At 59.8% G+C, this 56,965-nt stretch carries 52 protein-coding genes (2 of these 52 running past the window's edge); 27 read left to right on the plus strand and 25 right to left on the minus strand.

Features of this window, described 5'->3' with window-relative positions; genetic code table 11:
- Window positions 1–1,696, plus strand: partial view of a monovalent cation:proton antiporter-2 (CPA2) family protein gene (locus tag FCH38_RS05010; RefSeq protein ID WP_149898669.1) — the 3' portion only. The gene continues 131 nt to the left of window position 1, outside the view; the window shows 1,696 of its 1,827 coding nt (coding positions 132–1,827); its start codon lies off the left edge, out of view; its stop codon occupies window positions 1,694–1,696.
- A gap of 202 nt (window positions 1,697–1,898) precedes the next feature.
- Here FCH38_RS05010 and FCH38_RS05015 read toward each other — a convergent pair whose 3' ends face one another.
- The 3 genes from FCH38_RS05015 to FCH38_RS05025 all read right to left on the minus strand — a co-directional run bounded on the left by FCH38_RS05015 (window position 1,899) and on the right by FCH38_RS05025 (window position 5,462).
- Window positions 1,899–2,825, minus strand: coding sequence for a patatin-like phospholipase family protein (locus FCH38_RS05015; protein ID WP_174373017.1), 927 nt, complete (start codon window positions 2,823–2,825; stop codon window positions 1,899–1,901).
- A gap of 86 nt (window positions 2,826–2,911) precedes the next feature.
- Window positions 2,912–3,469, minus strand: coding sequence for a 16S rRNA (guanine(966)-N(2))-methyltransferase RsmD (rsmD, locus tag FCH38_RS05020; protein WP_153513245.1), 558 nt, complete (start codon window positions 3,467–3,469; stop codon window positions 2,912–2,914).
- The gene (locus FCH38_RS05025) at window positions 3,450–5,462 is read right to left on the minus strand and encodes a pseudouridine synthase (RefSeq protein ID WP_174373018.1); all 2,013 of its coding nucleotides are present in this window, start codon (window positions 5,460–5,462) and stop codon (window positions 3,450–3,452) included. Before FCH38_RS05025 ends, rsmD begins: the two co-directional genes overlap by 20 nt.
- A gap of 71 nt (window positions 5,463–5,533) precedes the next feature.
- Here FCH38_RS05025 and FCH38_RS05030 point away from each other — a divergent pair, with 71 nt between their 5' ends.
- The gene (locus tag FCH38_RS05030) at window positions 5,534–5,992 is read left to right on the plus strand and encodes a nucleoside deaminase (RefSeq protein WP_174373019.1); all 459 of its coding nucleotides are present in this window, start codon (window positions 5,534–5,536) and stop codon (window positions 5,990–5,992) included.
- A gap of 75 nt (window positions 5,993–6,067) precedes the next feature.
- Here FCH38_RS05030 and FCH38_RS05035 read toward each other — a convergent pair whose 3' ends face one another.
- From FCH38_RS05035 to FCH38_RS05050, 4 genes are all read right to left on the minus strand, one after another.
- Window positions 6,068–6,724 carry a hypothetical protein gene (locus FCH38_RS05035; RefSeq protein WP_174373020.1) on the minus strand — a complete coding sequence of 219 codons (657 nt, stop codon included), beginning with the start codon at window positions 6,722–6,724 and terminating at the stop codon, window positions 6,068–6,070.
- A gap of 199 nt (window positions 6,725–6,923) precedes the next feature.
- Window positions 6,924–9,890, minus strand: a complete 2,967-nt coding sequence (gene ileS / locus FCH38_RS05040) for an isoleucine--tRNA ligase (protein WP_174373021.1) — start codon at window positions 9,888–9,890, stop codon at window positions 6,924–6,926.
- A 280-nt stretch (window positions 9,891–10,170) separates the two neighbouring features.
- Window positions 10,171–11,151, minus strand: a complete 981-nt coding sequence (locus FCH38_RS05045) for a bifunctional riboflavin kinase/FAD synthetase (protein WP_174373022.1) — start codon at window positions 11,149–11,151, stop codon at window positions 10,171–10,173.
- A 43-nt stretch (window positions 11,152–11,194) separates the two neighbouring features.
- Window positions 11,195–12,043 (minus strand): TIGR01459 family HAD-type hydrolase, encoded by an 849-nt coding sequence (locus FCH38_RS05050; protein ID WP_174373023.1) that lies wholly within the window; start codon window positions 12,041–12,043, stop codon window positions 11,195–11,197.
- 372 nt (window positions 12,044–12,415) lie between these two features.
- On the opposite strand from FCH38_RS05050, the gene groES reads away from it, so the two are divergent.
- The 4 genes from groES (at window position 12,416) to FCH38_RS05070 (ending at window position 16,089) form a co-directional block, all read left to right on the plus strand.
- The gene (groES, locus tag FCH38_RS05055; protein WP_003522946.1) at window positions 12,416–12,712 is read left to right on the plus strand and encodes a co-chaperone GroES; all 297 of its coding nucleotides are present in this window, start codon (window positions 12,416–12,418) and stop codon (window positions 12,710–12,712) included.
- Window positions 12,713–12,785: 73 nt separating this feature from the next.
- The gene (groL, locus tag FCH38_RS05060) at window positions 12,786–14,420 is read left to right on the plus strand and encodes a chaperonin GroEL (RefSeq protein ID WP_153513240.1); all 1,635 of its coding nucleotides are present in this window, start codon (window positions 12,786–12,788) and stop codon (window positions 14,418–14,420) included.
- A gap of 633 nt (window positions 14,421–15,053) precedes the next feature.
- Window positions 15,054–15,488 (plus strand): hypothetical protein, encoded by a 435-nt coding sequence (locus FCH38_RS05065; RefSeq protein WP_174373024.1) that lies wholly within the window; start codon window positions 15,054–15,056, stop codon window positions 15,486–15,488.
- A 154-nt stretch (window positions 15,489–15,642) separates the two neighbouring features.
- Window positions 15,643–16,089 (plus strand): DoxX family protein, encoded by a 447-nt coding sequence (locus FCH38_RS05070; protein WP_174373025.1) that lies wholly within the window; start codon window positions 15,643–15,645, stop codon window positions 16,087–16,089.
- Between the two features lie 63 nt (window positions 16,090–16,152).
- Here the strand turns inward: FCH38_RS05070 and hisG are convergent, their stop codons facing one another.
- From hisG to hisS, 4 genes are all read right to left on the minus strand, one after another.
- On the minus strand, window positions 16,153–16,845 hold the full coding sequence (gene hisG / locus FCH38_RS05075) for an ATP phosphoribosyltransferase (RefSeq protein ID WP_149898657.1): 693 nt from the start codon (window positions 16,843–16,845) through the stop codon (window positions 16,153–16,155).
- On the minus strand, window positions 16,842–17,969 hold the full coding sequence (locus tag FCH38_RS05080) for an ATP phosphoribosyltransferase regulatory subunit (protein ID WP_174373026.1): 1,128 nt from the start codon (window positions 17,967–17,969) through the stop codon (window positions 16,842–16,844). The genes hisG and FCH38_RS05080 overlap by 4 nt, the downstream gene beginning before the upstream one ends.
- Window positions 17,970–17,985: 16 nt before the next feature.
- Window positions 17,986–18,354 (minus strand): VOC family protein, encoded by a 369-nt coding sequence (locus FCH38_RS05085; protein WP_174373027.1) that lies wholly within the window; start codon window positions 18,352–18,354, stop codon window positions 17,986–17,988.
- A gap of 278 nt (window positions 18,355–18,632) precedes the next feature.
- On the minus strand, window positions 18,633–20,153 hold the full coding sequence (hisS, locus tag FCH38_RS05090; RefSeq protein ID WP_174373028.1) for a histidine--tRNA ligase: 1,521 nt from the start codon (window positions 20,151–20,153) through the stop codon (window positions 18,633–18,635).
- Window positions 20,154–20,310: 157 nt separating this feature from the next.
- On the opposite strand from hisS, the gene relB reads away from it, so the two are divergent.
- Genes relB through copM form a run of 5 tightly spaced genes read left to right on the plus strand, consistent with a single transcriptional unit; the run spans window position 20,311 to window position 22,441 of the window.
- On the plus strand, window positions 20,311–20,538 hold the full coding sequence (gene relB, locus FCH38_RS05095; protein WP_063947698.1) for a type II toxin-antitoxin system RelB family antitoxin: 228 nt from the start codon (window positions 20,311–20,313) through the stop codon (window positions 20,536–20,538).
- Window positions 20,522–20,791, plus strand: a complete 270-nt coding sequence (locus tag FCH38_RS05100) for a type II toxin-antitoxin system RelE family toxin (RefSeq protein WP_149898654.1) — start codon at window positions 20,522–20,524, stop codon at window positions 20,789–20,791. The genes relB and FCH38_RS05100 overlap by 17 nt, the downstream gene beginning before the upstream one ends.
- Before the next feature lie 6 nt (window positions 20,792–20,797).
- Window positions 20,798–21,562, plus strand: a complete 765-nt coding sequence (locus FCH38_RS05105) for a hypothetical protein (protein WP_174373029.1) — start codon at window positions 20,798–20,800, stop codon at window positions 21,560–21,562.
- 41 nt (window positions 21,563–21,603) lie between these two features.
- Window positions 21,604–22,008 (plus strand): hypothetical protein, encoded by a 405-nt coding sequence (locus FCH38_RS05110; protein ID WP_236776547.1) that lies wholly within the window; start codon window positions 21,604–21,606, stop codon window positions 22,006–22,008.
- 58 nt (window positions 22,009–22,066) lie between these two features.
- A complete protein-coding gene (gene copM / locus FCH38_RS05115) occupies window positions 22,067–22,441 on the plus strand; it encodes a CopM family metallochaperone (RefSeq protein ID WP_174373030.1) in 375 nt (124 codons plus the stop codon).
- A gap of 163 nt (window positions 22,442–22,604) precedes the next feature.
- Here copM and FCH38_RS05120 read toward each other — a convergent pair whose 3' ends face one another.
- Window positions 22,605–23,522 (minus strand): LysR substrate-binding domain-containing protein, encoded by a 918-nt coding sequence (locus FCH38_RS05120; protein WP_174373031.1) that lies wholly within the window; start codon window positions 23,520–23,522, stop codon window positions 22,605–22,607.
- Between the two features lie 81 nt (window positions 23,523–23,603).
- Here FCH38_RS05120 and FCH38_RS05125 point away from each other — a divergent pair, with 81 nt between their 5' ends.
- On the plus strand, window positions 23,604–24,647 hold the full coding sequence (locus FCH38_RS05125) for a YeiH family protein (RefSeq protein ID WP_174373032.1): 1,044 nt from the start codon (window positions 23,604–23,606) through the stop codon (window positions 24,645–24,647).
- A gap of 7 nt (window positions 24,648–24,654) precedes the next feature.
- Here FCH38_RS05125 and FCH38_RS05130 read toward each other — a convergent pair whose 3' ends face one another.
- Entirely contained in the window at window positions 24,655–25,098 is a 444-nt protein-coding gene (locus FCH38_RS05130) for a hypothetical protein (RefSeq protein WP_153513233.1), read from the minus strand.
- Complete coding sequence (locus FCH38_RS05135) at window positions 25,095–25,724, minus strand: DNA-3-methyladenine glycosylase I (RefSeq protein WP_174373033.1); 630 nt, start codon at window positions 25,722–25,724, stop codon at window positions 25,095–25,097. The genes FCH38_RS05130 and FCH38_RS05135 overlap by 4 nt, the downstream gene beginning before the upstream one ends.
- Before the next feature lie 237 nt (window positions 25,725–25,961).
- Here FCH38_RS05135 and FCH38_RS05140 point away from each other — a divergent pair, with 237 nt between their 5' ends.
- Complete coding sequence (locus tag FCH38_RS05140) at window positions 25,962–26,738, plus strand: L,D-transpeptidase (RefSeq protein WP_153513231.1); 777 nt, start codon at window positions 25,962–25,964, stop codon at window positions 26,736–26,738.
- Window positions 26,739–27,001: 263 nt separating this feature from the next.
- Window positions 27,002–27,661 carry an outer membrane beta-barrel protein gene (locus FCH38_RS05145; RefSeq protein ID WP_174373034.1) on the plus strand — a complete coding sequence of 220 codons (660 nt, stop codon included), beginning with the start codon at window positions 27,002–27,004 and terminating at the stop codon, window positions 27,659–27,661.
- Here the strand turns inward: FCH38_RS05145 and glcF are convergent.
- The 3 genes from glcF to FCH38_RS05160 form a co-directional block, all read right to left on the minus strand.
- Window positions 27,658–28,959 (minus strand): glycolate oxidase subunit GlcF, encoded by a 1,302-nt coding sequence (glcF, locus tag FCH38_RS05150; protein WP_153513229.1) that lies wholly within the window; start codon window positions 28,957–28,959, stop codon window positions 27,658–27,660. The genes FCH38_RS05145 and glcF overlap by 4 nt on opposite strands.
- A gap of 15 nt (window positions 28,960–28,974) precedes the next feature.
- On the minus strand, window positions 28,975–30,177 hold the full coding sequence (gene glcE / locus FCH38_RS05155; RefSeq protein ID WP_174373035.1) for a glycolate oxidase subunit GlcE: 1,203 nt from the start codon (window positions 30,175–30,177) through the stop codon (window positions 28,975–28,977).
- 202 nt (window positions 30,178–30,379) lie between these two features.
- The gene (locus tag FCH38_RS05160; RefSeq protein WP_210267099.1) at window positions 30,380–31,828 is read right to left on the minus strand and encodes an FAD-linked oxidase C-terminal domain-containing protein; all 1,449 of its coding nucleotides are present in this window, start codon (window positions 31,826–31,828) and stop codon (window positions 30,380–30,382) included.
- A 97-nt stretch (window positions 31,829–31,925) separates the two neighbouring features.
- Here FCH38_RS05160 and FCH38_RS05165 point away from each other — a divergent pair, with 97 nt between their 5' ends.
- The 8 genes from FCH38_RS05165 to FCH38_RS05200 all read left to right on the plus strand — a co-directional run bounded on the left by FCH38_RS05165 (window position 31,926) and on the right by FCH38_RS05200 (window position 40,590).
- Window positions 31,926–32,825, plus strand: coding sequence for a LysR substrate-binding domain-containing protein (locus FCH38_RS05165; RefSeq protein WP_174373037.1), 900 nt, complete (start codon window positions 31,926–31,928; stop codon window positions 32,823–32,825).
- A gap of 156 nt (window positions 32,826–32,981) precedes the next feature.
- On the plus strand, window positions 32,982–33,755 hold the full coding sequence (locus tag FCH38_RS05170; RefSeq protein WP_174373038.1) for a FadR/GntR family transcriptional regulator: 774 nt from the start codon (window positions 32,982–32,984) through the stop codon (window positions 33,753–33,755).
- A 103-nt stretch (window positions 33,756–33,858) separates the two neighbouring features.
- Entirely contained in the window at window positions 33,859–35,205 is a 1,347-nt protein-coding gene (locus FCH38_RS05175; protein ID WP_174373039.1) for a glycosyltransferase family 4 protein, read from the plus strand.
- Complete coding sequence (locus tag FCH38_RS05180) at window positions 35,202–35,972, plus strand: HAD-IIB family hydrolase (RefSeq protein ID WP_174373040.1); 771 nt, start codon at window positions 35,202–35,204, stop codon at window positions 35,970–35,972. Before FCH38_RS05175 ends, FCH38_RS05180 begins: the two co-directional genes overlap by 4 nt.
- A gap of 261 nt (window positions 35,973–36,233) precedes the next feature.
- Entirely contained in the window at window positions 36,234–36,674 is a 441-nt protein-coding gene (locus FCH38_RS05185) for an NUDIX hydrolase (RefSeq protein ID WP_174373041.1), read from the plus strand.
- Between the two features lie 163 nt (window positions 36,675–36,837).
- Window positions 36,838–38,343, plus strand: coding sequence for an inorganic phosphate transporter (locus FCH38_RS05190; RefSeq protein ID WP_149898638.1), 1,506 nt, complete (start codon window positions 36,838–36,840; stop codon window positions 38,341–38,343).
- A 17-nt stretch (window positions 38,344–38,360) separates the two neighbouring features.
- On the plus strand, window positions 38,361–39,098 hold the full coding sequence (locus FCH38_RS05195) for a 16S rRNA (uracil(1498)-N(3))-methyltransferase (RefSeq protein WP_174373042.1): 738 nt from the start codon (window positions 38,361–38,363) through the stop codon (window positions 39,096–39,098).
- A gap of 118 nt (window positions 39,099–39,216) precedes the next feature.
- Window positions 39,217–40,590, plus strand: coding sequence for a glutamate--cysteine ligase (locus FCH38_RS05200; RefSeq protein WP_174373043.1), 1,374 nt, complete (start codon window positions 39,217–39,219; stop codon window positions 40,588–40,590).
- Window positions 40,591–40,780: 190 nt separating this feature from the next.
- On the opposite strand, the gene FCH38_RS05205 is transcribed toward FCH38_RS05200, so the two are convergent.
- Complete coding sequence (locus FCH38_RS05205) at window positions 40,781–41,074, minus strand: DUF1127 domain-containing protein (protein WP_174373044.1); 294 nt, start codon at window positions 41,072–41,074, stop codon at window positions 40,781–40,783.
- A 203-nt stretch (window positions 41,075–41,277) separates the two neighbouring features.
- Between FCH38_RS05205 and FCH38_RS05210 the strand changes: the two genes are divergently transcribed.
- On the plus strand, window positions 41,278–42,228 hold the full coding sequence (locus FCH38_RS05210) for a LysR substrate-binding domain-containing protein (RefSeq protein ID WP_149898634.1): 951 nt from the start codon (window positions 41,278–41,280) through the stop codon (window positions 42,226–42,228).
- Window positions 42,229–42,296: 68 nt separating this feature from the next.
- Here FCH38_RS05210 and FCH38_RS05215 read toward each other — a convergent pair whose 3' ends face one another.
- A complete protein-coding gene (locus FCH38_RS05215; RefSeq protein WP_174373045.1) occupies window positions 42,297–44,735 on the minus strand; it encodes a DUF1217 domain-containing protein in 2,439 nt (812 codons plus the stop codon).
- Between the two features lie 367 nt (window positions 44,736–45,102).
- On the opposite strand from FCH38_RS05215, the gene FCH38_RS05220 reads away from it, so the two are divergent.
- The gene (locus FCH38_RS05220; RefSeq protein WP_174373046.1) at window positions 45,103–45,669 is read left to right on the plus strand and encodes a DUF6101 family protein; all 567 of its coding nucleotides are present in this window, start codon (window positions 45,103–45,105) and stop codon (window positions 45,667–45,669) included.
- Between the two features lie 78 nt (window positions 45,670–45,747).
- Here the strand turns inward: FCH38_RS05220 and ubiA are convergent, their stop codons facing one another.
- From ubiA to FCH38_RS05240, 4 genes are all read right to left on the minus strand, one after another.
- Entirely contained in the window at window positions 45,748–46,701 is a 954-nt protein-coding gene (gene ubiA / locus FCH38_RS05225; RefSeq protein WP_174373047.1) for a 4-hydroxybenzoate octaprenyltransferase, read from the minus strand.
- Between the two features lie 118 nt (window positions 46,702–46,819).
- Window positions 46,820–47,620: a MipA/OmpV family protein gene (locus FCH38_RS05230; RefSeq protein WP_153513220.1), complete on the minus strand. Its 801-nt coding sequence runs from the start codon at window positions 47,618–47,620 to the stop codon at window positions 46,820–46,822.
- Between the two features lie 143 nt (window positions 47,621–47,763).
- On the minus strand, window positions 47,764–49,020 hold the full coding sequence (locus FCH38_RS05235) for a class I SAM-dependent methyltransferase (RefSeq protein WP_174373048.1): 1,257 nt from the start codon (window positions 49,018–49,020) through the stop codon (window positions 47,764–47,766).
- A 169-nt stretch (window positions 49,021–49,189) separates the two neighbouring features.
- Entirely contained in the window at window positions 49,190–51,514 is a 2,325-nt protein-coding gene (locus tag FCH38_RS05240; protein WP_174373049.1) for a Tex family protein, read from the minus strand.
- Between the two features lie 201 nt (window positions 51,515–51,715).
- On the opposite strand from FCH38_RS05240, the gene purD reads away from it, so the two are divergent.
- The 3 genes from purD to FCH38_RS05255 all read left to right on the plus strand — a co-directional run bounded on the left by purD (window position 51,716) and on the right by FCH38_RS05255 (window position 55,804).
- A complete protein-coding gene (purD, locus tag FCH38_RS05245; protein ID WP_174373050.1) occupies window positions 51,716–52,987 on the plus strand; it encodes a phosphoribosylamine--glycine ligase in 1,272 nt (423 codons plus the stop codon).
- A 156-nt stretch (window positions 52,988–53,143) separates the two neighbouring features.
- Window positions 53,144–53,653: a plant virulence effector HPE1-like domain-containing protein gene (locus FCH38_RS05250; RefSeq protein WP_174373051.1), complete on the plus strand. Its 510-nt coding sequence runs from the start codon at window positions 53,144–53,146 to the stop codon at window positions 53,651–53,653.
- A 327-nt stretch (window positions 53,654–53,980) separates the two neighbouring features.
- Window positions 53,981–55,804 (plus strand): methyl-accepting chemotaxis protein, encoded by a 1,824-nt coding sequence (locus FCH38_RS05255; protein WP_174373052.1) that lies wholly within the window; start codon window positions 53,981–53,983, stop codon window positions 55,802–55,804.
- A gap of 58 nt (window positions 55,805–55,862) precedes the next feature.
- On the opposite strand, the gene FCH38_RS05260 is transcribed toward FCH38_RS05255, so the two are convergent.
- Together FCH38_RS05260 and glyS are read right to left on the minus strand one after the other, a co-directional pair.
- On the minus strand, window positions 55,863–56,357 hold the full coding sequence (locus FCH38_RS05260) for a DUF523 domain-containing protein (RefSeq protein WP_174373053.1): 495 nt from the start codon (window positions 56,355–56,357) through the stop codon (window positions 55,863–55,865).
- Between the two features lie 233 nt (window positions 56,358–56,590).
- Window positions 56,591–56,965, minus strand: partial view of a glycine--tRNA ligase subunit beta gene (glyS, locus tag FCH38_RS05265; RefSeq protein WP_174373054.1) — the final stretch only. 1,941 nt of this gene lie beyond the right edge of the window; only the last 375 of its 2,316 coding nucleotides appear in the window; its start codon lies beyond the right edge, outside the window; it ends in the stop codon at window positions 56,591–56,593.

Below are 56,965 nucleotides of genomic sequence, written 5' to 3' on the forward strand. Positions count from 1 at the left end.
GCCGTTCCTGCATCTGGTCACAGATGCGAAAGACATTTTCAATGTCTCGGAACTGGGCGTGGTTTTCCTGCTGTTCATCATCGGTCTGGAACTCAAGCCGTCGCGCATCTGGCAGATGCGCCGCGATATTTTAGGGCTCGGGCTGGCGCAGGTGCTGGTGACGGGCAGCGCACTGGCGGCGATTGCGTGGTGGGCCGGCTTGATCGACGCGCGCGGCAGCCTTGTCGCCGGCTTCGGCCTTGCGCTGTCCTCCACCGCCTTTGCGCTGCAAATCCTCGAAGACGACGGCGACATGAACACGCGGCACGGCAACCGCTCGTTTTCGATCCTGCTGTTTCAGGATCTCGCCATCGTGCCGCTTCTCGCCCTCGTCACCATTCTTTCCAACCGGCCGGACGTGGCGTCGGATTCGATGGTTTACGATCTCGTCGCCTCGGTCGTTGCGGTGGCGGGCATGGTGCTGGCCGGACGCTTCCTGCTGACCCCGATGTTCCAGATCATTGCCCGCACGGGTGCACGCGAGGTGATGATCGCGGCGGCGCTCTTCGTTGTCATCGGCGCTGCCGCCATCATGGAGGCTGTCGGACTGTCGATGGGCATGGGGGCGTTGCTTGCGGGCCTGATGCTGTCGGAATCTTCCTACCGGCATGAACTGGAGGCCGATATCGAGCCGTTTCGCGGGCTGTTGCTGGCGCTGTTCTTCATGGCCGTCGGCATGTCGCTGCATGTCAACATCGTCTATGAGCACATTGTCCTCATCCTGATCGCCGTGCCGGCAATGATGGCTGTGAAGGCAGCGGTGATCTACAGCCTTTGCCGCATTGCCGGCTCTTCGCGTTATGCATCGAGCCGTATCGCGCTGCTTCTGGCGCAGGGCGGCGAATTCGGGTTCGTGCTCTTCACCACCGCCGCCGCCTCCGGGCTGTTTCCACAGGCGACCGCCTCAATTCTCGTCGCCATTGTCACGCTTTCCATGGCGCTGACGCCGCTTCTGGCGGTGATATCGCGCCGTTTGACGGCGGAGGACGCCGCCGAAGACACGCTGGACGAAGATTTCGACGGGGCTGGCGCGGACGTGCTGATGATCGGCTTTTCGCGCTTCGGCCAGATCGCCTCACAGATCCTTCTCGCAGGCGGGCGTGACGTGACGGTCATCGACAGTTCCGCCGACCGCGTGCGTCAGGCCGCGCGTTTCGGTTTCCGCATCTTTTTCGGTGACGGCACCCGCAAGGATGTGTTGATCGCGGCCGGCATCGAACGGGCCGATCTGGTGGCAGTCTGCACCCACAAGAAGGAAGTGACCGACCGCATCATCGACATGATCCAGTCGGAATTTCCAAGCGTGCGCATCTATGCTCGCTCTTATGATCGCGTGCACTCCCTCGATCTCAGAAAAAAGGGCGTGGAATATGAACTGCGCGAGACGCTGGAATCCGGCCTGCTATTCGGCCGGCGCATTCTGGAGGGGCTGGATATGGATGGCGAGCGGGCGCTGGCGATCTCCGACGACATTCGTGAACGCGACGAGGAGCGGCTGCAGCTTCAAGCCGTGGAAGGCCTCGCCGCCGGCCGGCAGATGCTGCACAACAAGCCGGTGCGCGAGGTGAAACCGGAGCCGCTGATGAAGCCGAAGAACAAGGCGGAGAAGCGGGAGGAGGAGGATATGGAGGACAGCGAGACGGAAGTGTCGTTGTGAACTTCGCGGCACTGGCTGAGAGGGCCCCGCTTGTTTCTTCTCCCCGAGGGGGAGAAGTCCGCGGCAGCGGGACGAGGGGGCAAGGTAGTGAGATACGGCAACGTTGCCCCCTCATCCGACCCTTCGGGCCACCTTCTCCCCGACGGGGAGAAGAAACACGTGGCAACCGCTCGCTCCGCAGCGAATACTTAGGGAGCAGCGCTCAAGCCTCGACGCCCTGCCCGCGATGAAACAGCTCCACCTGCATTTCGATCTGCCGTTTCAGATCGTCCTTAATGCCGGCGGAAGCGTTCAACACCTCTTCCGACTTCAGGAAATCCAGCACGCCGAAACGGTGAACTGGCGGCCGCAGGAAAATGTGGGGTGGGCGTAGTCTCAGCTTCAGGGCAATCGCCGCCTGCATCATCAACTGGCTGGCGCCGAACAGGCTTTCCAGCCGGTTGGGCATAGTGGTGCCGTCACCTTCCGGGCCGCCGACAACGTCGACGCCGATGACGATATCGGCCTTGTCCAGCAGATGTTCATAAGGGACCGGATTGAAGATGCCGCCATCGATCATGATGCGGCCATCGATGCGAACAGGCATGAACAGCGCTGGAATGGCGGCGGAAGCGGCGAGTGCCTGGATTATTTCGCCGGTTTCCACCACCACTTCGGTCTGCGCGTAATAATCGGTGGTCAGCACCTTCAGCGGGATGGCGAGTTCCGAAAAATCCTTCGGCAGGGCCTGCGGCATCAGGGCGTGCAGGATGAGTTCGAGATTGAACTGGCCGAGGCGAAAACCATCGACCGCATGGCGCATCGAGGCTGGGCCGAGGCTCCAGAGCCGGTTTGCAACCGAGCCTTTGCGCCCCATGAGTTCGAGGGTGTATTCACGGATTTCCCGGCCACTCATGCCGGCCGCCATGCCCGCGCCGATGATGGAGCCGATGGAGGAGCCGGAGAGTGCTACCGGACGGATGCCGAGTTCGTCGAAGGCCTCAACGACATTGATGTGGCAAATACCGCGGGCGCCGCCACCGCCGAGCGCCAGTCCGAATGTCGGCTCATGGCCACCCGCGCCGGCGCCTTCGAGGACATCTTCCCCGGCATGCACGATCGTGACACTCTCGTTTACACCCTGCTCCATGCGAATACCCAAATTCTTTCCGCAGAAAAAATCCTGCCTATTGCGCAAACAAGACAAGACCGTGGCGTGACGGGAAGGCCTTCCCGTCAGGGTTCGTAGCGGTAGAAATGCATTTTCGTGTCGCCGAAGATACGGCTTTCGAGGAGTTTGAACGCTGCATCGACGGTGACCGCGACATCGCCGCGCTCTTCCAGAATGGCGAGCGCGCCGGGCGCCAGCCAGCCGCCGCCATGGGCGGCAGCGAAAGCCTTCTCACCATGGCCCTGACCATAGGGCGGATCGGCGAAGAGAAGATCGAAGGGCTCGATATTGTTGACGCCACCAAGCTTGGTGGCATCACGACGCAGGATACGGGCACGCCCGTGCAGCCCCAGCGCATCGATGTTTTCCCAGAGCAGCCCCCTGCCCTCGACGCCGTTTTCGACGAAGAGCGCCACACGACAGCCACGCGACAGGGCTTCCAGCCCCACCGCGCCCGTTCCGGCGAAAACGTCCAGAACGCGCGTACCGTCCAGACTTTCCGGATAGGCGTGGCTTAAAATGTTGAAAAGGCTTTCCCGCGTCCTGTCGATGGTCGGACGAATGGAATTTGTTTTAGGCGCGGCCAGATTCCGGCCGCGAAACTCACCGCCTACGATCCGCATTACGTGTCATTCCCCTGCCACCAGTCGGTTTGCCACCCGGGCCTTTGCCGCCCGGCTTGCCGCCGCCGGGGCCATTGCCGCCGGGGCCTTTACCCTTGCCCGAAAAACCCGAACGCTCGCCACGCTCGCCCGACTTACCAAAGGACGGCTTGCCGGATGCGGGCCTGCCGCCCGGCTTTGCGCCACGGGGCTTGTCCCCGAAAGGCCGGTCGCCGCGTGGACGATCGCTGCCGGGACGATCCCCTTCTTCGCGGGGCTTGTCACGAAACGGCCGTTCGCTGAATGGCTTTTCACCACGCGCGGTACGATCGCCAAAACTCTTCTCGCCACGCGGACGGTCGCTGCGCGGGCGATCACCATCTTCGCGAGGCCGGTCCCGGAACGGCCGGTCACCGAAGGGTTTGTCGCCGCGCGCCGGACGATCACCGAAGCTCTTTGCGCCGCTGCGTGCAGGACGCTCGCCACGGGGGCGGTCGCCGTCTTCACGGGGGCGATCCCGGAAAGGCCGGTCGCCGGACGGTTTGCCGCCAAAGGAATTGCCGCCGCGTCCACCGCGATCGCCAAAGCTTTTTTCGCCGCGTGCCGAGCGGTCGCCACGGCCGGGGGCGCGATCATCCTCGCGGGTGGGTTCCGAACGGATCCACTCACCCTCTTCATCGGCATGGCGCACGAGGCTGCGACGGGCTTCGTCCTGGGCGGACGGCTTCTTGAACAGGTTTTCGGCTTCGGCGCGGGCAGACGACTTGCGCTCCTTGCCGTCGCGGGTCGGCCTTGCACCGGGCGCCATCCACACATTGGCGGTGCGGCTGGTGCCGGCGGGCTGGCGGGGGCTGCGGCGCTCTTCGCCGTCATCTTCCTTGCGGCCCTTGCCAGCGAATTTTCCGGCAGGCTTCGCGCCGAACTTGCCGGCTGGCTTATCACCGCGTTTGGTGTCGAGACGGCCCAGCGCCTTTTCGCGGCGATCTTCCGGTTTGCCGGCCGATCTCTCAAAACGCGGCTTGCCTTCCGGCGCGTCGCCGCCCTTTGCCCATTCGGACTTCGGCGCGCGTTTGGGCGCGTTGTCTTCTTCGTCTTCGGCAGGTGCATTGGTGTAGATCGGCGCATCGAAATTGGCACCGGACTCTTCGATCAGACGTGGGCCGAGCTGGTCGCGCAGCATGCGGCCGCGCACTTCCAGCACCTTGCTCTCGGGCAGATCGCCAAGCTGGAACGGACCGTAGGAGATGCGGATCAGGCGGTTGACCTCGAGACCTAACGCACCGAGCACGTTCTTGATTTCGCGGTTCTTGCCTTCACGCAGGCCCATGGTGATCCAGACATTGTGGCCCTGGGTGCGGTCGAGCGTCGCATCGATTGCACCATAAAGCACGCCGTCGACGGCGATGCCGTCCTTCAGCTTGTCGAGTGCGGCCTGATCGACCTCGCCATGGGCGCGCACGCGGTAACGGCGCAGCCAGCCGGTGGTCGGCAGCTCCAGAACGCGGGAAAGGCCGCCATCATTGGTCAGCAGCAGCAGGCCTTCGGTGTTGATATCGAGACGGCCGATGGACAGGACACGCGGCAATTCACCGGGCAGATTGTCGAAAACGGTCGGGCGGCCTTCCGGGTCGGAGTTGGTCGTCACCAGACCAGCGGGCTTGTGGTACAGCCACAGGCGCGTGCGCTCCGCACCGCGGATCGGCATGCCATCCACTTCAATCTTGTCGGACAGCGTGGCGTTGACCACCGGACTGTCCAGCAGAACGCCGTTCAGCGACACGCGACCTTCCATGATCATGCGCTCGATATCGCGTCGCGAAGCGACACCGGCACGCGCCATGATCTTGGAAATACGTTCCGGCTTGGTGCCGCCAACGATCTCGCCCACGGGGGCAGCCTTGGCTTCCGCCGGTTTCTTTTCACGCTCTGCAGCGGGTTTACCGGGGCCTTTCGGCTTGTTGTCGCGGCTAAACGTCTTGCCACCGTCACGCTTCGGCTTGTCTTTAAAAGTCATTTGTTGTTTGCCTGTTGTTTGGGCTGTCCTATCAGGTCCAAGCACGAGGGTTAAGAGGAAATTGAAACGCAATGGCCGAAACGACGCATTTCATGGAACTGGCGCTTGCGGAAGCCCGTGCCGCGGCTGAGCGACAGGAGGTTCCGATCGGTGCCGTACTGGTTGTGGACGGCCGCGTCATTGCCCGATCCGGCAATCGCACCCGTGAATTGAACGATGTGACGGCGCACGCCGAAATCGCCGTGATCCGCATGGCCTGCGAGGCGCTGGAACAGGAACGCCTGCCCGGTGCCGATCTTTACGTCACGCTGGAGCCCTGCACCATGTGCGCGGCGGCGATCTCTTTTGCCCGCATTCGCCGTCTCTATTACGGCGCGCAAGACCCCAAGGGCGGCGCGGTGGAGAGTGGCGTGCGCTTCTTCAGCCAGCCGACATGCCACCATGCGCCGGATGTCTATTCGGGACTGGCGGAAAGCGACAGTGCTGACATTCTGCGGCAGTTCTTTCGCGAGAAACGTCTCGAGGATTGAGCGGAGAGCGGGAAAGACAAAGCCTCCCGCCGACCATCAGCCATTTTTTACCGGCCAGCTTTTATTGGCCAGTTTTTACTGGAAAGGGTTCCACCAGCTTTTGCCGGTGTTTGCCACGGCCGCTTCTTTCTTGCGGCGCTTTTCCTTCTTCTGTTCCGGCTCGCCGAGATCGGTCAGCTGATCCTGCGGAACGCTGCGATATTCGGCCGGCGGATCGGTGAGGAACTTGCGCTGGTTGTTGACGACGGAGCCGCCCTGGGCATCGGCCTTGGCCTTGCGGAAGGCTTCCCATTTCTGGGTTTCGGTCATCTGACCAGCCGTGCCGTTTCCGGCGAGCAGCGGTGAGCGGTAATGCGGGTTGTTCTTGTTGGCATCCGCTTCATCGCGCAGGCGTTCGCGGGTTTCTTCCGGCGATTCGACCCATTGCGGATTGGATTCGCGGTTGGCCATGTTCTGCTGCGGCGAGGCCAGCTGTTCGGCGCGGGACTGGGCCGGAACGACGAGGCCAGGGCGCGGGCTGTATTTCAGGTTGCGCTTTTCCTGGTCGCTGCCGGTGATCGAGGTCGCGTTGCCGAGATCGTCGACCAGCTGTTCCGCCGACGTCTTGCCTGTCCCGTAGGTCGGGCTGGTGCACGCGCCCAGCAGCACGCCTATGGCCGTGATGCCTGCAACCGTGCGAAACATGCCAAAACCCTGCGCATTAGCCTGCCCAAAAGCCTTCATCGTCGTCATAAAAACCCTTCCAGCCGTCCGTCCCACTGCGCCAGACATCGTCTTTCGGCAGGCGGTAACCCGCATTGCCGTGCAAATCCGGCCATTTTCAGGCAGGTGTACCGGATGAAGAGGCAAAGCGCAATTCATCCGGCCATTTTCATTATGCATCCGCCCGAAACCGGAATCGGTTTCGGAAGGAACGATGCGCAGCTTCAAATCATGCCAGTGATGCGAGCTCGCGCAGTGCCGCCGCATCGCGGGCCGAAACCTCCGGATAGTCCGGATCGGAACCGACATCGGTGGTGATGCGCCAGGAGCGAGCGCATTTTGCGCCCTCCGCCAGCTTCTGCTCGACCACGACCTTTGCGACTTCCGGCAGACGGAAGCCATCGGCCGGGCCTTCATCACCAACCACCGAGATGGCAGAGGTGATGCAGATTTCGGCGAAGTCTTGGCCCTTCAGCGCCGCCAGAAGATCGACATCGGCGATGTGCACGACAGGCGCTGCCTCAAGCGAGGAACCGATACGCTTTTCACGGCGTTCGACTTCCAGGGCACCTGTCACGACGGTGCGAACCTTGCGGATCTTGTCCCACTTGGCTTCAAGAGCATCATTCTTCCATTCCGCCGGGATTGCCGGGAACTGGACGAGATGCACCGATTCCGCCTGCGGATAACGCGACAGCCACGCTTCCTCCGTCGTGAAGGGCAGCATCGGCGCCAGCCACGAAACGAGGCAATCGAACAGCCTGGAAATGACCGACAGGGCCGCCCGGCGCTTCAGCGACGACGGCGCGTCGCAATAAAGCGTGTCCTTGCGGATATCGAAATAGAAGGCGGAAAGCTCGACATTCGAGAAGTCCACCAGCGCGCGGGCGATCTTCTTGAACTCGAAACCGTCATAACCTTCGCGCACAACCTTATCCAGATCGGACAGGCGGTGCAGCACCAGCTTTTCCAGCTCCGGCAGATCGGCGTAAGCAACCTCCTCGCCCTCATAATGGGCGAGCGTGCCGAGCATCCAGCGGATGGTGTTGCGCAGCTTGCGATAGGCATCGACATTGGTCTGGATGATGGCCTTGCCGAGGCGCTGATCGTCCCAATAATCGGTGGTCATCACCCACAGGCGCAGGATATCCGCGCCGGCATCCTTCATGACTTCCTGCGGCGAGACCACGTTGCCCTTGGACTTGGACATCTTCTCGCCCTTCTCATCCATGGTGAAACCATGGGTGACAACGGCATTGTAGGGCGCACGGCCGCGCGTCGCGCAGCTTTCCAAGAGCGACGAGTGGAACCAGCCGCGATGCTGGTCTGAACCCTCAAGATAGACGTCCGCCGGCCACTTCATGTCCGGGCGATCTTCCAGCGTGAAGGTATGGGTGCAGCCGCTGTCGAACCAGACGTCGAGAATATCCATGACCTGCAGCCACTTGTCGTGGTCGTGGTCATTGCCGAGGAAGCGCTGCTTGGCGCCTTCGGCGAACCAGGCATCCGCACCTTCGGCCTCGAAAGCCTCGAGGATACGGGCATTGACGGCCTCGTCGATCAGAACCTCGCCCTTCTCATCGGCGAAGACGGCGATCGGCACGCCCCAGCTGCGCTGGCGCGACAGAACCCAGTCGGGCCGTCCTTCGATCATGGCGCGCAGGCGGTTCTGGCCGGACGCCGGAACGAAGCGCGTCTGGTCGATGGCATCAAGCGAACGCGAACGCAGCGTCGTGCCGTCGCCCAGTTCCTTGTCCATATAGACGAACCATTGCGGCGTGTTGCGGAAGATGACCGGCTTCTTGGAGCGCCAGCTATGCGGATAGCTGTGCTTCAGGCGACCTCGCGCAAACAGGTTATTGGCAGCGATCAGCGCCTTGATGACGCGATCATTGGCGTCACCCTTCTTGCCGTTATCGTCCATGACGCGGGCAGCGCCGCCCTCGGCGGACGGGCCGAAACCGGGGGCGTCTTCGGTGTAGAAACCGTCATCGCCGACCGGGAACGGGATAGCCGGCGAGACGCCACGCGCTTCCAGCTCGCGCTGATGCGCGGTCCAGACGTCAAAGTCCTCGCGGCCATGGCTCGGTGCAGTGTGTACGAAGCCCGTACCGGCATCATCGGTGACGTGATCGCCATCAAGAAGCGGAACCGGGAAATCGTAGCCGATCGAAGCCAAAGGATGGGCGCAGGTGATGGCGGCCAGTTCTTCGGTTTTGACATCGCGAACGAGCTTGAAGGTCAGCTTCGCCTTGGCCGCTGCCTCATCGGCAAGCTTCCGGGCAAAGATCAGCTTTTCACCCGGCTGCGGGCCGAAATCGTTCTGTGCGCTTTCGACTTCGAACAGGCCATATTCGACCCGCGAAGAGAACGCGATGGCGCGGTTGCCGGGGATAGTCCACGGCGTGGTCGTCCAGATGACGACTGAAGTACCCTCAAGATCATTGAGATTATTGACTACAGGCACAACTGAGTTGGTTCCTGATACCCACTCTGCTTTGGCTGCTCCCTTCACATCCACAACCGGGAATTTCACCCAGATCATGTCGCTCTCGACGTCGTGATACTCGACTTCAGCTTCCGCCAGCGCCGTGCGTTCCACCACCGACCACATGATCGGCTTGGAGCCACGATAAAGCTGGCCGGTCCGGGCGATCTTCAGGAGTTCGCCGGCGATGCGGGCCTCGGCGTGGAAGTTCATCGTCGTATAGGGGTTCTCGAAGTCGCCCTCGATGCCGAGGCGCTTGAACTCTTCCGACTGCACCTTGATCCAGCCGGCCGCAAACTCACGGCACTCCTTGCGGAATTCGTTGACCGGAACCTCGTCCTTGTTCTTGCCCTTGGCGCGATAGGCTTCCTCGATCTTCCATTCGATCGGCAGGCCGTGGCAATCCCAGCCCGGCACGTAATTGGCGTCGTAACCGCGCATCTGGAACGAGCGGGTGATGACGTCCTTCAGGATCTTGTTCAGCGCATGGCCGATATGGATGTTGCCATTGGCATAGGGCGGGCCGTCATGCAGCACGAATTTTTCGCGGCCGGCGGCGGAAGCGCGCAGCTTCTTATAGAGACCCATTTCCTGCCAGCGCTTCACCGTTTCCGGTTCTTTCTGCGGCAGGCCGGCGCGCATCGGGAAATCCGTCTGCGGCAAATAAAGGGTGGCGGAATAGTCGAGTTTTTCTGCGGTGTCGCTCATAATCGTACCGTTGTTGCGCGCCGTGTCGGTCGCGCCGTCTCAATTTAAAACAGGGCAAATACGGAAAGCGCCATGACGACTGTCATGACAAGCGCCAAAATCCCGGACCTTCCGGCTCGTCAGAGCGGGCGGAAAGCCGGGCCAATAATTCGGCTAATCTGAGTTTTAAACATCAACCGGTATTGGGACATGGCGGATTGTTTATGCGGTTTTCCAGTAAAAAGGAAGAGAAAAGCGACAGCAATCGGGGCCGGAATAAGGGTCGGTCGGCCCTTTCCGCTCAAAAGGCGATCTTCGCGTCCAGTTCGCTCAGCGGCCGCACACCTGACAGCATCGCCCTTGCCTCTTCCTCGTCGCGCCTGATCTGCGCGACCAGCGGTTCGAGGCCGTCGAATTTCAGCTCGTCGCGCAGATGCCCGAAGAAGGACACCGAACAGATTTCGCAATAGAGATCGCCCGAAAAATCGAAGACGAATGTTTCAAGCAGCGCCGCGCCGTTTTCCGTGACGGTCGGGCGGTAACCAAAGCTTGCGACGCCATCGCGGATCGAACCATCGGGACGGCGGAACCGCACGGCATAGATGCCCGCCTTCAGTTCCGTCTCCGGTGCCAGCGCCATGTTGGCGGTGGGGTAACCCAAGGTGCGGCCGAGCTTCTTGCCGTCTATGACTTCGCTTTCAACGGTGAAACGATAGCCAAGCAGTCCGGCAGCACCCGCCACATCGCCCTCGCACAGAAGCGAGCGGATACGGCTGGAGGAGACGACATCCGCGCCCTCGTCGCGAAAGGCATCCACCAGCGTCACGTCGAAATCGTGGCGCTTGCCGGCAGCCATCAGAAATGCCGGACCACCTTCGCGGCCCTTGCCGAAATGGAAATCGAAACCGGTGACGACGGCGCTCGCGCCCAGCCAGTCGACCAGAATGGATTGGACGAATTCTTCCGCCGAACGCTGCGAGAATTCCCGATCGAAGGGATATTCGATGACGGAGCGGAAACCGATGGCCTCGAGAATGCGCGCCTTCAACGGCGCGGGCGTGAGGCGGAAGACCGGCGTGTCAGGGCGGAAGACGGAACGGGGGTGTGGTTCGAAGGTCAGAACCAGTGCGGGAACGCCGCGCGCTTCCGCCAGTTCCAGCGCCCGGTCCAGAACGGCGCGGTGGCCGCGATGCACGCCATCGAAATTGCCGATCGCGATGACGCCGCCGCGAAGATTGTCCGGCAGCGGCTCCTTTTTTTCATTGCGATGAAAGACGGTCATGGCAGTCGATCCATATTTTACGCCGGCTTAAGCCAGACGTTTCTCAGGCAAGGCGGGGCATCCACCAGCCGGGAGCCGCGCCCTGCCCCTTGAGATAGGCGTTGAGAAGCGCCTCGTCCGTGTGGCCATTCAGCGTATATTCGGCGGCGTGAATGCCGCCGCTGATATAAAGAAGGTTGAGGCCGCTCGCAATCGCGCCCTTCACATCAGTCGGCATGCCGTCGCCAATGGCGAGAACGCGGTCCTTGGGGAAGGCGCCGCGCACTTCTTTCGCCGCAGCAAGGCAGGCTTCATAAATCGGCGTGTGCGGCTTGCCGGCAATGCGAACCTCGCCGCCCAGCTGCTCATAATAGGCGGCCATGGCGCCGGCGCAGGGAATGATGCGCTCACCGCGCTCCACCACCAGATCGGGATTGGCGCAGATCATCGGGGCTTTACGGGCGATGAAGCCCTTGAGCATTTCGGTGTAATCCTCCGGCGTTTCCGTCTCATCATCGAAGAAGCCGGTGCAGACCACGGATTGCGCCTCCGCCTCGCCAACCCGTTCAACATCGAGGCCTTCCAGCAGCGGCATGTCCCGCTCGGGGCCAAGCAGGAAGACTTTTTTCGGGCCTTCCGCGATCAGCCCGCGGGTGACGTCGCCGGATGTGATGATCCGATCATAAGCCTCGTCAGGCACACCGAGCACGCGCAGCTGGGCGATAACGCCGGGAGCCGGGCGCGGCGAATTGGTGATGAGCACCACCGTCTTGCCGGCCTTGCGCGCTTCGTGCAGCGCAACAGCCGCATCCGGGAAGGCGTTGACGCCATTGTGCAGCACGCCCCAGACATCCGAAAGAATAACGTCGAACCCATGAGTGATTTCGCCGAGGGTGAGAATGCGATGGGCCATGATATGCTTTCCGGATGCGAGAAAAGGGTGTGCGTGACATCGCAAAGCAGGACGCCGATGGCAAGGAAAAAAGCGGTGCCGAGCCTGCCTGCCAATCCACCCGCCACCGTGCGGACATAAAACCCCGCTAGGCCCGTAACGGATGAGGAGTTGCCAAAAGGGCTGGTTTTCACCCGCCGCTCAGCACATGGGAAATTTCTGTCATGGAACGCTGATAACCATAAGCCATGAAATTTTTCCGACAGGCCGTTCTTGACTCAGGCAGGACGCCTCCTTATCTCGGCTTCGCTGGCACTCAAACAAGAAGAGTGCTAACACCCATCACGCGAGCCTCTGAAGGTTCGTGAAGTCATTTGATCGAGGGATTAGGCAATGACAAGCACCAATTTCCGCCCGCTTCACGATCGCGTCGTCGTTCGTCGCGTTGAATCCGAAGCCAAGACCAAGGGCGGCATCATAATTCCCGATACCGCCAAGGAAAAGCCGCAGGAAGGCGAAATCGTCGCCGTCGGTTCCGGCGCACGCGATGAGTCCGGCAAGGTCGTCGCTCTCGACGTCAAGGCTGGCGACCGCGTTCTGTTCGGCAAGTGGTCGGGCACCGAAGTCAAGCTCAACGGCGAAGACCTTCTGATCATGAAGGAAGCCGACATCATGGGCATCATCGGCTGATTTAGCCGAACCCGTCCTTCCTTAAATTTCAAGCCGGACCCGGTCCGGCCATTCGAAACCAGGAGTTTTGAACATGGCAGCCAAAGAAGTCAAATTCGGCCGCACAGCGCGCGAAAAGATGCTCAAGGGCGTCGACGTTCTTGCTGATGCAGTGAAGGTAACCCTCGGCCCGAAGGGTCGTAACGTCGTTATCGACAAGTCCTTCGGCGCTCCGCGCATCACCAAGGACGGCGTTTCCGTCGCTAAGGAAATCGAACTGGAAGACAAGTTCGAGAACATGGGCGCACAGCTCGTTCGCGAAGTCGCCTCCAAGACCAACGACATCGCCGGTGACGGCACCACCACCGCAACGGTTCTGGCCCAGGCCATCGTTCGCGAAGGCGCCAAGGCAGTTGCTGCCGGCATGAACCCGATGGACCTGAAGCGCGGCATCGATCTCGCCGTCGCAGAAGTCGTCAAGGACCTTCAGGCCAAGGCCAAGAAGATCAACACGTCGGAAGAAGTTGCACAGGTCGGCACGATCTCTGCAAACGGCGAGCGTCAGATCGGCCTCGACATTGCTGAAGCAATGCAGAAGGTTGGCAACGAAGGCGTCATCACCGTTGAAGAAGCCAAGACCGCAGAAACCGAACTCGAAGTCGTCGAAGGCATGCAGTTCGACCGCGGCTACCTGTCGCCCTACTTCGTGACCAACCCGGAAAAGATGATTGCGGATCTCGAGGACGCATACATCCTTCTGCACGAAAAGAAGCTTTCGAACCTTCAGGCCATGCTGCCGGTTCTCGAAGCTGTCGTTCAGACCGGCAAGCCGCTCGTCATCATCGCTGAAGACGTCGAAGGCGAAGCTCTTGCTACGCTCGTCGTCAACAAGCTGCGTGGCGGCCTCAAGATCGCTGCCGTCAAGGCTCCTGGCTTCGGCGACCGCCGCAAGGCCATGCTGGAAGACATCGCCATCCTGACCGGTGGTACCGTCATTTCCGAAGACCTCGGCATCAAGCTCGAAAACGTTACTCTCGACATGCTCGGCAAGTCGAAGAAGGTTTCGATCTCCAAGGAAAACACCACGATCGTTGATGGCGCTGGCCAGAAGTCCGACATCGAAGGCCGCGTTGCCCAGATCAAGGCGCAGATCGAAGAAACCACTTCGGATTACGACCGCGAAAAGCTGCAGGAACGTCTTGCCAAGCTCGCTGGCGGCGTTGCCGTTATCCGCGTTGGCGGTTCGACGGAAGTTGAAGTGAAGGAAAAGAAGGACCGCATCGACGACGCTCTCAACGCGACGCGCGCTGCCGTTCAGGAAGGCATCGTACCGGGCGGCGGCGTTGCCCTGCTGCGTTCTTCCACGAAGATCACCGTCAAGGGTGAGAACGACGACCAGGAAGCCGGCGTGAACATCGTTCGCAAGGCTCTGCAGGCTCTGGTTCGCCAGATCGCAGAAAACGCTGGTGATGAAGCTTCGATCGTTGTCGGCAAGATCCTCGACAAGAACGAAGACAACTACGGCTACAACGCTCAGACCGGCGAATATGGCGACCTGATCCAGCTCGGCATCGTCGACCCGGTCAAAGTTGTTCGTACAGCCCTGCAGAACGCAGCTTCGGTTGCTTCGCTGTTGATCACCACCGAAGCCATGATTGCCGAACTTCCGAAGAAGGAATCGGCAATGCCGCAGATGCCCGGCGGCGGCATGGGCGGCATGGACTTCTAATCAGTCCTGCCACCGGAATTACAAAAGGGCGGTCTTCGGATCGCCCTTTTTCTTTGCCGCCCATGCCTTTTTTGCAGGTCCGGCGTCGCAAGCACGCCAGATGGGCGGCGTGGACTTCCAATCGGTCGTGTCTCTGGAATGCAGAAAGGGTGGTCTTCGGATCGCCCATTCTGTTGAAATTTCGTAGGAAAAACTGCCTTGCCAGATGGCAGACTATCTTCTGGCGCGGGATGCCGGGCACAGGTTCAAGATATTGTCTCTTTTTGAGACAGCGGCAAATTTAGCCGGCTTGTTTTCGGTGACCTATGCAATAATCGGACGTCAGGACAGGCGAATCACCATTGCCGACCGGCCGAATTTCCGCCTCATCAAGCTTATATGTGCGACATTTAGTTGTCTTTTTTCATATATTTCGCGATTACGATGAAGGAATACATAATATTTTTGATTTTCTCACTGAGCGGTTGTTGTAGGCGGAAGAAAATAAACTATAAGTCACCCCCCATAAGGGTGCCGCGACTGGACGCAAGCATTGAAGGGGTTTCAATGCCTGGCAAATACGTTCGACTGCGGATGGCGGTGAAAATTCGACCTGGCGGCGAAGCTTGAAATAGCGGCGCTGGCACGATGTTCATGCGGGGGCGCGATTTGTTTGAAATATCAAGACGCAACGATGCTCTGCCTATGGCTGCGGCAACCATGCCAGATCCGCGAACCCTGTCACATTTTTTCATTTCAGAAGAATGGAACAGCGACCTTTCAAGCGGCGTCCTCCGGCTTGGTGAACACGCGTCTTTCATGCACGGCCTGCCGCCGGGCGAATGCGGTCTGCTCAGCCTGATCCGCTGTTATGATCGTGGCGACCATGCCCGTGTGCTGGAGCTTTTCGAGCAGGCTTCCACCGCGGCCTCTCGTTTCTGTTTTTCGACCGGCGTCTCCATCTTGCCGACCATGCGGCAGCCGGTCATCTGCATGGGTGAATCCTCCGGTTTCGAAGACGGCCAGCAGGGTCGGATTTCCGGGCTGTTCCTGTTTCCGCGTTTCGAAGATATTCGCTTCGCCGCCTAAACATTACGTCAAGCGAATGAGTTTCGTTCACAAAATGAAGACAATTTGTCTCCTATTGTTCATCTTTATGGACGGATGAATTTCGGCCATTGATATCTCCAGACATTGCCTTGCAGCTAACCGGCGACACGCCGATCATCTACCGGAGATATCCATGACCAGCAGCCAGAACGTTCTCGTTCTTATCGCCCGCATTCTGCTTTCCTTCATCTTCATCTATTCCGGCTTTGGCAAGCTGACCGATCCGGCCGGCACCGCCGGCATGATCGCAGGCGCCGGCCTGCCCGCCGCAACCGCGCTTGCCTATCTTGCTGGCCTGTTCGAATTCGTTGCCGGCCTTGCCATTCTCGCCGGCTTCCAGACGAAGATTGCCGCATGGGCGCTTGCCGTCTTCTGCGTCTTCACCGGCCTCGTCTTCCACAGCGGCACCGTCGCCGTGCCCGGCTGGCCTGACCCGGCCCTCGGCTGGATCAATGCACTGAACGGCATCATGCTGATGAAGAACATCACCCTTGCCGGCGCTTATATCCTGCTCGCAACCTTCGGCCCCGGCGCCTACTCGGTCGATGCCAAGCGCCGCGCGGCTTTGGCCCACGCCTGAGTCGAATAAAAAACCAACAAAAAGCCGCCGGATCGCTCCGGCGGCTTTTTTTGTTTTTAATTCTCAGAGCGCCGCTTTTATGCGCGAAGCAATCTCGTGAACCGCCGCATCATTCTCATGTTCCGGCTTGCGGGCGCGAACGAAGCAGGCTTCCGAGCGAACAATGATACCGTCCGAGAGGATTTTCAGGTGGTTGGCCTTGAGCGTCGAGCCGGTGGAGGTGATATCGACGATGATATCCGCCTGCCCCGCCGCCGGTGCACCTTCTGTCGCACCGAGGCTTTCAACGATGCGGTAAAGCTGGATGCCGTGCTGGCGCGAAAAGAACTGCTGCGTCAGCCGCCAATATTTGGTGGCAATCGCCAGTCTCCGGCCATGGCGGGCGCGGAACTCAGACGCCACATCGCCAAGATCGGCCATGCTGTCCACATCCAGCCAGATTTCCGGCACGGCAACCACGACATCGGCATGGCCGAAACCGAGGCGGGCGCAAAACTCCACCTGCGCATCCGCGTTTGCCAGCCCCTCGCGCACCAGATCTTCGCCCGTTACGCCGAAATCCACCGTGCCAGCGCCGATTTCGCGGGCGATCTCGGAGGCCGACAGATAAGCGATCTCGATATCGTCGCGTCCTTCGATGCGGCCGCGATAGGAACGGTCATTGCCGACAGAAGCGACTTTCAGCCCGGCGCGTTCCAGAACGGCGGAGGCATCTTCTTTCATCCGACCCTTGGAGGGCAATGCGATGGTGATCATGGCTTGTCGCTCCCGCGCACCACGTCGATGCGATCCAGCCAGAGCGAGAAGCCCACGGCCGGGATTTTTTCCTGCGCACCAAGCAGCGTCAGCAGCCGGTCGAAACGGCCGCCACCGGCAAGCACGCTGTCACTGCCCGCTTCCACCACCTCGAAAACGAGGCCGGTATAATAATCGAGCGGGCGACCAAAAGCCGCGCCATAGGTCACGGTTTCAAGATCGACACCGGCATTGGCAAGCGCTGCAACGCGCTTATCGAAAGCGGAAAGCGCACCGTCCAGTTTCAGTTTTGCCTTTTCGGCGAAATCGCGGAGGATTTGCGAGGCCTGCGGCAGAGGCGCCTGCAGGGCCAGGAACTGCTTGAGCAGCTCGAAACTCTCATCCGGCAGGCGGGTGGCGGCAAGCGCCAGCTTCTCCCGCAGACGGCGGGCGATTTCCTGCGGCGAGCGGCTGGCATTGGTGGAATAGCCGGTTTCCTGCATCACCGTATCGAGATAATCGACGAGCACCGCCTCGTCACCGGTTGCCAGAAGGCCGGCGACCCGCGCGTCGAGACCGGTCATGGGTTTGGGATGCACGAGGCTTTCGAGCAGTGCTTCGAGCTGCACTATGTCGCCAAAAGCCTGCACCAGCCGCTTCTGCCAGCCAAGCGGCAGGCCGAGGGCCGCGACCACCGCCTCGAATACCTGCTGGTCGCCCAGCGTGACGGCAAGCGTGCGGCCGGGCAGCAGCCGCTTCAATATTCCGGTCGCGTCAATGACGGCGCGGGCATCGGCGGCGGCAATATCGGTATCACCGAGATCCTCAATGCCGGCCTGATAAAATTCGTTCGCACCTTCACGGCGCTGACGGAACACTTCACCAAGATAGGAATAACGCTTCGGCGTGCCGGTCGCCGTCTCGATATGGCGCAGACAGACGGGAATGGTGAATTCGGGCCGCAGGCAGAGGCTGGTTCCCGTCTCACTTTCCGTCATGAAGATGCGGCGACGCAAATCCTCGCCGGCCATATCCAGAAACGGTTCGGCGGGCTGGATGACCGGCGTGTTCACGCGGCTCGTGCGGCGCGCGGCGAATTCTTCCAGTAGCTCTCCGGAAAATTCCGGCATGTCGATCAGGGGCATGGAACGGTACTTTTCGTCACGGTTCGAGCGGCTGCATCATTTCGATGCGGTTTCCGAAGGGATCATGGACATAAAACCGGTGATACCCTTCCAGCGGCTCATCCTCAACCACATGGCAGCCTGCTGTTTCAAGTGTTTTTCGCAAGGTTGCCAGATCATCGACCACAAAGGCCGGATGGGCTTTGCGCGCTGGCAAGAAATCCTGCTCGACGCCGAGGTGCAATTTTATCGCGCCGCAGGTAAACCAGCAGCCGCCGCGCGCTGCCAGATTGGCAGGTTTTGCCTGCTCCGCAAAGCCAAGCAGGCCGCCATAAAAAGCGCGCGCCTCGTCTTCCCGACCGGCCGGCATCGCCAGTTGAAGATGATCGAGCGCAAGGATCGCCATGACCTCAGCGCCCTTCGGCGGCGCGGCGAACTATTGCGGCACTTCTCTGGAAAATTCCGCCTCGTCGATCAAGAACAATAAAAAATGATGGCTGGGCCGTGAGATACCCCCCTCTGCCCTGCCGGGCATCTCCCCCACAAGGAGGGAGATCGGCAAGGAGCGCAAACGCCACCCTATTCTCTAGCGTCGAGATGGCCGGAACATAGCCGCAGATCGATCTCCCCCCTTGTGGGGGAGGTGCCCGGCAGGGCAGAGGGGGGTAAGCGGCGCGCATCACGTTACTTGCCTTGCGCCCGCAGCACATCCTCAGCCTGCGCGGCCAGAATCTCGCGGACCTTCGCCACCACTTCTGCCTCCGGCACGCTGACCTGCGCCACCCGCGCCTCGCGCCAGCTGGCATTATCCTCGATCTCCCCGGACAGGCGCTTGCCTTCGATCAGATCCTTGATCTGCACAACGCCTTCGGCACGCTCGTCACCGCCCTGGATGATGGCGATGGGGGAGCCGAGACGGTCGGCATATTTCAGTTGGTTGCCGAATTTCTTCCAGTTTCCCTGGTACATTTCGGCGCGGATGCCCTCGGCACGCAGCGCCTGCGTGAAGCGCTGGTAACGCCCCATGCTCTCCACATCGCCATCCATGACGGTGATGAGAACGGGCGCAAGCGGCTTGACCTGACCGAGCTTGCCGAGGTTCTTCAGGGCGGTCATCAGGCGCGAAACGCCGATGGAGAAGCCCGTGGCCGGAACCGGCTGGCCCATGAAGCGCGAAACGAGACCATCATAACGCCCGCCGCCGCCGACAGAGCCGAACACGACCTTTTCGCCCTTTTCGTTGGTGACATCGAAGGACAGCTCGGCCTCATAGACCGGGCCAGTGTAGTATTCGAGGCCGCGCACGACGGAAGGGTCGATCTTGATGCGCGTCGCATCGTAACCGGCACTGGTGACCAGAGCGCCGATGATGTTCAGCTCATCAACGCCTTCTCCGCCTTTCGATGTGCCGGCCACGAGTTTGGCCAGATCATCAGCGCTTTCCGCGTAATCCTTGATACCAACGAAAAACAGCACTTTTTCGATCTGCTCGTCGCCAAGACCTGCGCCCTTGGTAAAGTCACCAGACTCGTCCTTGCGGCCGGGGCCGAGCAGCAGCTTCACCCCTTCCGGGCCGAACTTGTCGAGCTTGTCGATGGCGCGCAGGACGTTGAGACGCCGGCCGGCATTGTCCTCGCCGCCGAGACCAATGGCTTCCATGACGCCGTCCAGTACCTTACGGTTATTGACGCGAATGACATAGTCGCCACGTGCAATGCCGAGTGCTTCCAGCGTATCGGCCATCATCATGCACATTTCGGCATCTGCCTGCACACCGGCGGCACCCACCGTATCGGCATCAAACTGCATGAACTGCCGGAAGCGGCCGGGGCCGGGCTTTTCATTGCGGAACACGTAACCGGCGCGATAGGTGCGGAAAGGCAGCTGGATTTCGTTGAAGTTTTCCGCGACATGACGGGCGAGCGGCGCGGTCAGATCGTAGCGCAGGCTCATCCATTGGTCATCGTCATCCTGCAGCGAAAACACGCCTTCGTTCGGGCGATCGCTGTCAGGCAGGAACTTGCCGAGCGCATCGGTATATTCGAACTGCGGCGTTTCGATCGGATCGAAACCGTAAAGCTCGTATACCCTGCGGATCTTGTCGATCATCTCATTGGTGGCATGGATATCGGCAGCCGAGCGGTCCACGAAGCCACGCGGCAGGCGGGCTTTCAGTTTCTGAGGCTTTTTTGCTTTTTCGCTCATGATGCCGATCCGATATTTTCCTGAAATTATGCCGGTGTATTAGAGGATGAAGCCCTGTGCGGCAAGCCGCAAAGGCTCTGGTTTTACTGGCAGCACGGGGCAAGCGGTGCTATATGGGATGCATGTATCCCATTTTAGTCGGAAAGGACTTAAAGCCATGAGCAAACAGACGGCAATTCGCCTGCCGGATGAGACCTATGAGCGGCTGAAAGCGCTTTCCGAGCGCACCGGCCGCACCTCCGCCTATTATATCCGCGAGGCGATCGAGAAGCATATCGAGGACATGGAAGATCTTTATCTTGCCGAAGAGGCGACGCGGCGCATCCAGCGCGGTGAATCAAAGGTGATAAGCGCCGAGGAGTTCTGGCGTGATCTGGACAATTGAATACGATGTTCTTGTCCAGAAAGAGATGCGGAAAATCGATCCGCAGACCCGTCAGCGTATCCGCGCTTTCCTTCAAGAAAGAGTAGCGGCGCTCGACAATCCCCGCCAGACAGGCGCCGCCCTGCAAGGCTCCGAACTCGGCAATTATTGGCGTTACCGGGTAGGCGACTATCGCATCATCTGCGATATACAGGACCACAAGCTGGTCGTGCTGGTGGTCGAAATCGGCCATCGCCGTGAAATCTACCGTTAGGCATTCATGATCCTCGAAGCCCTGCAATATGCCGCCACCCACGCGGTTACACCCAAAGAATTCCGGCCGCATATCCGTTATTCCGTGAACCTGTGGGCACGCGCCAACCGCTGCGCCAAGGCATGGGCGGAGCATGAGGACAACAGCCGGCAATTCGTGCTGCAATCCGCCAGAAAGCTGAAACAGCGGCGCACGGCGGTAGTGCTGGGGTCCGGCCTGCTGCGCGATGTGCCCCATGATGCGCTGGTGGCGATGTTCGATACCGTCGTTCTGGTTGATCTGGTGCATCTTGCCAGCGTGCAGGGAAAGCTGCGCCTCAACTCCAAAAAGAACGTGCGCATCGCCAATCGCGATCTTTCCGGCTTCGACGAGATTATCGCCGGCAAAGACCCGGAACCGCTCGATTTCCTGCGGCGGGTGCCCTATCTCGATTTCGTGGTATCGGCCAACCTCCTGTCACAGATCGGCACCGGCGCGCGCCATCGGCTGGAGCGCGAGAAAATCGCGAATGCGCCGGACGATCTGCTTCCGAAACTCATTCAGACGCATCTCGATGCGCTGGCCGGCCTTCCCTGCAAGGTCTGTCTGGTAACCGACATATCCTTCGACATCATCGGCAAGGATGGCAGTCTGCACCAGCATGAAGACCTGCTGCATGGCGTCAATATTCCGGCATCCACAGCCGCATGGGAATGGCCGCTTGCCCCCCTTGGAGAGGAAAGCAGGGATTATCGTATCGTGCATCACGTCATCGCGCGTGAACTCACCTGAACGTCATGCTTATTCCACAATTTTCGCGGTTAATTCGCGTCATGCGCCTGATGATCCGCACTTTGATGTTCCTTGCCTGTCTGCTTTACGGTGCAATGCCGGCGCAGATGGCGATGAGCATGCCGGTGAGCGCGGATATGGCCGTTTCGTCGCAACCCGCGATGAACCATGAAAATGGCCGTTCAAACCATACCGGAAATCGGGACCTCGGTGCCGAGACCCATGGGCAGGATACAGCCAAAGCCCATAAATCGGGCATGGGCGATTGCTGTCCACATGGCGATGACGCTGCGCATCCCGGGTCCTGCGCCGCCTGCCTGATCGTGGTTCCACAAATGATCTTCGCCGACGCCGGCCGGATGATCTTCGCCTACCCCAAGCCGCAGCGTGGCATTCTCTTTAATGGCAAGGCTTTCGCCCCGCCGCTGCCGCCTCCCCGCGCCTGACACCAGATTTTTCCAGTCAATCCATCGAAAAATCCGACAGACACAGGAAGGATAATCCATGTCTATCAAGACCATCACGCTCGTCGCCGCTTTCGCGGCAGCATTCGCCATGCCCGTTTTCGCACAGGAAGCGGGCGGCCATGCCGGGCACACCATGTCCAAGGGTGCCGCAAGCGAAACCGATTCCACCAAGGCTTTCATGGAAGCCAGCAAGAAGATGCATGGCGATATGGCCATCGATTATAGCGGCGATGCCGATGTCGATTTCGTGCGTGGCATGATCCCGCATCATCAGGGCGCGATCGATATGGCCAAGGTCCAGCTCGAATATGGCAAGGACCCGGAAATCCGCAAGCTGGCCGAAGAGGTCATCAAGGCGCAGGAAGGCGAAATCGCCATGATGAAGGCCTGGCTGAAATCCAAGGGCAAGTGATTGCTATTGTTAAAGGAGGAGCGCTGGTTACGGCGCTCCTTCGGCGTCGCGGCAGGTTTCCTCTCCCCGCCGGAGAGAAGAAACAAGCGGTAACCGCTCAATCCATCGGCACCGGCATTGGCCCATAAGATGACGGGAGCTATGAGCGAAGGTTTGCCACGCCCTACAACCCCGCAAGACCGGCCTTATAGTCCTCCGATGCCGCCCGGCTGAGGCGTTCCAACTCCATGGCAGCCCGGCTTGTGTGACGCTCCTTATGGCGCAACAAAGCGAAGTTACGGGCGGGCAGATCGATACCTGAACGGACCAGCAAACCCTGCCGCAGAAACAGTGACGCCACCGAGGCGGAAACTGCCGTCGCAGCCCCGCCGGAGCGCGCCGCCATCACCACCGCCTCGTTGGACGGCAGCTCCAGCATGACGGAAAGCTCGCCGGGATCCACCCCCATCTGCCGCACCGCCGCCTCGAAGGCGGAGCGGGTGCCGGAGCCCTGTTCGCGAAGCACCCACGAGGTGCCATAGAGCATGTCGAGCGCGGTTAGATAACGGCCATCGGCAAAGGGGTGGGCCGAACCCGTGACGACCAGCAGCTTGTCCGACACGACGGGCTGCACCATCAATGCCGGCTCGTCGATCTTGCCCTCGATGAAACCGACCTCCGCCAGACCATCCAGCACCGCCTGCGTGACAGTCTTGGTATTGCCGATGTCGAGCCGGACGGTGACGCCGGGATAGAGTTTCTTGAATTGCATCAGGATCGGCGGCAGCCAGTAGCTTGCAATGGTCTGGCTGGCGCAGACGGTGATTTCGCCGCGCGTCAGGCCGCCCATTTCGGAGAGAATCAATTCGGCATTGCGCACGCGTGCCAATGTCGCCTTTGCTTCGCCCAGAAACACCCGGCCGCTTTCGGTCAGTTCGATGTTGCGGCCGACGCGATGGAACAGCTCGACATTATAAAAGGCCTCGAGATTCTTGATGGCGGAACTGACGGCAGAAGCTGTCAGGCCGATGGCTTCGGCGGCCCGTGTCAGATGTTCCCGTTCGGCAACGGCGATAAAGATCCGGAGTTGTTCAAAAGTCATGGCTTTTCATTCGATTTTATCGAATAATATATGCCATATTATTTGATAGAATAAAACAGGCGGCTGCGGCATTGTCTGACCATGGCACAGCATCGCACCCTCTCCCATCCCTTTCAGTTTTCCCTTCGCTGGCTCACCCCGCTTCTGCCGGGTATCCTGCTCTGCGCGGCGGTCAGCTGCGCCGCCATTCTGGCGGAGCGCTTTCAGGTTCGGCTAGCAGGCCATGCATGGCTTGGCGATCTCGTGCTGGCCATTCTGATCGGCACGCTTCTGCGGTCGCTGGTGTCCCTGCCGGCGGTTGCTTCGGCCGGCATCAAATTCAGCGCCAAGACCCTGCTTGAGATCGCCGTGGCGCTTCTCGGTGCGTCCCTCAGCCTTGCCATTCTCAAGGGCGCCGGCGGGCTGCTGATCGGTGGCATCGCGCTGATCGTCGCACTGTCGCTGATCATCAGCTATTTCGCCGGGCGGATGCTGGGGCTGCCGCCCAAGCTTGCAACGTTGATCGCCTGCGGCAATTCCATCTGCGGCAACTCCGCCATCGCTGCCGCCGCGCCCGCCATCGGAGCAAAACCGGAAGATGTCGCCGCCTCGATTGCCTTCACTGCGGTCCTCGGCGTCGTCGCCGTGCTTTTGATGCCGTTCCTGCCACAACTCCTCGGCCTCGATGCCACCCAATATGGCATCTTCGCTGGCCTGACGGTTTATGCCGTGCCGCAGGTTCTGGCCGCCACCGCCCCGCTTGGAGCCGTGGCCGTGCAGACCGGCACCATCGTCAAGCTTATCCGCGTCCTGATGCTGGGCCCTGTCATCGCCACGCTCTCCGTCATCCATGGCCAGTCCGGCAAGGGACGCCTGAAGCTGCAGCAGATGGTTCCGTGGTTCATCATCGGCTTCGTGCTGATGATCATGGCCCGTTCCTTCGGCCTCATCCCCGAAGTTCTGCTTTCCCCGGTCGCCTCGCTCTCCAACATCCTCACCATCATGTCGATGGCGGCGCTGGGCCTGTCGGTCGATATCCGCAGCCTTCGCCATGCCGGCGGCAAGGTCATCCTCGCCGCCAGCCTGTCGCTGGTGCTGCTTGGTGTTCTGAGCTTTGGCCTGATCATGCTGACGCAGACAGTCTGAGGCGACGTTATTTTCCGGTGCTGACCGTCAACGTGTAATGCGCGCCGAGCCCACGGCGCGGCGACCCCAGAATGAGTGTCGGGCGGATCAGCCATTCGGTATCCGCCTTCGGTGTCAAGGTGGCGATCTTGCCGCCGGAATCGCTGAAGAAGATGGCATCCTCATCCGGTGTCGAGAAATCGAAGACCGCCATCAGGACGAATTCACTGGAGGCGGCGAGCTCGATCTTCACCGTCTGCCCGGCTTTCACTTTCAGGCGATAGACATCACCACGTCCGCGCCGGGTCCAGCCATCCAGCGTCAGTGGTCCGGACGGCGGCAGCGCGACCTCCTTCAGCCTTTCGCCATCATCCAGCCAGATACCGTCGACATTGCGGCTTTCCGCAAAGGACGGATGCGGCACGGCGGCCACAGTCATGGTGAAAGCCAGAAGCAGGGAGGTTACCTTCATGGACGTACAAACTCCCGCCGCATGGCCTCGATCGGCTGGCGGCAATGGCAGCCTTCGATGTGGTCATTGACCATACCCATGGCCTGCATGAATGCATAGACGGTCGTCGGGCCGACGAAAGTCCAGCCCCGCTTCTTCAAATCCTTGGAAAGGCGAATGGAGGCAGCGCTGGTGGGATTGGCCCTTAACGTCGCATAGTCCAGCCTTTGCGGCCTTTCTGCGGCAGCGGGTTCGAAACCCCAGAAATATCGGGCAAGCGAGCCGAATTCATCGCGCAGTTCCAAAGCGCGACGGGCATTGTTGATGGTCGAAACGATCTTGCCGCGATGGCGGATGATGCCCTTGTCCGCAACGCAGCGCTCAATATCCGCATCGCTGAACTCAGCCACTTTTTCGAACTCGAAATTGGCGAAGGCAAGCCGGAAAGCTTCCCGCTTGCGCAGAACCGTCAGCCAGGAAAGGCCGGACTGGAAACCTTCCAGACAGACCTTCTCGAACAGGCGGCGATCATCCGTGACGGGATAACCCCATTCCTCATCGTGATAGCGGCTGTAATCCTCCAGCCCCTGCTGCCAGAAGCACCGCACCCGACCATCCGCACCGGTTTCAAGTCCCGCTTCACTCATTCCGAACAACCCTTTTCCGCTCCCGCCCGTAACCGTTGGAAGCTGCGCACTTACCACTCATTCACCACGTTTCAAAACCGGGTGCTAACCTTAAATCCAGCTTTCCCTAATCAAGGGCTTTTTAATGAACGGCCATTTACGATTCGCTGGCGTCGAGGTGCGAACGTGTCCGGCAATGCGGGACAATATTCCCCGCCATTTCCATTGTTGCGGCATCCCGCAGAGAGAGTCCACCCGATGACGATGAAGTCCGTTTTTCTGGCGCTGAGCCTCGTTTCCACCCTCGCAGTGCCGGCCGCCCTGGCCAATGAGCGTTATCGCGAGCGCCCGCCGGTCGTCGTCAGCCCGGACCTTTCCGCACCATGGGTCACGCAGCTGGGTGGCCGCGGCAATGTGCGCCCGGTGGTTTATCCGCGCGCCCCTGCCGCACGCCAGCCGTTCTTCCAGCAGCGCCAGGTCGCCATGCCGCAGCGTCCCAGCTCCGGCGTCACATCGCAGCGTCCGGCGCGGGTGCAGAATGCCGCCGTGCGTCCCAACGCACCAGTGCGCACGCAGATCGCACCGCAATTCCTGCCGCAGATCGTGACCTACCCGACCACTCAAAAACCCGGCACCATCGTCATCGATACGCCGAACCGCTTCCTTTATCTCGTCATGGCGGATGGCAAGGCGCGGCGTTATGGCGTCGGCGTCGGCAAACCCGGCTTCGAATGGGCCGGGACCCACAAGGTGACCCGCAAGGCCGAATGGCCAAGCTGGACGCCGCCGAAGGAAATGATTACCCGCGAAGCGGCGAAGGGACACTACCTGCCGGCCTTCATGGAAGGCGGCCCGGCCAACCCGATGGGCGCACGCGCCATGTATCTCGGCTCCACGCTTTACCGCATCCACGGCACCAACCAGCCATGGACGATCGGCAGCAACAATTCGTCGGGCTGCATCCGCATGCGCAATGAGGATGTCACCGATCTTTTCGAGCGCGTCAACGTCGGAACCACCGTCATTGTGATATGACGGCAACGGTGCCGCTAATACGCCGGCTTGCAGCCGGCATGGCGGCGCATCACGCTTGAATTGCTGTCCCGGAGCGATACAATCGCTACTAGATTGATTTTGCGAGACTTGGCGGGGGACGCCAGGCGCCGGACCTCTCTCAGGGGGATGATGGAACGGCCTTGAAACGGGTGGTCAACTGACCGCCCGTTTTTCGTTTCTGTCATTCAAATGTTATCAAAAAGCGGTTTGGTGCATTTCTGATATCAATCTGGATTCTCTTCATGCCGCGCTATACTTCATTTGTCTGCGCCCTGCTCTTCAGCGGCGTTTCCTTCTCTGCAGCCATCGCAGGCGAATTTGAAATTTCCGGCTATGGCGGCTGGCAAAGCGCGCCGCACAGCGACGTGACGGTTTCCGACGGACCGGACTTCCGGGCCGGATGGGAAGGCAAGTCGTTTTCCAGCCCGGCCTATTGGGGCGTGCGCGGCACCTACTGGTTCGAGGAAGGCCAGCTCAACAATTTCGGTATCTCGCTCGATTACACCCACGACAAGGTCTATGCCGACGATCAGACCCTTGCCCGCTCCGGCTGGTCGCATTTCGAGTTTACCGACGGCCTGAACCTTCTGACGCTGAACGCGCTCTATCGCTTTCCGCTGGAGACATGGCGCCTGACCCCTTACGTGGGCGCCGGCGTCGGCATCAACGTGCCGCATGTGGAAGTCACCCGCCCGTCGGGCAAAACCTTCGAGTACCAGCTGGGCGGCGCCACCCTGCAGGCGCAAGCCGGCCTCAGCTACCGCATCACCGACAACTGGTCGACCTTCGTGGAATATAAGGGCACCTATTCCTTTATCGATGTCGATATGGACAATGGCGGCAAGCTGAAAACCGATATTATGACCAATGCGGTGAACTTCGGCGTTGCGTATAAGTTCTAAGCGGAAAGCCGGGCAGGCTTCGGCCCGCCATAGGCCCAGTCCAGCAGCTCAACCGTGTGCAGGATCGGCATATCAGTGCCGGTTCCGATCTGCGTGATGCAGCCGATATTGCCGGTGGCGATAACATCGGCACGCGTGGCTTCGATGTTCTTCACCTTGCGGGCCTTCAGTTTGTCGGAAATCTCCGGCTGCAGGATGTTATAGGTTCCGGCCGATCCGCAACAGAGGTGGCCCTCCGCCGGATCGCGCACGGTAAAACCCGCCGCTTTCAGCAATTGCTTCGGCGCAAGCGTGATCTTCTGGCCATGCTGCATGGAGCAGGCTGAATGATAGGCGACCGTCAGTCCCTGGCTTTGCATTTGCGGCAGATCGAGGCTGGCGAGATATTCGGTGATGTCCTTTGCAAACGCCGAGACCCGCGCGGCTTTGTCCGCATAGGCCGGATCGAGCCGTAGCATATGGCCATAATCCTTGATGGTGGTGCCGCAACCGGAAGCGGTGATGATGATGGCGTCGAGGCCACCATTCTCCATCTCCCGTGTCCAGACATCGACATTGCGGCGGGCAGACGCGAGCGCTTCTTCCTCCCGGCCCATGTGATGCACCAGAGAACCACAACAGCCCTCCCCCTTCGGCACCACGACCTCGATGCCGAGCCGCGCAAGCAGGCGCAGCGTCGCCTCGTTGATGCCGGGGTCGAGCACGGGCTGGGCGCAGCCGGTCAGAATGGCGACACGGCCGCGTTTTTCGCCTTCGGCTGGCCGCTCACCCGGACGGGCGGAAGCGGAAGCCGGAGGTACGGCAGCGGGCGCAAGAGCGAGCATGGATTGCAGCGGTTTCAGCGCCGGAACCTTGGCAAGCAGACCTGCGAAGGGCCGCGCCAGTCGGGCCAGGCGCAAGGCCACCCGGAAACGCGTGGGATGGGGCAGGACGGCAACCAGAAGATTACGGAACAGCCTATCCATCAACGGCCGCTTATAGGTCTGTTCGATATGGGCGCGGGCATGATCGACCAGATGCATGTAGTCCACGCCGGAGGGACAGGTGGTGGTGCAGGCAAGGCACGACAGGCACCGGTCGATATGGGTGACGACTTCGCGGTCGGCCGGCCGGCTGTTTTCCAGCATGTCCTTGATGAGGTAGATGCGGCCGCGCGGGCTGTCCAGCTCGTTGCCGAGCGTGACATAGGTGGGACAGGTGGCGGTGCAGAAGCCGCAATGCACACATTTGCGCAGGATTTTTTCGGATTCCGCCACATGCGGATCGGCCAACTGCTCGGGCGTGAAGGATGTTTGCATGGTTCAGACCGCCCTTTATATCGTTCCGGCCATTTTGCCGGGATTGAATATACCTGCCGGATCGAGCTTTTCCCTGATCCGTGCCGACAGGATGGTTTCCGCCGCCGGACGCGGTTCGAAGGCGGCAACGGTGGCGCGCGCCGCATCGCTCGCTCTCACCAGCGTTGCATGGCCGCCGCCGAGCGCCCGGATGGCGCCGCGCAGCAAATCCGCCTCGGGATCGGCCTCCATCTGCATCCAGACAAGGCCGCCCTGCCAGTCGTAAAAGGCATCGATGCCCGCTTCCATGCGCAGGGCGCCGACCAGCCTATGGCCTTCGGCAGGCGCGACCGAAACTTTCCAGAGCGGTTTGGCATTTTGCCCGGCATAGGGGGCGACATCACGCACCTGCCGCCACAACAGCCTGCTCTCTTCATCCTCCAGCAACACCCACGGCCCGACCCTATCCATGACGGAGAGGAGTTTTGCGGAGCGCGCCTCCACAGATGCGGCAAGCCCTTCCAGCCGCAGGATCGTTGCCGGACCGTCCGGCAGGCCGCCATCGATGAAACGCGAACGGATATTTTCCGGCAGATGCGCCGCACCGGAAACCTCGACACTCATCGCCATCGCCGCCGCCATGATGCGCGTCGCCGCCTCGTCATCCAGACCGGACACGACCACGGTTTTTTCAGCCTGCGGTTTCGGCAGCACGCGGAAGGTAACTTCGGTGAGGAAACCGAGCGTGCCGAAGGAGCCAGCGAGGAATTTCGAAAGGTCGAGCCCGGTGACATTTTTCATCACCCGGCCGCCTGCCTTGATGATCTCTCCGCTGCCATTGACGAAACGGATGCCGAGCAGGCTGTCGCGTGCCGCACCTGCCACATAACGGCGCGGCCCGGAAACATTGGCGGCAAAGACGCCGCCAATGGTCGGTTCGCCTGCGGTGCCCATGACCGGGCGGTGATCCATCGGCTCGAAAGCCATCATCTGGCGGTTTTCAGCAAGGGCGGCTTCGACGCTGGCGAGCGGGGTGCCGGCCTTTACGGTCATGACCATTTCGGCGGGGATGTAGGAGACGATGCCGTTCATGGCGCGGGAAGAGAGCGTGTTATTTGCCGCGACTGCGTTGCCAAAACCGGAGCGGGTGTTGCCGCCGATGATTTTCAGTGGGGCTTTTCGGGTTGCGTGGTCGCGGATGATATCGGCGGCCTGTGTTTCTGCGTAGGGGGTCAGCATGGGGTGGAGGCCTTTGAGCAAGAGATACCCCCCTCTGCCCTGCCGGGCATCTCCCCATCAAGGGGGGAGATCGGCAAGTGGATGGCACCCTGCCTATGGAACGGGCGAGCGCGGCATATCGATCTCCCCCCTTGAGGGGGAGATGCCCGGCAGGGCAGAGGGGGGTGAGCCACACCCGTAAGCGTCACAAACCTCACACCCATCACTCCCTCCCCTCCAGCGGAAACACCTTCGACGGGTTCATCAACCACCCCTCGTCAAAAGCTGCCCGCACCGCCATCTGCTGGGCCAGATCGGCCTCGCCATACTGGTGGCGCATCAAATCCCGTTTTTCGATACCCACACCATGCTCACCGGTCAAACAGCCGCCGGCATCGACGCAGAGCTTCAATATCTCATTGCCCGCCTCTTCGGCGCGGGCCGCATCATCCGGATCGTTGGCGTTGAACAGGATGAGCGGGTGCATGTTGCCATCGCCCGCATGGAAAACATTGGCAACGCGAAGACCGAGCCGGTCGGTAATCTCGCTGGTCTTTTTCAGCACATAGGAAAGCTGGGAGAGCGGCACCGTGCCATCCATGCAGATATAATCCGCAATACGGCCCGTCGCGCCGAAGGCGGATTTGCGGCCTTTCCAGATCGCCGCCGCCTCCATGGCCGACTGGCATTCCTTTACGGTCTTCACGCCGTGTTTTCTGGCGATGGTGACGATATCGGCCAGCATGGCGTCCATTTCCGCTTCCGAGCCTTCAACTTCGACAATCAAAAGCGCGCCGACATCCAGCGGATATCCCGCATGAGCGAAGGCTTCGCAAATCTCGATGGCCGGCTTGTCCATAAATTCGATGGCGACTGGAATGATCCCCGTACCGATGATATCGGCGACGCAGGAGCCGGCCTCCTCGGACGTTTCGAAACCGAACAGCACCGGTCGCGCGCCTTCCGGCTTGGCGATCAGCCGCACCGTGGCTTCCGTTACGATACCAAGCTGGCCTTCCGAGCCGCAGACGAGGGCGAGCAGATCGTAACCGTCAGCGTCGAGGTGCTTACCGCCCAGTTCCAGCACCGTGCCATCCACCAGCACCATTTTCACGCCAAGCAGATTATTGGTGGTGACGCCGTATTTCAGGCAATGCGCGCCGCCAGAATTCATGCCGATATTGCCGCCGATGGTGCAGGCAAGCTGCGAGCTTGGGTCCGGCGCATAAAAAAAGCCTTCCGCGCCGGCCGCATCGGAAATGGAGAGATTGGTGACGCCCGCCTGCACCCTGGCCGTGCGGTTATAAAAATCGAGTTCGAGGATCGAGGCCATTTTCGAAAGGCCGATTACCACCGCATCTTCCTGCGGAATGGCGCCACCGGACAGCGAGGTGCCGGCGCCGCGCGGCACCACCGGAATGCCATAACGGTGGCAATATTTCAGCACCGCTGACACCTGCTCCGTCGTCTTCGGCAGTGCGACGGCGAGCGGCAGACGGCGGTAGGAAACGAAAGCATCGGTCTCGAAGGGCACGAGTTCGCGCGGTTGGTGCACAAGACAGTCTTCCGGCAAGACATCCTTCAGGTCGGATATGATGCGGTCACGGCTTGCGACGACCTTCGCACGCGGCTCCAGAAACTTGATCGGCTGCGTCACCGCCCCCTCCTCCATGTACATCCTGCCAACTGGTATTCTTTCTTTACCACTTTGAAACAAAGCAATCAAATGTTATGGATTTTTTCCATTCTGGAAATAATCGAGGGCAGCTGTGACAAATCTGGGTGATTTGGAAGTCTTCGCAAGCGTTGTCGCCTCCGGCAGCATGTCGCTGGCCGCCAAGGAGCTTGGCTATTCGCCGGCCGTCATTTCCAAGCGTATCAAGCGGCTGGAAGAAAAGCTCGGCGCGCGGCTGTTCCAGCGCACCACTAGGCGGATTTCGCTGACCGAAGCGGGTCAGGGGTTTTACGAGCGGGTGCTTGCCGTACTGGAAGGGCTTGAAGAGGCCGAAGATTTCGTGTCCGGACGGGCCAACACCGTCAACGGCACGCTGAAGATTTCCGCCCCCACCTCCTTCGGGCGCATGCATATCGCGCCGCATCTGAAGACCTTCATGGAGCGGCATCCAGACCTCTCGGTCAATCTGGTGCTCAGCGATGAATTCATCGACATCATCGAGGGTGGCTACGATCTGGCGATCCGTATCGCCGATCTCAACTCGTCGACCCTCGTGGCCCGCAGGCTGGCGCCGGTTCGCCGCGTGCTCTGCGCCTCGGCGGATTATGTGGCCGCGCACGGCATGCCTGTAACAATCGAGGATCTGAAGAAGCACCGTTGCCTGCCGGCGCATAATAACGACGTATGGCGGCTGGAAGGACCGGGCGGCGCGCTCAGCATCCGCCCGGAAGGCATGCTGGTCACCAATTCCAGTGAGGTGATCCGCGAGGCGGTGATATCAGGGCTTGGCATTGCACTGCGTTCCACCTGGGATATCGGCCATGAATTGCGCGCCGGCAAACTGGTGCAGGTTCTGCCGGGTTATGAGGGTTCGCGCAACGTAACGCTTTCGGCGGTTTATCCAAGCCGGCAGTTTCTGCCAGCGAAGGTACGGCTGTTCATCGATTATCTGGCCGGGCTTTATGGGCCTGCACCCTATTGGGAACAGGATTGAAGCGCCGAAGCCGATTTGAACAGGTTCCGCGCTGCCGCAGATGCCGATGAGTTCGGCTGGCGCGGAACTGGACAGAATATTTGACCAGTGCAATGCTTCGCTGATAATTTGCCCGACATCAAACATGAAGGCGGGATTTCGCCGGAGACTTCTGCGATGGACGAAACGCTTTTTGCGCGCATTGAGCACAGCCGCACATCGCAGGAGGTGATCTTGCGTTTCGAGGAACTGATCCTCGACGGCATATTGCGGGATGGCGACCGGCTGCCCGGCGAGCGTGAACTGGCGCAGCGGCTTGACGTCTCGCGGCCGATCCTTCGGGAAGCGCTCAAGGAGCTTGAAACCCGTGGCCTTCTCGTGAGCAGACATGGAGGCGGCACCTATGTCGCCGATATTGTCGGCCCGGTGTTTTCCGACCCCCTGAGCGCGCTGATCACCCGCCACAACCGGGCGACGCGGGATTTTCTCGAATATCGCCGCTATATCGAAGGCATGACCGCCGAACTTGCGGCGCAGCGGGCGACGGAGCCGGACAGGCGCAACCTTGCCGCCATTATTGACAGGATGCGTGAGGCCCATGAGGCGGGCCGTTTCGACGACGAGCTTTCCGGCGATGTGGAATTTCACAATGCCATTGGCGAGGCGGCGCATAACATCGTGCTGATGCATACGTTGCGGTCATGTTACCGGCTTTTGAGCGATGATATCTTTTATAATCGCCATCTCATCTTCACCGTCGCGGGCGCGCATGATGAGGTGCTGAGACAGCATATCGCCATCCATGACGCCATTGCGGCGGGTAGTCCGGCAGCGGCAAGAGCAGCGGCGGAGGCCCATATCGACTTCATCGTGGAGACGACATCCAGGGCGCATCAGGCGCGTGAATGGGACCGGATTTCCCGTTTGAGGCAGCAGCAGCGCAGCGTCTGAAAACGCTATCCGGCGAAATACGGCACCTATTTTATTCAGGTTTTTATGGAACCTTTTGTGCTCTTTGGTCTTTTTATCGGGTTAATTGGAAAAATTTACCAAGATGGGACCCATGACAACCACGAGCGAAACTGAACGCTATCCGCGGATAGCTCTCATATCGACGCATGGCTATGTCGCCGCGCACCCGCCACTGGGCGCTGCCGACACCGGTGGACAGGTGGTTTATGTGCTTGAGCTTGCACGCAAACTCGGCCAGCTCGGTTATACTGTCGATCTTTATACCCGCCGCTTCGAAGACCAGCCAGAATTCGACGAGGTTGACGAGCGCGTCCGTGTGGTGCGCATTCCCTGTGGCGGGCGCGATTTCATTCCCAAGGAATATCTGCATCGCCACCTGATGGAATGGTGCGAAAACGCACTGCGTTTCATCAAGAAAAATGAGCTCAATTACTCCTTCATCAACAGCCATTACTGGGATGCGGGCGTGGCCGGGCAGCGGCTTTCCGAAGCGCTAAAAATTCCGCATCTGCATACGCCGCATTCGCTCGGCATCTGGAAGAAACGCCAGATGGAGACCGACTATCCGGAAAAGGCCGATACGTTCGAACTGGAATTCAATTTCAGGGAGCGCATCCAGCACGAGCTGATCATCTATCGCAGTTGCGACATGGTGATTGCCACGACGCCGGTGCAGCTTGACGTGCTGATCGAAGATTACGGGCAAAAGCGCAAACACATCCACATGATCCCGCCGGGTTATGACGACAACCGCTTCTTCCCGGTTTCGGATGCGACGCGGCAGATGATCCGCCAGCGTTTCGGTTTCGAAGGCAAGGTGGTGCTGGCGCTCGGGCGGCTGGCCACCAACAAGGGTTACGACCTTTTGATCGACGGCTTTTCCGTCCTTGCCGAGCGCGAGCCGGAGGCCCGCCTGCATCTGGCCGTCGGCGGCGAGAATATGGACGAGCAGGAAACCACCATCCTCAACCAGCTTAAGGACCGCGTAAAATCGCTTGGACTGGAAGACAAGGTGGCGTTTTCCGGATACGTCGCAGATGAGGACCTGCCGGATATCTACCGCGCCGCCGATCTTTTCGTGCTTTCCAGCCGTTACGAACCTTTCGGCATGACGGCGATCGAAGCGATGGCCAGCGGCACGCCGACCGTCGTTACCATCCATGGCGGGTTGTTCCGGGCTGTGAGCTATGGCCGCCATGCATTGTTTGCCGATCCTTTCGACAAGGAAGACCTCGGCATTACCATGATGAAACCCTTCAAGCATGAGCGTCTTTACGGGCGACTTTCCCGCATGGGCGCACACAAGGCACGCAGCCTGTTCACCTGGACGGGCATTGCCCAGCAATTGCTGGCGCTTGTTGAAGGCAGGACCATGATGCCGGTTCTCGAAGAGGCAGACTGGGCTGAACCGTGGAATGACGGCGATTGAGACCGCTTCGCCTTTTTTCCACCGATCTCGACGGAACCGTTGTCGGCAACAACGATGCCACGCGCCGGTTCCGCGATTTCTGGCAATCATTGCCGGACGAGCATCGTCCGGTTCTGGTCTTTAACAGCGGCAGGCTGGTCGATGACCAGCTTGCGCTGTTGGAAGAGGTGCCGCTGCCGCGGCCCGATTATATCATTGGCGGCGTCGGAACCATGCTGCATGCCAAGGAGCGCAGCGAGCTGGAAAGCGCCTACAGGCACTCCCTCGGCACCGGCTTCGACGCGAAGAGAATTGCCGATGTCATGGGCCGCATATCCGATGTGACGATGCAGGAAGAGCAATATCAGCACGGCCTCAAATCCAGCTGGTTCCTGCATGATGCCGATGAAAAGGCGCTTGCCGATATTGAAAACGCGCTGCTGACGGCCGATATCGATGCCCGGATCGTCTACTCCAGCGGTCGCGACCTGGACATCTTGCCGAAGGCCGCCGACAAGGGTGCCGCACTGGCATGGTTATGTGGACAACTGCATATCGGTCTCGACGAATCGGTCGTCGCAGGCGATACTGGCAATGATCGGGCGATGTTCGAGTTAAATGACGTTCGCGGCGTGATCGTTGGCAATGCGTTGCCGGAACTTGTTTCCCTGGCAAACGGCAATAGCCGGTTTTACCTCTCGGGCGCGACTGAAGCGGATGGTGTGATGGAAGGTCTCCGGCATTGGGGACTGGATGCGGGCCAGCGCAATTCCGGCCGTAACCGTTGAGCGGTTTGCGTTCCGAATGACCTGAAAGCAGACAGATACGGAATTCCGCAATCGGCTGTTGAACCGGGAACCCCGGCAAGCTTCCGTTCGCCTCCATTTGTGCCCTTTAATCTTCATCAGCGTGAAGACAATAGTGGGTTATGGATAAAGGGGGATTGGCGGAACATACAGCGTATCTATATTAGCAATTATCACTACCCGGCAAACAAGGATTTATACGGATTGAAGATTTTGAATCGATTGGCGACAGATGTTGGCTTGATGTTGCGCAGACCGCCGCGACAGCAATATGCGGCACTGTGCTATCGATTGTCCAAAAAACATCCGGAGCCGGAAGTCCTGTTGCTGACCAGCAGGGATACAGGACGATGGGTCATTCCCAAGGGCTGGCCGATGGGCGGCAAGAAAGCCCATGCGGTTGCCGAACAGGAAGCCTATGAGGAAGCCGGTGTCAAAGGCACGGTGGAGAAGGCTCCCTTCGGCTTTTATGAATATGAGAAAAAACTGAACAGCGGCATCAACGTGCCGTGCAGGGTTCAGGTGCATCTGCTCGAAGTCTCGGAAATGCAGGATAGCTTTCCCGAAAAAGACTCCAGACGGCTGGAATGGGTCACCCCCCAGGAAGCCAACAGGCGGGTCAACGAGCCGGAGCTGAAGGCGCTGATGCTCGCTTTCGACAAGCGGATGGCGCATTCGAAATAGCGCTGCCGCCCGAAGCGTGGCAATGTGCAGTTTGTTTTTCCAACATGGCTTCTATCGTCTTTCATTTTGGAAAGATGTGCGAGATGTAACAGTCTTTCTGTAAAATTGCCTTCAACCTGCGACATTGCCGGACGAGAGGGAATGCTGGCAAACGAGGTCTGAATTGGCAATAAAGCCGCCATCGAACATGAAGCCGACGCTCGACAAGGATCTCGACAAGATCACCCGTGTCGAAGAGGCGACGCTGCATGTCACGCAGCAGCTTGCCGGCCTTGGCGCGGGGTTCATGTTCGTTGTCCTGGCGGCCATATTCGCCGGTGCCTTTGTTACCGGCACAGACGGCTCGGTCATCATCATCGCGGCCGTCGCCATCGGCGCCTATATGGCGATCAATATCGGCGCGAACGATGTGACGAACAATGTCGGCCCGGCGGTCGGCGCCAAGGCGCTGCCGCTGGCCGCAGCGCTCATCATTGCCGCCATCTGCGAGATCGCCGGCGCGCTGATCACCGGCGGTAATGTCGTCGAGACCATTTCCAGCCGCATCATCAATATCGAGACCATTCCCGACAGGACCGTGTTTTCCTGGGCGATGCTGTCGGCACTTCTCGCCGCCGGCCTTCTCGTCAATCTTTCAACCTGGACCAAAGCGCCGATTTCCACCACCCATACGGTGGTCGGCGGCGTTGCAGGTGCCGGCATGGCGGCCTATGGCATCGGTGCCGTCGACTGGCTGTCGCTCGGCAGCATTGCGTTTGCATGGGTGTTGGCACCCTTCATCAGCGCCGCCATCGCCATCCTCATGCTTGCCTTCATCAAGGAATGCATCATCTACCGCGAGGACAAGATAGAATCCGCGCGGCTGTGGGTGCCGGTGCTTATCGGCCTGATGGCGGGGGTTTTCACCGCTTATCTCATCTGGGTCGGGTTGCGGCAGCTCATGCATGTGTCGCTTGGCCATGCCAGCCTCATCGGGCTCGTGACCGGTCTCGTCGCCTGGCGTCTCTGCGTACCGATCATCCGCAAACAATCGCAAGGGCTGGAGAACCGCAACCAGTCGCTTCGGATCCTGTTCCAGTGGCCGCTCGTGCTCGCCGCCGGGCTGATGTCCTTCGCGCACGGGGCGAATGACGTGTCCAACGCCATCGGCCCGGTGGTGGCCATCGTGCGGGCCTTGCATGACGAGACGGTTGGAACCTCGGCACGCGCACCGCTATGGGTGATGCTGGTCGGCGCTTTCGGCCTTTCCTGCGGTATTCTGCTTTATGGCCCGCGTCTCATCCGCCTTGTCGGTGAGCAGATCACCAAGCTCAATCCGATGCGCGCCTTCTGTGTTTCGGTGGCGACGGCACTCACCGTTCTTGTCGCCTCACGCTTCGGCCTGCCGGTCAGCACCACCCACACCGCAATCGGCGCGGTGTTCGGCGTCGGTTTCTTCCGCGAATGGTACACGCAGGCGTCGCGACGGCGGCAGGAACTGGTCCAGGTTGGTTCCGGCCAAATCCGCAGAGCCGACAGATATGCTGAAAACCCGTCCGAGGTGCGCCGGCGCTATCTTGTCCGGCGTTCCCACTTCATGACGATCATCGCCGCCTGGCTGGTCACCGTTCCCGCAAGCGCTACGCTTGCGGCGCTGCTTTACTGGCTGATGTCTTTCCTCTTTATGTGAACCTGAAACCAAATCCCATGCGCGCAAATTTCCGGATGCAACGCCTGTTTATCGAAGCCGCCCTTGCCGATGGCGTGGCGTTGGAGGCGACAGGCGAACAATTCAACTATCTCGCCAATGTGCTGCGCATGACCGATGGCGCAGAAATCCTGCTGTTCAACGGCCGTGACGGCGAGTGGAAGGCAAAACTGTCCTTTCCGAGCCGCAAGAAGATCGTCCTTGTCCCTCTGGAACAGACGCGGCCACAGCCGGACGCGCCGGATCTGCATTATCTCTTCGCGCCGCTGAAAGTCGGGCGCATGGACTATCTGGTGCAGAAGGCGGTTGAGATGGGTGCTGGTCTTTTGCAGCCGGTGATGACGCAGCATGTTCAGGGCAAGATCCACAATACCGAAAAGCTGCGCGCCAATGCCATCGAGGCCGCCGAGCAATGCGGCATACTGTCCCTGCCCGATGTCGCGGAACCGGTGAAACTGAAAGACATGCTGCAGAGCTGGCCACATGACCGGCGCATCATCTATTGCGACGAAGGCGATACCGCACAAAATCCGCTGCCCGTTCTGCAATCCGTCACGGAACGCAAAATCGCCCTGCTGGTTGGCCCGGAAGGCGGGTTTTCCGAGGAGGAACGGGAGCTTCTGCGCAGTCTTGACTTCGTCACCCCCATTCCGCTCGGGCCGCGTATCCTTCGGGCCGATACGGCCGCGGTCGCAGCATTGGCGGTCATTCAGGCAACCGTCGGCGACTGGAATTGAAGGCGAATATTACGCTTCATGCATCTTTAAAAGAAATTCATTTGCCACCAGATACGATCCGGCTCTATCTGCCAATCATATGCCTCGCCGCAACAGAGACGTTATAACAAGGTAAGCCATGGCACGCGACACGACCGACCAGACCCCCCTCTCCTCCGTTACGGAGCTTACCGATTATCTGGCGGGCGGGAACAAAGCTGAAGCCGATTTCCGCATCGGCACCGAGCACGAGAAATTTGCCTTCTTCCGCGAGGATAACAGCCCGGTTCCCTATTTCGGCGAGGCCAGCATTTCAGCGCTTCTTAAGGGCATGCAGGAAAAGCTCGGCTGGGAACCGATCATGGATGGCGAGAACATCATCGGGCTTGGCGAGCAGCACGGTATGGGGGCCATCTCCATCGAGCCGGGCGGCCAGTTCGAACTGTCAGGCGCGCCGCTCGAAAACCTGCACCAGACCTGCAAGGAATCCAACCAGCATCTGGCGACCCTTCGCGAAGTGGCCGAGCCGATGGGCATCCGTTTCCTCGGCATCGGCGGCAGCCCGCTGTGGAGCTATGACGAAACACCGCATATGCCCAAATCACGCTATGCGATCATGACGCGTTATATGCCGAAGGTCGGGACCAAGGGTCTCGACATGATGTACCGCACCTGCACGATCCAGGTGAACCTCGACTTCTCCTCCGAAGCGGATATGCGCCAGAAGATGCGCGTTTCCATGAAGCTGCAATCGCTGGCAACCGCACTGTTCGCCTCGTCGCCTTTCACCGAAGGCAAGCCGAACGGCCTTCTCTCCTGGCGCGGCGATATCTGGCGCGACACCGACAATCAGCGCTCCGGCGTGCTGCCCTTCACCTTCAATGACGATTTCGGCTTCAAGGACTATGTCGAATGGGCGCTTGATGTGCCGATGTATTTCATCGTGCGCGACAGCAAATATCACGATTGCACCCATGTCACCTTCCGTCAGTTCATGAATGGGGCGCTGAAGGGCGAAATCGCCGATTGGCAGCCGACCATGGGTGACTGGACAAACCACCTCTCCACCCTCTTCCCGGATGTGCGCCTGAAGCGTTTCCTCGAAATGCGCGGCGCGGATGGCGGCCCATGGAGGCGCATCTGCGCCCTGCCGGCTTTCTGGGTTGGCCTTCTTTATAATCAGGAAGCGCTTGACGCTGCCGATGCACTGACCGCTGGCTGGAGCTTCGACGAGGTCATCGCGCTTCGCGATGCCGTGCCGGTCAAGGGTCTGGGCGCCGAGATTGCCGGCAAGCCGCTTCTCGGTATCGCCCGCGAGGTTGTCGATATTTCCCGCACCGGCCTCAAAAACCGCAACAGGCTGAATGGCGAAGGACAGGACGAGACCGTGTTCCTGTCATCGCTGGACGAGGTGCTGGCCAAGAAGACCACGCTCGCCGAAGACCTGCTGGCGCTCTATAATGGACGCTGGGGCGGCTCGGTGCTGCCAGTGTTCGAGGAATATCAGTATTAGAGCAGGCAGAACCGCCCAGCGCTTTTGCCTGCGGAAACTTTAATCAGAGCCACAAAAAAACCCGGTGTGGCCGCGAGGGCCTGGCACCGGGCAAAGGCAGGGTTATTGGCAAATCACCCTGCGGGGAAAACCTTGTCTGTTCGGAGCAATTCCGGCCGCTGGAGGTCTGCCGCAATTGTCCGAACGTGATCTACAGCGTCTTGAACCGTGTCACTGCCCGCTCGCGTGCGGCGCGGGTCAGATGAGCGGTCGGATCTTCGAACAGGCCGGTATTAAGCGCGTTCCGCACATCCGAATGCGCCAGCCCGATATCGGCAAGAAGGCGGTCGTCAAGCTCGGTCAGCCCATTGGCGGCGATACGGTTGTAGATGCGCTGCAAAAACGTTTTCACGGCCCAAACGCCACCGAAGACGATGCGACGCAGGGTGTCGCTCTGCCTTGTGGTTGTAAGTTCCAGTTCCATTCTCCGTTCTGCCGTGCGCATGACACTTATCCTTCCATAACGGCACGATGCGGCACCGCCCCCGACGCACCACGCGCGAGAAGCTGCCTTGGGTTGGGGACCTGACATTTCGCCGGCCCGTGGTTGAGATTGATTTGCTTGAAGTCAAAATGTCGCAAGACTATTGATCAGTCCAACGAATGTTTCTAATATGAGACATCAATCATTCTGATGGATGAGTTTCCATGTCAGCACCCCTCGACATCGACCAGCTGCACACCTTTATCGCCATTATCGATACGGGCAGCTTCACCAAGGCAGCCGACCGCGTTTTCAAGACACAATCCGCCGTCTCCATGCAGATGCGTCGGCTTGAGGAGCGGATCGGCAAACAGCTGTTCGCCAAGGACGGGCGCGGTAACCGCCTGACGGCGGAGGGCGAAAAGCTGATGAATTACGCCCGCCGTATCATCCGTCTCAACAACGAGGCAATCGCCGCTTTTGATGACAACCGGCTCGAAGGTACATTGCGCATCGGCACGCCGGATGACTATGCCGACCGGTACATGCCTGAAATCATCGGCCGTTTCGCCAAGACCCATCCGAATGTCGAGCTTTATATCGTCTGCGAACCTTCGGTCAGCCTTGCTGAAAAAATGGCGCGCGGCGAACTGGATATCGCGCTCGTCACCCATAATCCCCGCGCCCGTTCCTCGGATGTGGTGCGCACCGAGCCGCTCTGCTGGGTCGCCTCCGCCAACCATCCGCTGAAGGACGATGCGCCGGTGCCGCTTGCCGTCGGCCGGCGCGATTGCCACTGGCGGCAGCTTGCCTGCTCGGCGCTCGATGCCGACGGGCGAGATTATCAGGTTCTGTTCACCAGCTGGTCTTCCACCGTGGTCGCCGCCGCCGTGCTGGCCGGCATGGCCGTCTCGGTGCTGCCGGAATCGGCGCTGCGCACCGGTATGAAGGTTTTGACGGCCGCCGACGGTTTCCCACCGCTGCCGCCGGTGCAGATAGGCCTGATGAAACGGCCGGGCCTGTCGCCCTCGCTGGTGAACGCCATCACCGACCACATCACCGCCTGCCTCGACAATATCTCGCCGATGAACGTCGCCGACGAGCTGGATAATGATGTGAAGACCTACCCGAAGATGCCGCGCCTGCGTGCCGGGCATATGCTGCCGGGATGGTAAGCGAATAGTACAAATACGAAGGCCGAGGCAAATCCCGGCCTTTTCATTGCGCGTTTGCGCGCTGCTGTTTACTGCGCGCGCAACGACGCGACCGCCAGCAGCGTTTCGCCGCTGATACCCGCCGAGCCGCTGCCATTAAACAGCATCATGATCGGATCTGTGGTGTTCTGCGCATTGTCGTACATGATGGTGAAACGGGCGACGAGTTTCTTGACCTTTTCCGGGTCCTGAAAATCCTCAATGTCGAAATATTTCTTCATCATCGCCACCTGCGTATCGACCGGGGCGTTGCCGAGTTCGGAGGGAATGCCGAAGGTGGTGTTGATGAAGTTCTGGACCGCGGTATCGGCGAGGATGGAATAATAGGACGTCGTTCCCGCCGCCATGCGCTTGAAATAGAGCGCCAGGCGCACGCCGGCATTCTCTTCACCTGCCTGGGTTTCCAGCGTCTGGGTCAGGTAATTGTCCAGTGTCTCGTAAAGACCACGCCGCGTCTGGATCAAACTGCGATCTTCGTGAAGGATATTGCCGTCCGTATCGAAGTTGAAGGCGGTGACGAGGCGGCGGAAAACCGGGTCCATCTCCTTGTTGACGTAGCTTTCGCTATCATCCAGCTTGGAAGAGAATATCTTTTCCAACTGTTCCTTCGTCACGCTTTTCGGATCGATTCCAAGCGATTCCATCGCAAATTTCGTCAGGCGATCATTGGCCAGGAATTCCTTGAGCGTCTTGATCTTCTGCATCTCGGCGGTGAAATATTCCGATTCTTTCTTGGCCGCTTCCTTGTCTTTTTCCGTGCCGAAAGCCGACTTCTTCTTGATATAATCGGCCGACATGGTCTGCATTTCGATTTCCGACTGGGCCAGCACCGGAGACCCCAGACTCCCGTCGGACTTGAAATTGAAAAGCTCGGCCAGCTTGACGTAGCGCTCGTCCTTCAGCGTATAAACGAAGCTCTTTTTGTCCTGCAGGTCGCTGGTGAGTACCTTGCGGATATCGCTGGCATTCACCTTGGCCGGATCGAGACCGACCGCCTTCAGCGCATAGTTATAGACCGCGCTGCTATCGAGAAAATCCTTGACGGATGTGACGCTTCTGATGTCGCTCTTGAATAGCTTGAGCGCATTCTCGTCGGCGGCGTCATCCTTGTCGTTATAATGGGTCATGTAGCCGTTGGTGGTGGTCGCGGTCTGCAACGTCGTCTGCGGTGTCGTGCCGGCGGCAAGCGTTCCGTCCGTCTGGAAATTGAACGCATTTCTCATGGCGATGTAGCGCTTGTCGTTCTTGCCGAAGGTCGCGATGTAGTTAGTCGGGTCACTTAGATCGCTGGTCAGAATATTCTCGATCGTCGCCGTCACGATCGTCACGTCGTTCAGATCGAAGGCGACCTTGATATAGTTGAGAAGGCGCGCATCCGAGGTCAGTTCGGCCACGGTCTTGATCGAGCCGATCTTCGATTCGAAATAATCCCTGTTCAGGGTGGCGACCGTCGGCGTTACGCGCGGTGCACTGGCGATATAGGCATCCGTCATCACTTTGACATTGTCGGCCTTCTGCGCTCCGCCGGCGGCCACGGTGCCGTCATTCTTGAACTCGAAGGCGGCAGCGAGTTGCGCCATCTTGTTATATTGCGTGACGGCATTCGACAGCGTCGTCTGCTCTGCCGTGATTGCGGCGAGCTTTGCTTGCCACTCGCTCTTCGGCGGCAACACGGCTTCAAGCTGCGTCAGCTGATCCTGCCTCGTCACCTTTTCCGCTTCGAGCGCCGTGCGCTGCTCAGCCGTCAGGTCTGTCCCCGCAAGTGAAGTGTCGATTGCGGTGATACGGGCCGTGACCTGGCCGTGAAGTTCGATATTGCCCTTCATCGCCAGTTTTTCGACCGCGTCATTATAGGCGGTGCCAAATTTCTGGTTGAGGTAGCTGTCGGGATCGGCGATGTCGCTGGTCATCAAACCCTTGATATGCGCGTAGGTATAGGTCTTCTCATCGATGCTGAAGACCTGAAAAATATAAGCGCGGGTCCTGTCATTCTGCAGTAACTGATCCACATTGGTGACCGAGCCGATGATAGCCTTGTAATACCGCGTTTCTTCCGAAAGGCTGTTATCAAGATCGGATATCGACGTACCGTAAAGCCCGATCATCTTGTCGAGCTGGGCCTCCGTCTGGACGGTCTTCGTAGACGCCGTGAAGTTGAAGGCTGCGGCGAATTCGCGGTAGCGCTCATCGGTCAGCTTGTTGGCGAAGCTGTTCTGGTCGTTCAGATCGCTTTCCAGCACCTTCTTCATGAAGGCCTTGGCATAGGTCATTTCGCCGAGACCGAAGGCATCCATGGCGTAGGAATAGAGCTGATAGTTATTGAGGAAATCATCGACGCTTTTCACATTGCCGATGTTTTCCTTGTAATATTTCGTCTGCCGCTCGGTGAGACCCTGCTGCGCCACGCGCGAAATGCTTGTCTTCATATCGCGGTTGATGAGGTCGTAGCTGAGATACGTCGATACCATCTGAATGCCCTCTGAAACATCGCGTATCCCTTCGGGGACATCGAGGTTCCGGTTTTTAAATCCACCCAACACGCCCCATCCGGACGCACGGCAAGCCTTGGCAGGACTATGCATGACGCTCCTTGCCCGGAGCTTGAAAGAGCACATTTCCAGGGACGATAAAAACCGCATTGTCTCAATCCGCTTTACCCAAACGAAACCATGCCACAGTTGGTTTTGCTAACCATTTGGGAATGCAAAGTTTTCTTAACCGCGATTTTTAAGCAGTCTCGAACATGCGGCGGATAATCTCCTGACATCAGAGGACGAAAAGTCCCGATGAGAAGACCGGAAACCGGCTCTCAGGTAAAACAAGGGTAGATTAAACATGACCAAGACCGTTCTGAAGCCCGACTGGGCCGTTGCCACACTCAGACTCGACCCGGCACGTTTTCCGCAACAGGTCACCTATGGAAAAAGCAACGGCGCGACCGACGTCGCCGTGACGCTCGATGAACGGGGCGCCGTTCTGAGAAAGGTTCTTTCCTCTTCCGGCCTGCCTTTGTCTTTCGCCCTGCCAGCCCGCGCCTTCAAGGGTGTTGCAGCCCGCGCCATCGACCATGGTGACGGTCAGGTAACCGTGACGCTGGAACTTCACCATGATGACCCGGATCTCTGCGTTCCGCTGCTGGTCGCCCATGATCTCTGCGATATCGCCGCCGACTGGCGCAGCTGGTCCGAAGCCTACCGCATTCCCATGCTGATGGTGGAAGCCGATGGCGTTGCCCGCCCGCTGGAAGAACATCTCGGCAAGGTGCGCACCCAGAATACCCGTCCGCGTCGCCGCCATTCCTATTTCGCGGATCGCCGCCCGCGCTTCCTCGTTCGCCGCTCCACCGGCTCGCTCGGCATGAGCATGAAGATCGAGGGCAAGGAAATCATCGCCCGCAGCTGATAATCGTCAGCAAAAACAAATCAAAAGCCCGGCGCGCAGTGATGCGGCCGGGCTTTTTTGCATCTTATGTTTCCGGCTTCAGGCCAGCAGAAGCGGCAGGATGAGGCCGGCAAAAATCATCACGCCCACACGGTTGTTGGATTTGAACAATATGAGGCATTGCTCGACGTCGTCGATATCCAGCACCCAGACCTGGCGGAACAGCATGATGGCTGCGGCGGCAAGGCCGCTATAGGCAATGACGTTAACACCCGCGCCCCAGAAGGACAGGGCGATCATGGCAAGGGCTGTGCCATAAAGAAAAACCAGCCAGCGATGTGTGTTTTCTCCAAACAGCAGGGCGGTCGAACCGATGCCGACTGCCGTGTCGTCTTCCTTGTCCTGATGGGCATAGATTGTATCATAACCAATCGTCCAGGCGATCGAGCCGACATAAAGCAGGACAGCCGGCCAGGCGATCGATCCGAACTGCCCGGCCCAGCCCATCAGCGCGCCCCACGAAAAGGCAAGGCCGAGGAAAAACTGCGGCCAATTGGTGAAGCGCTTGGCAAAAGGATAGATCGCCACGAAGATCAACGAGAAGACGCCTGTCGCGATTGCGAAGCCGTTGAACTGCAAAAGCACCACAAATCCGGCAAGCGCCTGCAACACGATGAATATCTTGGCCTGCAGCCGGGTCACGCGGCCTGATGGCAGCGGCCGGGAGCGGGTGCGCGCCACGGCCATGTCGATCTTGTGGTCGGCCAGATCATTATAGGTGCAGCCGGCACCGCGCATCGCCACCGATCCGATGAAGAACAGCACCAGGTGCCAGATCAGCGTGCCCCAGGAAAAGCCGCCGCTCATCGTCGCGGCATTGGCAGCAAGGGCGGCGGACCAGAAACACGGCCACATCAGCAATTGCCAGCCGATGGGGCGATCCCACCTTGCGAGCTGCGCATAGGGCCAGAGGGACCTCGGCAAAATCCGATAGACCCAGTTGTTGGATGGCGCGTCGGAAACGCGGTCTGATAAATCGCTGTGGTGAACCATGGGATGGTTCTACAGCATTGGCGGGCGAATCGGAACGGATTTCAGCATTGGCCGCGCGGACAAAAAAGCCCCGCAGCGTTTTCGCGGCGGGGCTTTGTATCACCTTGTTCGCGTCGCCTCAGGGGAGCGAGAAATTGAATTTGTAGCTTGCCTGAACGCCGATTATGAACTGGTTTTTCGAACCACGCTCGCGCACCAGCGAGCTGTCGGCGGCGTCGCCCGTCAGACGGCGATATTCCGCAAACGAGCCGACTTCGGCGTTTTCGGTAACCTTCCAGGTGATGGCGGCACCGACGCCGGCGGAATGCAGGCCACCGCCCGGGCTATAGGGCGAAGGCGCGCCGGCTGCCGTCTGTGCCGCGCTCACGCCGTAATAGCGCTCGTTATATTTGCTGCTGACCCATGTGGCGCGCGGGCCGGCGGAAATCTGGATGCCGGGCGCAATATCGGTAAATGCATCGACGGCGACGTCACCGACAACGCCGCTATGGCTGCGGATACCCTGACGGACTTCGCCGCGAACACGCAGCCAGTCAGTCGGATAGGCCTCGGCGAAACCACCAAGCTCGCCACCGCGCTTGATGCGGGTCATGCCTTTCAGATCGGAAGAGTCGCCTTCGTCACGCGGAGAAACCAGTTTGCCGGCGAGACCCATGCTGATCGGGCCGTTGTCCAGAAGCGAGATCGAAGCACTGTCATTGCGCGAGGTGAAACGCGCGCCCTGCCCTTGACGGCCAAGCGAAATGATCGGCGAGAAGCCGAATTCGTTCTTGTTGTCGCCCTGATATTTCGGCGCAGTGAAACCCGCACCGCCGAGCTTCAGATACCAGTCGCCGGAAAACCAGCCTTCGGCATGGGCGTTGCCCACGGCAAAAAGCGACATGACACAGGCGGCGACTGCCGCTGATGGCTTGAACATGAAAAGAACCCCAGAAACGCAATACAGACAGGTGCCCGTAGAATTAGAGGGATTGTCTTTCCATTCCATTAACCAGCGCGGGAAGAAAACTGGCGACTAAGTCCCGTCATTCCGGCCCTGAGCCGGGATGACGGAGGAATGCCTTAGAACGTCACCTTTTCCAACGGCGGACGCGTCTTCTCGAACTCCAGCAGCTTCGCCTCGTTACGGGCGATATAGTCGCGGTTATGCGGAACGGCATCGCGATCCTTGGCGAGCTGGATCTGAAAAATATGGAAATTTTCATGGGTGAAGGCCATTTCGGACCCCGCCAGATAAAACTCCCACATGCGGAAGAAACGCTCGTCGTAAAGTGCTACCGCCTCCGCCTTGCGCGCCACGAAGCGTTCACGCCAATGCCTGAGCGTGTGGGCGTAGTGCATCGGCAGGATTTCGATGTCTTTCACCAGTAGCCCCGACTTCTGGATCGCCGGCAGCACCTCGGCAAGCGAAGGGATATAACCGCCGGGGAAAATATATTTTTCGATGAAGGGGTTGGTCGCCAGCGCCGGAGAAGGCTGGCCGATGGAATGCAGCACCATCACGCCCTTGTCGTCGAGCACCTCCGCCACCTTGTCGAAATAATCGCGGTAGTGCGTCGGTCCGACATGTTCAAACATGCCGACGGAGACGATACGGTCGAATTTCTTCGAGGCCGGCAGGTAACGGTAGTCCTGCAATTCAAAGCGGACATTGCCTGAAAGCCCACGTTTTGCCGCCCGGTCGCGGGAAACGCGCAGCTGCTCTTCGCTAAGCGTGATGCCGGTGACATCGGCACCCACACTTTCGGCAATATACATCGCCATGCCGCCCCAGCCGGAGCCGATTTCCAGCACGCTCTGGCCCGGCTCCGTCATCAGCTTGGCGGCGATGTGGCGTTTCTTGGCCACCTGCGCCTCAGAAAGGCTGATGCCGGGCGGATTGAAATAGGCGCAGGAATATTGCCAGTCCTCATCAAGGAAGAGGTCGAACAGCTTCGCGCTCAGATCATAGTGGTGGGCGACGTTGCTCTTGTTGTGATTGACCGGCAGGCGCATCCTGATACGGGCGGCGATGATGCGCGCCATACCTCGCCAGACCATGCCAAAGGACAGCGCCTCGCTCAGCGTATTGCCTTTGACCAGCGCCAGAAAGTCGTAAATATCGCCCTCGGCGATGGTCATACGGCCTTCCATATATATTTCGGCTAACTTCAATGCAGGATCCGCGGCGATCTCCTGCATGGCGGCTTCGTCGGTGAAATTCAGAACAACCCGTTTTCCGGTGCCGTCGCCAAATGTGCGGCTGCCCTGCGGGCTATGGACGGCAAGATCACCGATCTTGATTATCTTTTCGAGAAGAACATGCAGAGACGACGCCATGGCACCCCCAAATTGCTAAGTCTCACTTATCAATTCCGTTGACCGTATTCCTTTCGGCACAAGTTTCAAGATAGTCTTATTTCAAAAAAATTGAACGATTTCATCAAATAAAAAGCCCCGCCGGGGTATCTGACAGGGCTTTTCGGTAAAAAATCATTTCAACCTTAGGTCAGCGCCGCTTCATTGCCTCGGCCAGCGCTGCGGCAAGGGCACCACCGGATTGCGACCCCTCGTTGCGTTCTTGCGGCTTGGATGTCGCGTGGCGCATGGCGCTCGCATTGCCCTTTTCGCGCATCGGCTGAGGCGCCGCCTCTCCGCCATCCTTGCGCATGGTGAGACCGATGCGCTTGCGCTTCACATCCACTTCGACGACTCGCACCTTGACGACATCGCCCGCCTTGACGACCTCATGCGGATCCTTCACGAAACGGTCGGCCAGTTGCGAGACATGCACCAGCCCATCTTGATGCACGCCGATATCCACGAATGCGCCGAAGGCGGCGACGTTGGTGACGGTGCCTTCCAGCAGCATGCCCGGTTTCAGGTCGGTGATCTCGTCCACGCCATCGGCAAAAGTCGCCGTCTTGAAGCTCGGGCGCGGGTCGCGGCCGGGCTTTTCCAGCTCGGCGATGATGTCCTTGACGGTCGGCAGACCGAATTGTTCATCGATGAAGCGCTTCGGATCGAGCCCCTTCAGCGTGGCGCTATCACCCATCAACGTGCGCAGATCGCGGCCACAGGCAGCGACGATCTTTTTCGCCACGCCATAGGCTTCCGGGTGCACCGAAGACGCATCCAGCGGCTCCTTGCCGTTCGGGATGCGCAGAAAGCCGGCGCATTGCTCAAACGTGCGCTGGCCAAGGCGCGGCACTTTCAGCAATTCCCTGCGGCTGGCGAAGGGGCCGGTCTGGTCGCGATGGGCAACGATAGCGTCGGCAATCGAAGTTCCGAGGCCGGAGACCCGCGCCAGAAGCGGCGACGAGGCCGTGTTGAGATCGACGCCGACGGCGTTCACCGCATCTTCCACGACAGCATCGAGCGAGCGGCTGAGGCGGCCCTGATCGACATCGTGCTGGTATTGACCCACACCGATGGATTTTGGTTCGATCTTCACCAGTTCCGCCAGCGGATCCTGAAGGCGCCGCGCAATGGAGACGGCTCCGCGGATGGAAACATCGAGATTGGGGAATTCCGCCGCCGCGCGTTCCGATGCGGAATAGACAGAAGCGCCCGCCTCCGAAACGATGACCTTGGTGGGCTTTGTTCCCGACGCCGAGGCCGGCATCTGCGCCAGAAGATCGGCGACCAGCTTTTCCGTTTCGCGGCTGCCGGTGCCGTTGCCGATGGCGATCAGCTCGACATTGTGCTTGCGGATGAGCAAAGCGAGTTCCGCCTGCGCGCCGCGCACGTCGTTCCTGGGCTGGAAGGGATAAACGGTCGCTGTGTCGAGCAGCTTGCCGGTGCCGTCCACCACGGCCACCTTGACGCCGGTGCGGATGCCGGGATCGAGGCCCATGGTGGCGCGCGAGCCGGCCGGTGCGGCCAGCAGCAGGTCTTTCAGATTGCGGGCGAAAACGTTGATCGCCTCTTCTTCCGACCGTTCGCGCACTTCGCGCATGAGATCGAGCGACAGCGACATGGAGAGCTTCACCCGCCAGGTCCAGCCCGCCACTTCCATCAGCCACTGATCGGCGGGACCGGCATTGCGGATATCGAAGGCGGCCGCGACAGTGCGCTGTGCGGGCTTCACCGGTGACGGGTCGTCGGCATCGACATCGATCGTCAGCGTCAGAATTTCCTCGTTCCAGCCGCGCAGCATGGCCAGAGCCCGGTGGCCCGGCACCGTCGACCAGCGTTCGAAATGATCGAAATAGTCGGAGAATTTTTCGCCCGTCGCCTGCTTGCCATCCACCACCTTGGCGCGGAAAATGGCGTTCTGGCGCATGTAGTCGCGCAGACGCCCGAGAAGATCGGCGTTTTCCGTCATGGTTTCCGCCACGATGTCGCGCGCGCCTTCGAGCGCCGCTTTCACATCGGCCACTTCGCCCTTGATATAGGCCTCCGCAAGTTTCGCCGGATCGCTAGCGCGGTTTTCCCAGATGGCTTCCGCCAGTGGGCCGAGACCACGTTCGCGGGCGATTTCCGCGCGGGTGCGGCGCTTGGGCTTGTAGGGCAGATAGAGGTCTTCCAGTTCCGCCTTGGTGCCAGCCTGCATGATCTTGACCATCAGCGCATCCGTCATCTTGCCCTGACCGTTGATGGTCTCGACGATGGAGGCGCGGCGCGCATTGAGTTCCCGCAGATAGACAAGGCGTTCCGCCAGCGTTCGAAGCTGGGTGTCATCGAGGCCGCCGGTCACCTCCTTGCGGTAACGGGCGATGAAGGGAACGGTCGCGCCCTCGTCCAGCAAGCCCACCGCCGCCTTCACCTGATCGGGACGGGCGTTGATTTCAGAAGCGATGAGCGTGGCGAGGCGGGCATTATCTGCGGTCATGAGGTTCTCTGATGTGACGTCTGGAGCGGCGAACATAATGTCTGATTGTGGCGTGACAACAAGAGGCAGGAACGATTCCACAGGAAAGGCGGCGATCAAGGGAAAGACAGGCCTTTGCGGCGCTTTCTCCTTGACCTTTCGCCCCCCTGCCCTTAACGCCGCTGACACAAGGTTACTGGCGAATTTGCAGGGGTGTTGACCATGAAAGTTCTGTTGATCGGTTCCGGCGGACGCGAACATGCGCTGGCGTGGAAAATCGCCCAGTCTCCCCTGCTTGAAGAATTTTACGCCGCACCCGGCAATCCCGGCATCGCCGACCACGCGACGCTCGTAGCGCTTGACGTGGAAGACCACGCCGCCGTCATCGCTTTTGCGAAAGAAAAATCGATCGATTTTGTGATCGTTGGCCCGGAAGCGCCGCTGGTGGCGGGTCTGGCGGATGATCTGCGTGCCGCTGGCATCGCCACTTTCGGCCCGTCGAAAGCCGCTGCCCAGCTTGAGGGCTCCAAGGGTTTCACCAAGGATCTCTGCGCCCGTTACGATATTCCGACCGGCGCTTACCAGCGTTTCAAGGCCGCCGAACCGGCGAAAGACTATGTCCGTGAACAGGGCGCGCCCATCGTCATCAAGGCGGACGGGCTTGCCGCCGGCAAGGGTGTGACCGTGGCGATGACGGAAGACGAAGCCCTTGCCGCCATCGATGAGTGTTTCGACGGCGCGTTTGGTGCTGCCGGCGCCGAAGTGGTGGTGGAAGCCTTCCTCGATGGCGAGGAAGCGAGCTTCTTCTGCCTTTCGGACGGCAAGACGGCGCTGGCGCTGGCCACCGCGCAGGATCACAAGCGTGTGGGCGATGGCGACACCGGCCCGAATACCGGCGGCATGGGCGCCTATTCCCCCGCCCCCGTCATGACACCCGCCATGGTGGAGCGCACCATGAAGGAGATCATCGAGCCGACGATTTCAGGCATGGCCCAGGACGGCAATCCCTTCTCGGGCGTGTTCTTCGCCGGCCTGATGATAACAGCCAAAGGCCCGGAACTGATCGAATATAATGTGCGCTTCGGCGATCCCGAGTGCCAGGTGCTGATGATGCGCCTCAAGAGCGACCTTCTGCCGATCCTCTACGCCACCGCCACCGGCACGCTGGACAAGGTGCAGGCGGAATGGCGTGACGATGCGGCGCTGACCGTCGTTCTGGCTTCCAGGGGTTATCCCGGCGCTTACGACAAGAACACGCCGATCGCCCATATTCCCGATGCCAGCGAAGAGGCAAAGGTGTTCCATGCCGGAACCGCGCTGAAGGATGGCCAGCTTGTCGCGACCGGCGGACGTGTGCTGAACGTCACCGCTTTTGGAAAAGACGTGACGGAGGCGCAGGCACGCGCCTATGCACTGACGGACAAAGTGGAATGGGAAAACGGCTTCTGCCGCCGTGATATCGGCTGGCAGGCCGTGGCCCGCGAAAAGGCCTGATACTTAAAGCAGACAGCGTTGAGAGCGAATATTTCGTTCAATTTTTACCAAGTTCGCTGACCCGATGGAAACGAAAGACCGGTAATATTTGCCCGAATATTGAATGACGCGCCGTGCCTGTGCCACGGGTTTTGCGGTTATTTCGGGGGTTTTTCGATGCGTCGTCTTCTTTTGACAGCCATTATCGCGCTGACCGGCGGGTCGGCCATGGCGTCTTCCATCGAATATATCAATGGCGTCCATGCCAGCAACGGCAGCTTCGTTCGCCGTGACTGCACGGGCTGCGAACCCGTGAAAGACAAAACGCCAGCACAGGGTTATGCAATTCCGTCCATCGAGCCGGGAACGCAGCATTCGGAAATGCGCGAAATCGACGGAAAACGCACACTTATCCGCACCGAAGCATGGCTCGGCGGTGCGCCGGTTACCTTCGTCAGCACCAATCCCGCATGGATGCCGGAAACCTCCAGCACCGCAATCGCAACCTATGACGATGCCGAACCCGTGGCGCACCCGGAAGAAACGGTTTCGACACCTGCCGGCATCGACGTGACGACGACGACCGCCGGCGTCAAGGAAATCTCTGCCGACAATGCCGCAGCTTCTATCAGCGCCTCGGCGGTCACCGCACCCGTATTCCCGGATTTCAAATTGCGTGGCAACTGACGGGCAGTACTCGGCGCGCTTTCCTGACAAATATCAAATAATCGCGGCATTGCTGTATTTATCGTAGCTCTCAGCAACCATTCGGGGAATAATATATTTTCCGGCCGTTATTCTGTCAGCCAAGCTGATAAAGCTTTCGCTAATTAAATATTTATTCAAATTTTTGGCCGCTAAGTGACTTCATGGTGCAATGCAGCACAATATGAGGCCTGAGGCGGACGCTCGCTTTTCAGGCCCTTCACCGCGCATCAGGCGCTATTCCCATTTCCGAAACTTCGGCAGCGCGCGACCTTTTCAGGCCGCGATGCAAAACGCTTGTGAGCGCCCATGAAGAACCTCTCCATCTCCCGTCAACTGATCGTGCTCGTGGTGGCCCTTGTGGCCGCCTTCTCCATAGCGACCTTTTACCAGCTGAAATCTGCCACCGATGCGATTTATGAGGAACGCTACGGCATGTTGCGGACGCAGGTGCAATCGGCCATTTCCATCCTGCAATCCTTCCATGACAAGGAAACGGCCGGAACGCTGTCGCGGGAAGAAGCCATGAAACAGGCTTACGCCACCGTCAGCGCCATCAGGTTCACCCCTGATGGCTATCTGTTCGGTTACGACTATGACGTGACGATGAAGTTCCATCCCGATGCCAAGCGGGTCGGCGAAAACTACAGGGGCAAGCCAGACAGCAAAGGCTTCGCTTATCGTGACGAGCTGGTTCGGCTTGGCCGCAACGGCGGCGGCCAGACGGATTTCTACGGTCCAAAGCCCGGCATGGAAGGCAATGATTACGCTAAAAGCTCTTACGCACTTGCCTTCGAGCCATGGCAGGTGGTGGTCGTGACCGGCGTTTACATCGATGATCTGAATGCGCAGGTTCGCGGCGAGGTGATGAAGGCGCTGTCCATCGGTGCCGCCATCTTCGTGCTGGCGCTCGCCGCCGCTTTCTACGTCATTCGCGGCATTTCCAAACCGCTCGGCGATATTCACCGCGCGCTTGGCGAAGTGGCCAATGAGAACGTCTCGCTTACCATTCCCCATACCGGCCTTACCAACGAGGTGGGCATGATGGCGAAAGCCACCGCCTCGCTGCAGGACAAGGTGCGCGAGCGCCACGCCATGCAGCGCCGGCAGGAAGAACAGCAGGACCAGCTCGACACGGAACGCCAGAACAATCTCGACATGCAGCGCGACGAAGCCGCATTGCAGGCCCGCGTCGTCACCACCATCGGCGAGGCGCTGGAAAAGCTGGCCGGCGGCGATCTGACCGTTCGCTGCGGCGATCTCGGCAATCGCTATGCGGCGCTGCGCGACAATTTCAACGAGGCCCTGACCCATCTTGATGCGGCCATGGCCAAGGTGAATTCCAAGAGCATCGATATTGGCGGCTCCAAGGAGGAAATCCGCAAGGCCTCCAACGAGCTTTCGCAGCGCACCGAACGGCAGGCCGCGAACCTTGAGGAAACTTCGGCCGCTCTGGATGAATTGACCGTTGCGGTGCGCCAGACGGCGGAAGGCGCAGCCGACGCCGCCAAGCGCGTCACCACCGTCAGCTCGGAGGCCATGCGCAGCGACCGGGTGGTGGAAGAGGCGATATCAGCGATGAGCGGCATCGAACAGTCTTCCGACCAGATTTCCAACATCATCGGCGTGATCGACGACATCGCCTTCCAGACCAACCTTCTGGCGCTGAATGCCGGTGTGGAGGCAGCGCGTGCCGGTGAGGCCGGCAAGGGCTTTGCCGTGGTGGCGCAGGAAGTGCGCGAGCTGGCGCAGAAATCCGCCGCCGCTGCCAAGGAGATCAAGGACCAGATCTCCCGATCTTCCGCCCAGGTGGAAAACGGCGTGCGCCTTGTCGGCGAGACCGGAGAAGCGCTGAAACGCATCTCGGACCAGATCAAATCGGCGAACGAGATCGTCAGCAAGATCGCCCATTCGGCCGCCGAACAGGACACCACGTTGCGCTCGATCTCCTCGTCGCTGAACCAGCTCGACGTCGCCACCCAGCATAATGCCGCCATGGCGGAAGAAACCACGGCTTCGGCCGAGGCGCTGGCCGTGGACACCGAAGAACTGCTGAACCTCATCCGCGGCTTCCGCGTCTCTTCCGGCCACCAGCTTCACGGCATGGCAGAGCAGATGCGTATGGCAGGGTGATACGCTTTGAGGCTATCGATCAAAAACGGCGCCGGGGGAAACTCCGGCGCTTTTCGTTTCAACGTGTCAGGGCATCCAGCCTATCGATGTCGGCTGGCGAAAAGACCGAAATACCCGCACGCTCAAGCAGCGCAGCCGTCACGCCGTTGCCCGGATGTTTGAGGCCGGAGAACGAACCATCATAAATCGCGACCGACCCGCAGGACGGGCTGCCGTCTATCAGCAACGCATGGGTGCAGCCATTGGCCTTGGCAAAGGCAAGCGCCTTTTCCGCACCGGCAATAAATTGCGCGGTGACATCGCCACCGGTCACCTCCAGCACGCGGGCGCGGCCCTCCAGCACATCAAGACCAGACGCACCCCTCTCGATTTCCGCCGGTGGACGCGGCACGGGCATACCACCCGCCATCTCCGGACAGATCGTTACCAGCCTGCCCTCGCTTCGCCAGCGCTCTATTGCAGGGTGGGACAGGGGTTTGCCCTTGCCGTCGTAGCGGACGGGCTGGCCGAGGAGGCAGGCGCTGATGAGGATTTTGGGAGGCGTGTGGGTCAATGGGAAACATCCTGCGGGAGCTGAAGCTGCGGCTTACCCCCCTCTGCCCTGCCGGGCATCTCCCCCACAAGGGGGGAGATCCAATCGTGGCAACCTCTCGACCACCTCCGACGTCGCGATTTTTTGCCGGGGAGCGCCCTTCCTGCTGATCTCCCCCCTTGTGGGGGAGATGTCCGGCAGGACAGAGGGGGGTGAACCAAGTACGCTGACATACCCGGTTACCCACAATTCACTCACCCCGTAATCTTCGAGAAATCCGCAACCGTACCGGTCGCTTCGCGGATGGCCTTCAGCAGCGCCAGACGGTTGGCGCGGATGGCCGCATCCTCGTCATTGACCAGCACATCCTCGAAGAACTTGTCGACGGGCGCGCGCAGCGTCGAAAGCGCCTGCATGGCCGAGCGGAAATCCTCACCTTCGACAGCCTTCGCCGCATCGGCAGAGGCAGTCTTGATCGCCGCGTAAAGCGCCTTTTCGGCGTCGAGCTTCAAAAGCTCTTCAGAGACGCCATCGGCAACCACGGTGCCCTTCTTTTCCTCGGCGGCCAGAAGCTGGGTGGCGCGCTTGGCGCCCGCCAGAAGGTTGCGGCCATCTTCGCCGGTGATGAA

Source organism: Agrobacterium tumefaciens, assembly GCF_013337285.1.
Lineage (GTDB): Bacteria > Pseudomonadota > Alphaproteobacteria > Rhizobiales > Rhizobiaceae > Agrobacterium > Agrobacterium burrii.

Coding starts and splice junctions, on each gene's coding strand:
- FCH38_RS05220 (WP_174373046.1), top strand. CDS start 45,103: ATGACCAAGACCGTTCTGAAGCCCGACTGGGCCGTTGCCACACTCAGA.
- FCH38_RS05145 (WP_174373034.1), top strand. CDS start 27,002: ATGCCGCGCTATACTTCATTTGTCTGCGCCCTGCTCTTCAGCGGCGTT.
- FCH38_RS05070 (WP_174373025.1), top strand. CDS start 15,643: ATGACCAGCAGCCAGAACGTTCTCGTTCTTATCGCCCGCATTCTGCTT.
- glcF (WP_153513229.1), bottom strand. CDS start 28,959: ATGCAAACATCCTTCACGCCCGAGCAGTTGGCCGATCCGCATGTGGCG.
- FCH38_RS05170 (WP_174373038.1), top strand. CDS start 32,982: ATGGACGAAACGCTTTTTGCGCGCATTGAGCACAGCCGCACATCGCAG.
- FCH38_RS05035 (WP_174373020.1), bottom strand. CDS start 6,724: ATGACGACGATGAAGGCTTTTGGGCAGGCTAATGCGCAGGGTTTTGGC.
- FCH38_RS05135 (WP_174373033.1), bottom strand. CDS start 25,724: ATGAGTGAAGCGGGACTTGAAACCGGTGCGGATGGTCGGGTGCGGTGC.
- groES (WP_003522946.1), top strand. CDS start 12,416: ATGACAAGCACCAATTTCCGCCCGCTTCACGATCGCGTCGTCGTTCGT.
- FCH38_RS05185 (WP_174373041.1), top strand. CDS start 36,234: ATGTTGCGCAGACCGCCGCGACAGCAATATGCGGCACTGTGCTATCGA.
- FCH38_RS05110 (WP_236776547.1), top strand. CDS start 21,604: ATGCGCCTGATGATCCGCACTTTGATGTTCCTTGCCTGTCTGCTTTAC.
- FCH38_RS05025 (WP_174373018.1), bottom strand. CDS start 5,462: ATGACTTTTAAAGACAAGCCGAAGCGTGACGGTGGCAAGACGTTTAGC.
- FCH38_RS05160 (WP_210267099.1), bottom strand. CDS start 31,828: ATGGAGGAGGGGGCGGTGACGCAGCCGATCAAGTTTCTGGAGCCGCGT.
- FCH38_RS05205 (WP_174373044.1), bottom strand. CDS start 41,074: ATGCGCACGGCAGAACGGAGAATGGAACTGGAACTTACAACCACAAGG.
- FCH38_RS05080 (WP_174373026.1), bottom strand. CDS start 17,969: ATGCCCCTGATCGACATGCCGGAATTTTCCGGAGAGCTACTGGAAGAA.
- ubiA (WP_174373047.1), bottom strand. CDS start 46,701: ATGGTTCACCACAGCGATTTATCAGACCGCGTTTCCGACGCGCCATCC.
- FCH38_RS05230 (WP_153513220.1), bottom strand. CDS start 47,620: ATGTTCAAGCCATCAGCGGCAGTCGCCGCCTGTGTCATGTCGCTTTTT.
- FCH38_RS05065 (WP_174373024.1), top strand. CDS start 15,054: ATGCGGGGGCGCGATTTGTTTGAAATATCAAGACGCAACGATGCTCTG.
- glcE (WP_174373035.1), bottom strand. CDS start 30,177: ATGCTGACCCCCTACGCAGAAACACAGGCCGCCGATATCATCCGCGAC.
- FCH38_RS05140 (WP_153513231.1), top strand. CDS start 25,962: ATGACGATGAAGTCCGTTTTTCTGGCGCTGAGCCTCGTTTCCACCCTC.
- FCH38_RS05215 (WP_174373045.1), bottom strand. CDS start 44,735: ATGGTATCGACGTATCTCAGCTACGACCTCATCAACCGCGATATGAAG.
- hisS (WP_174373028.1), bottom strand. CDS start 20,153: ATGAGCGAAAAAGCAAAAAAGCCTCAGAAACTGAAAGCCCGCCTGCCG.
- hisG (WP_149898657.1), bottom strand. CDS start 16,845: ATGATCACCATCGCATTGCCCTCCAAGGGTCGGATGAAAGAAGATGCC.
- FCH38_RS05050 (WP_174373023.1), bottom strand. CDS start 12,043: ATGGCCCATCGCATTCTCACCCTCGGCGAAATCACTCATGGGTTCGAC.
- FCH38_RS05250 (WP_174373051.1), top strand. CDS start 53,144: ATGCGTCGTCTTCTTTTGACAGCCATTATCGCGCTGACCGGCGGGTCG.
- relB (WP_063947698.1), top strand. CDS start 20,311: ATGAGCAAACAGACGGCAATTCGCCTGCCGGATGAGACCTATGAGCGG.
- FCH38_RS05210 (WP_149898634.1), top strand. CDS start 41,278: ATGTCAGCACCCCTCGACATCGACCAGCTGCACACCTTTATCGCCATT.
- FCH38_RS05130 (WP_153513233.1), bottom strand. CDS start 25,098: ATGAAGGTAACCTCCCTGCTTCTGGCTTTCACCATGACTGTGGCCGCC.
- FCH38_RS05175 (WP_174373039.1), top strand. CDS start 33,859: ATGGGACCCATGACAACCACGAGCGAAACTGAACGCTATCCGCGGATA.
- FCH38_RS05195 (WP_174373042.1), top strand. CDS start 38,361: ATGCGCGCAAATTTCCGGATGCAACGCCTGTTTATCGAAGCCGCCCTT.
- groL (WP_153513240.1), top strand. CDS start 12,786: ATGGCAGCCAAAGAAGTCAAATTCGGCCGCACAGCGCGCGAAAAGATG.
- rsmD (WP_153513245.1), bottom strand. CDS start 3,469: ATGCGGATCGTAGGCGGTGAGTTTCGCGGCCGGAATCTGGCCGCGCCT.
- FCH38_RS05030 (WP_174373019.1), top strand. CDS start 5,534: ATGGCCGAAACGACGCATTTCATGGAACTGGCGCTTGCGGAAGCCCGT.
- FCH38_RS05105 (WP_174373029.1), top strand. CDS start 20,798: ATGATCCTCGAAGCCCTGCAATATGCCGCCACCCACGCGGTTACACCC.
- FCH38_RS05085 (WP_174373027.1), bottom strand. CDS start 18,354: ATGGCGATCCTTGCGCTCGATCATCTTCAACTGGCGATGCCGGCCGGT.
- FCH38_RS05045 (WP_174373022.1), bottom strand. CDS start 11,151: ATGACCGTCTTTCATCGCAATGAAAAAAAGGAGCCGCTGCCGGACAAT.
- FCH38_RS05200 (WP_174373043.1), top strand. CDS start 39,217: ATGGCACGCGACACGACCGACCAGACCCCCCTCTCCTCCGTTACGGAG.
- purD (WP_174373050.1), top strand. CDS start 51,716: ATGAAAGTTCTGTTGATCGGTTCCGGCGGACGCGAACATGCGCTGGCG.
- FCH38_RS05125 (WP_174373032.1), top strand. CDS start 23,604: ATGGCACAGCATCGCACCCTCTCCCATCCCTTTCAGTTTTCCCTTCGC.
- copM (WP_174373030.1), top strand. CDS start 22,067: ATGTCTATCAAGACCATCACGCTCGTCGCCGCTTTCGCGGCAGCATTC.
- FCH38_RS05120 (WP_174373031.1), bottom strand. CDS start 23,522: ATGACTTTTGAACAACTCCGGATCTTTATCGCCGTTGCCGAACGGGAA.
- FCH38_RS05240 (WP_174373049.1), bottom strand. CDS start 51,514: ATGACCGCAGATAATGCCCGCCTCGCCACGCTCATCGCTTCTGAAATC.
- FCH38_RS05255 (WP_174373052.1), top strand. CDS start 53,981: ATGAAGAACCTCTCCATCTCCCGTCAACTGATCGTGCTCGTGGTGGCC.
- FCH38_RS05235 (WP_174373048.1), bottom strand. CDS start 49,020: ATGGCGTCGTCTCTGCATGTTCTTCTCGAAAAGATAATCAAGATCGGT.
- FCH38_RS05015 (WP_174373017.1), bottom strand. CDS start 2,825: ATGGAGCAGGGTGTAAACGAGAGTGTCACGATCGTGCATGCCGGGGAA.
- ileS (WP_174373021.1), bottom strand. CDS start 9,890: ATGAGCGACACCGCAGAAAAACTCGACTATTCCGCCACCCTTTATTTG.